This is a genomic window from Sphingomonas sp. M6A6_1c, assembly GCF_053345135.1.
Genome location: NZ_JBKEZO010000007.1, coordinates 1 through 57,671 on the forward strand (window position 1 = coordinate 1; position 57,671 = coordinate 57,671).

Annotated in this window: 43 protein-coding genes and 1 pseudogene; 24 read left to right on the top strand and 20 right to left on the bottom strand. The window is 61.8% G+C overall.

What is annotated here, in order from left to right; translation table 11 throughout:
* Positions 1–409: 409 nt before the first annotated feature.
* From ACLBWH_RS15425 to ACLBWH_RS15470, 10 genes are all read right to left on the bottom strand, one after another.
* Entirely contained in the window at positions 410–844 is a 435-nt protein-coding gene (locus ACLBWH_RS15425; RefSeq protein ID WP_447799748.1) for an aconitase X swivel domain-containing protein, read from the bottom strand.
* The gene (locus ACLBWH_RS15430; RefSeq protein ID WP_447799749.1) at positions 841–2,085 is read right to left on the bottom strand and encodes an aconitase X; all 1,245 of its coding nucleotides are present in this window, start codon (positions 2,083–2,085) and stop codon (positions 841–843) included. The genes ACLBWH_RS15425 and ACLBWH_RS15430 overlap by 4 nt, the downstream gene beginning before the upstream one ends.
* 202 nt (positions 2,086–2,287) lie before the next feature.
* Complete coding sequence (locus ACLBWH_RS15435) at positions 2,288–3,229, bottom strand: alpha/beta hydrolase (protein WP_447799750.1); 942 nt, start codon at positions 3,227–3,229, stop codon at positions 2,288–2,290.
* Complete coding sequence (locus ACLBWH_RS15440) at positions 3,226–4,143, bottom strand: sulfite exporter TauE/SafE family protein (RefSeq protein WP_447799751.1); 918 nt, start codon at positions 4,141–4,143, stop codon at positions 3,226–3,228. Before ACLBWH_RS15440 ends, ACLBWH_RS15435 begins: the two co-directional genes overlap by 4 nt.
* A gap of 69 nt (positions 4,144–4,212) precedes the next feature.
* Entirely contained in the window at positions 4,213–6,162 is a 1,950-nt protein-coding gene (locus ACLBWH_RS15445; RefSeq protein WP_447799752.1) for a M2 family metallopeptidase, read from the bottom strand.
* Complete coding sequence (locus ACLBWH_RS15450; RefSeq protein ID WP_447799753.1) at positions 6,159–7,166, bottom strand: hypothetical protein; 1,008 nt, start codon at positions 7,164–7,166, stop codon at positions 6,159–6,161. The genes ACLBWH_RS15445 and ACLBWH_RS15450 overlap by 4 nt, the downstream gene beginning before the upstream one ends.
* Positions 7,167–7,317: 151 nt before the next feature.
* Positions 7,318–9,606: a TonB-dependent receptor gene (locus ACLBWH_RS15455; protein ID WP_447799754.1), complete on the bottom strand. Its 2,289-nt coding sequence runs from the start codon at positions 9,604–9,606 to the stop codon at positions 7,318–7,320.
* Between the two features lie 306 nt (positions 9,607–9,912).
* Positions 9,913–10,599: a helix-turn-helix domain-containing protein gene (locus ACLBWH_RS15460; RefSeq protein WP_447799755.1), complete on the bottom strand. Its 687-nt coding sequence runs from the start codon at positions 10,597–10,599 to the stop codon at positions 9,913–9,915.
* Between the two features lie 73 nt (positions 10,600–10,672).
* The gene (locus tag ACLBWH_RS15465; protein ID WP_447799756.1) at positions 10,673–11,914 is read right to left on the bottom strand and encodes a M24 family metallopeptidase; all 1,242 of its coding nucleotides are present in this window, start codon (positions 11,912–11,914) and stop codon (positions 10,673–10,675) included.
* Between the two features lie 577 nt (positions 11,915–12,491).
* Complete coding sequence (locus ACLBWH_RS15470; RefSeq protein ID WP_447799757.1) at positions 12,492–13,109, bottom strand: TetR/AcrR family transcriptional regulator; 618 nt, start codon at positions 13,107–13,109, stop codon at positions 12,492–12,494.
* Positions 13,110–13,220: 111 nt separating this feature from the next.
* Here ACLBWH_RS15470 and ACLBWH_RS15475 point away from each other — a divergent pair, with 111 nt between their 5' ends.
* From ACLBWH_RS15475 to ACLBWH_RS15490, 4 genes are all read left to right on the top strand, one after another.
* Entirely contained in the window at positions 13,221–14,255 is a 1,035-nt protein-coding gene (locus ACLBWH_RS15475; RefSeq protein ID WP_447799758.1) for an aldo/keto reductase, read from the top strand.
* Between the two features lie 35 nt (positions 14,256–14,290).
* Positions 14,291–15,049 carry an SDR family NAD(P)-dependent oxidoreductase gene (locus ACLBWH_RS15480; protein ID WP_447799759.1) on the top strand — a complete coding sequence of 253 codons (759 nt, stop codon included), beginning with the start codon at positions 14,291–14,293 and terminating at the stop codon, positions 15,047–15,049.
* Positions 15,050–15,310: 261 nt separating this feature from the next.
* Positions 15,311–16,216 (top strand): tyrosine-type recombinase/integrase, encoded by a 906-nt coding sequence (locus ACLBWH_RS15485; protein WP_447799760.1) that lies wholly within the window; start codon positions 15,311–15,313, stop codon positions 16,214–16,216.
* Positions 16,217–16,223: 7 nt separating this feature from the next.
* Positions 16,224–17,417 carry an IS91 family transposase gene (locus ACLBWH_RS15490; protein WP_447799761.1) on the top strand — a complete coding sequence of 398 codons (1,194 nt, stop codon included), beginning with the start codon at positions 16,224–16,226 and terminating at the stop codon, positions 17,415–17,417.
* Positions 17,418–17,868: 451 nt separating this feature from the next.
* On the opposite strand, the gene ACLBWH_RS15495 is transcribed toward ACLBWH_RS15490, so the two are convergent.
* Positions 17,869–19,149: an MFS transporter gene (locus ACLBWH_RS15495; protein WP_447799762.1), complete on the bottom strand. Its 1,281-nt coding sequence runs from the start codon at positions 19,147–19,149 to the stop codon at positions 17,869–17,871.
* 115 nt (positions 19,150–19,264) lie between these two features.
* Between ACLBWH_RS15495 and ACLBWH_RS15500 the strand changes: the two genes are divergently transcribed.
* The gene (locus ACLBWH_RS15500) at positions 19,265–19,861 is read left to right on the top strand and encodes a TetR/AcrR family transcriptional regulator (RefSeq protein WP_447799763.1); all 597 of its coding nucleotides are present in this window, start codon (positions 19,265–19,267) and stop codon (positions 19,859–19,861) included.
* Positions 19,862–20,230: 369 nt separating this feature from the next.
* Here the strand turns inward: ACLBWH_RS15500 and ACLBWH_RS15505 are convergent.
* A pseudogene (locus ACLBWH_RS15505) lies at positions 20,231–20,571 on the bottom strand (transposase); the annotation flags it as partial.
* Between the two features lie 516 nt (positions 20,572–21,087).
* On the opposite strand from ACLBWH_RS15505, the gene ACLBWH_RS15510 reads away from it, so the two are divergent.
* The 3 genes from ACLBWH_RS15510 (at position 21,088) to ACLBWH_RS15520 (ending at position 25,146) form a co-directional block, all read left to right on the top strand.
* A complete protein-coding gene (locus tag ACLBWH_RS15510; protein ID WP_447799764.1) occupies positions 21,088–23,160 on the top strand; it encodes a beta-galactosidase in 2,073 nt (690 codons plus the stop codon).
* 75 nt (positions 23,161–23,235) lie between these two features.
* Positions 23,236–23,994: an IclR family transcriptional regulator gene (locus ACLBWH_RS15515; protein WP_447799765.1), complete on the top strand. Its 759-nt coding sequence runs from the start codon at positions 23,236–23,238 to the stop codon at positions 23,992–23,994.
* 111 nt (positions 23,995–24,105) lie between these two features.
* Positions 24,106–25,146 carry a zinc-binding alcohol dehydrogenase family protein gene (locus ACLBWH_RS15520; protein ID WP_447799766.1) on the top strand — a complete coding sequence of 347 codons (1,041 nt, stop codon included), beginning with the start codon at positions 24,106–24,108 and terminating at the stop codon, positions 25,144–25,146.
* A 12-nt stretch (positions 25,147–25,158) separates the two neighbouring features.
* On the opposite strand, the gene ACLBWH_RS15525 is transcribed toward ACLBWH_RS15520, so the two are convergent.
* Both ACLBWH_RS15525 and ACLBWH_RS15530 read right to left on the bottom strand, forming a co-directional pair.
* A complete protein-coding gene (locus ACLBWH_RS15525) occupies positions 25,159–26,649 on the bottom strand; it encodes a tryptophan halogenase family protein (protein WP_447799767.1) in 1,491 nt (496 codons plus the stop codon).
* A gap of 109 nt (positions 26,650–26,758) precedes the next feature.
* Complete coding sequence (locus ACLBWH_RS15530; protein ID WP_447799768.1) at positions 26,759–29,701, bottom strand: TonB-dependent receptor; 2,943 nt, start codon at positions 29,699–29,701, stop codon at positions 26,759–26,761.
* Between the two features lie 492 nt (positions 29,702–30,193).
* Here ACLBWH_RS15530 and ACLBWH_RS15535 point away from each other — a divergent pair, with 492 nt between their 5' ends.
* From ACLBWH_RS15535 to ACLBWH_RS15545, 3 genes are all read left to right on the top strand, one after another.
* Positions 30,194–31,723, top strand: a complete 1,530-nt coding sequence (locus ACLBWH_RS15535) for an alpha-L-fucosidase (protein ID WP_447799769.1) — start codon at positions 30,194–30,196, stop codon at positions 31,721–31,723.
* A gap of 64 nt (positions 31,724–31,787) precedes the next feature.
* Complete coding sequence (gene galA, locus ACLBWH_RS15540; RefSeq protein WP_447799770.1) at positions 31,788–34,265, top strand: beta-galactosidase GalA; 2,478 nt, start codon at positions 31,788–31,790, stop codon at positions 34,263–34,265.
* 58 nt (positions 34,266–34,323) lie between these two features.
* The gene (locus tag ACLBWH_RS15545; RefSeq protein WP_447799771.1) at positions 34,324–35,349 is read left to right on the top strand and encodes a nucleoside hydrolase; all 1,026 of its coding nucleotides are present in this window, start codon (positions 34,324–34,326) and stop codon (positions 35,347–35,349) included.
* A 484-nt stretch (positions 35,350–35,833) separates the two neighbouring features.
* On the opposite strand, the gene ACLBWH_RS15550 is transcribed toward ACLBWH_RS15545, so the two are convergent.
* Positions 35,834–36,433, bottom strand: a complete 600-nt coding sequence (locus ACLBWH_RS15550; protein WP_447799772.1) for a TetR/AcrR family transcriptional regulator — start codon at positions 36,431–36,433, stop codon at positions 35,834–35,836.
* Positions 36,434–36,468: 35 nt separating this feature from the next.
* Between ACLBWH_RS15550 and ACLBWH_RS15555 the strand changes: the two genes are divergently transcribed.
* Positions 36,469–37,461, top strand: a complete 993-nt coding sequence (locus tag ACLBWH_RS15555; RefSeq protein ID WP_447799773.1) for an alpha/beta fold hydrolase — start codon at positions 36,469–36,471, stop codon at positions 37,459–37,461.
* A gap of 499 nt (positions 37,462–37,960) precedes the next feature.
* On the opposite strand, the gene ACLBWH_RS15560 is transcribed toward ACLBWH_RS15555, so the two are convergent.
* Both ACLBWH_RS15560 and ACLBWH_RS15565 read right to left on the bottom strand, forming a co-directional pair.
* Positions 37,961–38,956 (bottom strand): alpha/beta fold hydrolase, encoded by a 996-nt coding sequence (locus ACLBWH_RS15560; RefSeq protein ID WP_447799774.1) that lies wholly within the window; start codon positions 38,954–38,956, stop codon positions 37,961–37,963.
* Between the two features lie 431 nt (positions 38,957–39,387).
* Entirely contained in the window at positions 39,388–40,116 is a 729-nt protein-coding gene (locus ACLBWH_RS15565; protein WP_447799775.1) for an SDR family oxidoreductase, read from the bottom strand.
* Between the two features lie 51 nt (positions 40,117–40,167).
* Here ACLBWH_RS15565 and ACLBWH_RS15570 point away from each other — a divergent pair, with 51 nt between their 5' ends.
* Positions 40,168–41,142: an AraC family transcriptional regulator N-terminal domain-containing protein gene (locus ACLBWH_RS15570; protein WP_447799776.1), complete on the top strand. Its 975-nt coding sequence runs from the start codon at positions 40,168–40,170 to the stop codon at positions 41,140–41,142.
* A 79-nt stretch (positions 41,143–41,221) separates the two neighbouring features.
* Here the strand turns inward: ACLBWH_RS15570 and ACLBWH_RS15575 are convergent, their stop codons facing one another.
* The gene (locus tag ACLBWH_RS15575) at positions 41,222–42,142 is read right to left on the bottom strand and encodes a VOC family protein (RefSeq protein ID WP_447799777.1); all 921 of its coding nucleotides are present in this window, start codon (positions 42,140–42,142) and stop codon (positions 41,222–41,224) included.
* A 419-nt stretch (positions 42,143–42,561) separates the two neighbouring features.
* On the opposite strand from ACLBWH_RS15575, the gene ACLBWH_RS15580 reads away from it, so the two are divergent.
* From ACLBWH_RS15580 to ACLBWH_RS15620, 9 genes are all read left to right on the top strand, one after another.
* Positions 42,562–44,250 (top strand): glycoside hydrolase family 9 protein, encoded by a 1,689-nt coding sequence (locus ACLBWH_RS15580; RefSeq protein ID WP_447799778.1) that lies wholly within the window; start codon positions 42,562–42,564, stop codon positions 44,248–44,250.
* A gap of 284 nt (positions 44,251–44,534) precedes the next feature.
* The gene (locus ACLBWH_RS15585) at positions 44,535–44,987 is read left to right on the top strand and encodes a GFA family protein (RefSeq protein WP_447800085.1); all 453 of its coding nucleotides are present in this window, start codon (positions 44,535–44,537) and stop codon (positions 44,985–44,987) included.
* Positions 44,988–45,628: 641 nt separating this feature from the next.
* Entirely contained in the window at positions 45,629–47,350 is a 1,722-nt protein-coding gene (locus ACLBWH_RS15590; RefSeq protein ID WP_447799779.1) for a flavin monoamine oxidase family protein, read from the top strand.
* Positions 47,347–47,895 carry a GNAT family N-acetyltransferase gene (locus tag ACLBWH_RS15595; RefSeq protein WP_447799780.1) on the top strand — a complete coding sequence of 183 codons (549 nt, stop codon included), beginning with the start codon at positions 47,347–47,349 and terminating at the stop codon, positions 47,893–47,895. Before ACLBWH_RS15590 ends, ACLBWH_RS15595 begins: the two co-directional genes overlap by 4 nt.
* Before the next feature lie 254 nt (positions 47,896–48,149).
* Positions 48,150–50,687, top strand: a complete 2,538-nt coding sequence (locus ACLBWH_RS15600; protein ID WP_447799781.1) for a TonB-dependent receptor plug domain-containing protein — start codon at positions 48,150–48,152, stop codon at positions 50,685–50,687.
* 18 nt (positions 50,688–50,705) lie between these two features.
* The gene (locus ACLBWH_RS15605) at positions 50,706–51,215 is read left to right on the top strand and encodes a RidA family protein (RefSeq protein WP_447799782.1); all 510 of its coding nucleotides are present in this window, start codon (positions 50,706–50,708) and stop codon (positions 51,213–51,215) included.
* 344 nt (positions 51,216–51,559) lie between these two features.
* A complete protein-coding gene (locus tag ACLBWH_RS15610; protein WP_447799783.1) occupies positions 51,560–52,528 on the top strand; it encodes a helix-turn-helix domain-containing protein in 969 nt (322 codons plus the stop codon).
* Between the two features lie 90 nt (positions 52,529–52,618).
* A complete protein-coding gene (locus tag ACLBWH_RS15615; protein WP_447799784.1) occupies positions 52,619–53,743 on the top strand; it encodes a catalase family protein in 1,125 nt (374 codons plus the stop codon).
* A gap of 156 nt (positions 53,744–53,899) precedes the next feature.
* Entirely contained in the window at positions 53,900–54,673 is a 774-nt protein-coding gene (locus ACLBWH_RS15620) for an alpha/beta fold hydrolase (protein WP_447799785.1), read from the top strand.
* Between the two features lie 206 nt (positions 54,674–54,879).
* Here the strand turns inward: ACLBWH_RS15620 and ACLBWH_RS15625 are convergent, their stop codons facing one another.
* Both ACLBWH_RS15625 and ACLBWH_RS15630 read right to left on the bottom strand, forming a co-directional pair.
* Entirely contained in the window at positions 54,880–55,386 is a 507-nt protein-coding gene (locus ACLBWH_RS15625) for a hypothetical protein (RefSeq protein ID WP_322850932.1), read from the bottom strand.
* Positions 55,383–55,748 (bottom strand): helix-turn-helix transcriptional regulator, encoded by a 366-nt coding sequence (locus ACLBWH_RS15630; protein WP_322850933.1) that lies wholly within the window; start codon positions 55,746–55,748, stop codon positions 55,383–55,385. Before ACLBWH_RS15630 ends, ACLBWH_RS15625 begins: the two co-directional genes overlap by 4 nt.
* 181 nt (positions 55,749–55,929) lie before the next feature.
* Between ACLBWH_RS15630 and ACLBWH_RS15635 the strand changes: the two genes are divergently transcribed.
* Positions 55,930–56,865 carry an arginase family protein gene (locus tag ACLBWH_RS15635; protein WP_447799786.1) on the top strand — a complete coding sequence of 312 codons (936 nt, stop codon included), beginning with the start codon at positions 55,930–55,932 and terminating at the stop codon, positions 56,863–56,865.
* 302 nt (positions 56,866–57,167) lie between these two features.
* Positions 57,168–57,515 (top strand): VOC family protein, encoded by a 348-nt coding sequence (locus ACLBWH_RS15640; RefSeq protein WP_447799787.1) that lies wholly within the window; start codon positions 57,168–57,170, stop codon positions 57,513–57,515.
* The last annotated feature ends 156 nt before the right edge of the window (positions 57,516–57,671 follow it).

A 57,671-nucleotide genomic window follows, 5' to 3' on the forward strand; every position in this document is an offset into this window, starting at 1 on the left:
CCGGAGCCGTCCATGACGGGTTGTTTCCTAGCCGTGGCACCAGGAACTGACCTCAGCGGTCGAGACGTTTGATCTCCTCAAGGCTACAGCGACCCAATCCCGGCCATTCACCCCCCTCATTTCGCTGCCCGATACCTGCCGCTCGTTCATGTGAGCGGACCGACCGCTTGAGCGGGTGCTGCCAGCACCTTGGAATGGCTGAGATTGGGGACTTTGCTGACAGGCAGCTTTGACGATCCAGATGATCGAAAGCGGTCACCGCCCCACGCTGTCACAGCCGTTCGGTACTGATTAGAAAGGCCTGACGCCTGCCCTGAGCATCTCGATTGGGATCATATTTCGGGACTGTTCATGCTGGGCGTTAGTGGAATTCCTACTTCAGCGCTGACGGGACTTACCGCGTTCAGAGCTATTCTGCGTCAGACGGGAAGCTTAGGCACCCTAGGTTGCCATCCGACTGCACGGTAACGATCCCTTTTGTCGGAATGTCGCCCCATTGGCTTTCTGGCACCAAAACGATGGGTATGTGAACGCCGTAAAGATCCGCCGCAACCAAGCTGCCAATAGTGAGGATGGGGTCAGCTCGTCCCAGTATGATCGCGACTGGCGCGACTTTGCGCCGGGCGGCTTCGGCCAGCGCACTAGACGATGAGGAGGAACCCCGCGCAGCCGGCATAGCCAGCACCCTGCCGGCAAGCGAGAGGCCATAATCAGAATGATTGACGTCGCAGATCGTGCCGTCCTTCAGATTAAGCCCACCCCATAGGCTTAGCGGAGCAGACAGAAGCGCGATCTGGCCGCTCGCTGCGCCCGAACAAAGGGCTTTCAGCGCTTCTATCTTCATAGGTCCACCACTCGGCCTGCCTCGGCTGATCGCACGCATTGCTCCAAGCTCATCAGCCCAACCCGCCGGCCGAGGTTACCTGGGCCGTAATGCGCCCATTTGCCCGAATTTGTAATGATCGCGCCTGTCGTTTCCCGGACCACAGGGGCCAGATAGGTGCAGGTGTCGACGACGAGGCGTACGCCGAAGGCACTGATCGCACTAAGCTCCGGGGTCTTCTCGACATGCCCGGCGATCTCGCGAGAGGTGGAGACATAGACCTCCACTCCACCCGCCGCACGACGGCCGTCAACGAGACGAGCAAGCCGCCCGAACTCAGCAAGAGAGAAGTGCGGGGTACCAAGGCAAACAGCTGCGATTTTCTCACCGGGCTTTACCGGGCACAGTACGTGTACAGCCTCGCGTAGATGCTTTCCGGTAAACCTGATTTCCGGCAGCTCGGGGGCACCACCCGTCGCCGCTGCCAGGCTCGACGCCTCGGGCGTAAGCCCGATGGCGTGGAACAGCGCGATAGCGCCCGCCGATGCGGCGCTGGCGCCCAGCGCCTTAAACTCATCCTCGTTAGTATCAGACGGCAGACCTATGATGGCCGGCACCCTGCCGGCCGAGGCTAGCCCCAGGACGTATCCGACTGCGGCAAAGTAGAGGTCGCGTGCGAGATCGCTTTCCCCAATCGAGGGTACCTCAACGATCAGCGTTGCTCGCCTGTTCTCGGTCAGGTGCAAGCCGGCTGCCGGAACGCGCCCGGTCAACGCGGCGCACAGGTCGGTGAAGTCGCCATAGCGGTCGGTCCGTGCGCCAAGAACTGAGTTAGCGAAGACGATCGCGTTGGATTCAGCCCAAGCGATATGTTCGCCGATGCCTGGCCGCAGCATTCGTTGATAAGGCGCACAGGTCAGTGTGGGGAGGCATCCCAGCGCCTCGTGCAACTCCGTCAGCTGCGTCTGCTCCGATATCAGGTCCGGGGGGCCTTGGTGCCATCCAGGATGAACGACGTCTACCGCCGCAACGTTGAGGGTCGTCGGCACACGCACCTGTCCGCCAAGGTCGACGAAACGGCGCGCGAAATCGATGCTGGATGGGCCATGATAGAGGCATCCGTCGATATGTGCAGACTGGATCGAGAGGAAGCGTTCGGCTGCGAACGCCTCGGCATATTGCATGAGCAGCCGCATGGCATGGGCCGCTGCGGCGCCATGCTCGCCTGCCAGCAGCGCGCGGTCGATGGGATCGAGCTGCATCACAGGCGGACGAACGCTAAAGGCGGCGGACAGGGCTTGTTGCTAAAACGAAGGCTGCATCTTGCTCCTGCGGCCGGCCTCTCGCGCGAACAGCGGCCCGCACCGTTGATCGACCGGCCAAGGCCAGGCTCCTGTGACCTGACCGACACGTTCGGTGATGCCGTGCCATCGCGGTTTGCAGTCCAGGGTGAGATGCCTCGCGTCATACGCGCGTAACCAAACCAGCCTGGGCGCTCGGCGGGTTTGGATCGAGCAACTTGCGTAGGCCAAAAGTCAGCCCTGGCCCGAGTATCGTGTGATGCGTAGTATCCTCCAGAACACCGGTGAAGATCCGGTCCGACTGTTTGGCCTCCGACACCGCCTCGCCCAAATATTGAACATTACGGGTCATGTGGAGCTCGCTCGGGCTGATTGTCTCTTCTCGATCACCCGCCAACGTCACCACGCGCGGAAAAGGCGAAGCGGCCTTCAGCGCCGCACGCCATTGCCGCAGCAACAGATGGTCATCGAACCACAGCGACGGGCTAAGCGCCAGCACGTTTGAAAATAGCGTCGGCTCCTTCAGTGCAGTTTCCAGCGCAAACAGGCCTCCGAGCGAGTGTCCAACAAGGGTGGACTGCGCGCTATCGACAGTGAACGCGCGCTCGATCATCGGCTTTACGACCGATCCGATGAAATGCCGAAATGGAACAGAGCCCCCGTAGCGAACGTCCTTGATGGGCCCATTGGCGTTTGGAGTGAGGTCATAGCGCCGGCGCGACGCCTTATCCGCTGCCGCCGGATCGGCGTAACCCAGCCCGATTACCAGGCAGGGTGGCACCGATCCGCCCCACTGCATTGTTCGCACCAGTCCTGCGACGACTGCAAAATTGTCCCATCCGTCCAGTACGTAGATCGGCACAGGTTTGCGGCCGCGGATCATCAGCGGCAGATCTTCCTCCACTGGATGGGGATGCGCGATCTGAATGGTGAGCGCCTGTCCGTCTGGCATGGTAAGCAGGCGCTGCTCGCTATCGTCGAGAACGGCAGGTGCCGGGGCGGGAGCAGCCATATGTGAACCGCGCCAAGCCGTTGCCTGCACGCCTGTGGACGCAAATGCAGCGGAGCTGCCAAGCAACACTCCGCGCCGTGAGAAGTTGGTCAATGCGGGTCTCCTGCGATGATATTTGTGTTTGTCGAAGGTGTCAGCGCCGTATGATCGCAGGACGCACGGGCGCGCGCGGCGGAACGCAGCATCAATACCGCCGCATAGGCGACGACGGCCACCACCCCCCAGCGCAGCGCATCAAGTGGCAGTGACTTAATGAGAAAGGCGGCCAGCAGCACCGCTGGCGCCCCACCGATCGCCATGCCCGTCACCAACCCCATATCGAGTGGTCGCGTGCGAACAATGGCTGTGCCGCTCGCGACGAAAATTAACGCGGCGGACCCCATCATAATCGGAAAAGCAGCGCGCGGATCCATGCCCAGCAGGCTGACCAGGATCAGCGTAGGCGCAAAGCTGCCAATGCCAAGGTTGGTAAGTATGCCAAGCATAAGAGACGCGGCGGCGAGGAGCAGGAAACCGCCTGGCGGTAGCGACGATGCGCTGCCGCCACCCGGCAGGACGCTTAGATTGGCAAGGCTGTAGAGCACGGCCGCAATCAGCAGACCTACACCAATGGTTGTTTGGATGGCGCGTATGGGCAGCCGCGGCGCTAGTGCGACGCCAAGCACCGCGCCAACACCAGATGCAGCGATGCAGCTGGCGAGCAGCATTGAATCAACTGCCACAGTAGTTATGTAGACGAAAGCCTCTGTGACAGTCGCAATCGTATAGCCGACGATCATGGTGGAGGGGATCAGTACATCGGGCGTCAGCCGACGTATCTTGAGATATGCGGTGGATGGTGCGAACGAGCCTATGCCTAGTGCATCAAAGAAATTCGCGACCGCGCTTAGCAGTACGCCCTCCAGCCGCGGGGAAACTGGATCCCGCCACCAGCGCAGCGCGAGCGCTACGACAAAGACGAGCGTGGCGAGTGCGAGAACAGTGAGCAGCACTGCTAGGTACGGCATGGCATCCCCCTCACAACGTTGGAAAGAGGTCGACTGCTGCTCGAGATCGCCGGCCCTGGGCGCCGACCGTTACCAACCACATTGCTCTCCAGCGTTCTGCCGATCCAGCCAACGCTGCAACGGCCGGTAATAGGCGATCATCGCGCGAGGATCGGCATCCGATTGCCCGGTAAATAGCTTCAGTGCTTCGGCATTGGATCGTGAAGCGCCGAGCGCCAGCATGGCCTTCAACCGCGTGCCCACTGCCTTGCTGCCGAAGATGGAACACCGGTGAAGCGGCCCCTCCCAGCGGGCGATGCGGCAAGCGGCTTCCTGAAATTGGTACTGGTAGAGGCGCGCCTTGAGGTAGCTTATGTAGGGGACATTCTCTGGCACGTGATATTTAGCGCCAGCATCAAAGCCGTTGTCGGGACGCGGAGTTGGGGGCGCGATACCTTGATATTGGGTCACCAGCTTCCACCAGCTACGGTTGTAGTCGTCAGGCTTGATCGTGCCGGCAAACACGCCCCAGCGCCACTTGTCGAGTGCGGTGGCAAAGGCGAGTAGCGGGACCTTGTCCAACGCACCTTGGAGAAGCTGATCGATATCATCGCCGTCCGATGCATCGGGGGGGAGCACGCCAATCTTGCGGTAATTCGTTGGTGTGGTCGCTGACAGAGCGATGAAATCGCCGATCCCCTCGTGAAAGCCTTCGTCAGCACCCCGGCGGAACAGGAATGGCTGGTCGGCGTAGCTTAGATAATAAAAGTCATGTCCGAGCTCGTGATAAACGATACGAAATTGAGAGCGAGCGACGCGCAGGCACATTTTCAGCCGAACGTCGCGGTTGGTGTTGATCGTCCAGGCCGATGGGTTGCAATCTACGGACCGATCGGCTGGCTTTACAAACTGCGATGTTGTCCAGAAGCTTTGCGGCAGTGGATCAAAACCAAGCGAGGTGTAAAATGCCTCTGCCGTACGAACCATGCGGAGGGAATCATAGCCGGCAGCCTGCAGATAGTGATCAATGTCTGGTCGCGCGGCGGCATCGGGCTGGAGCACATCGAGGATGTTGATCCAGCTTTGTCCCCACATATTGCCCAACAGGTCAGCACGAATGGGACCGGTGCGGGGCTGCACTGTAGTCCCGTAGCGTCGCGAAAGCCGCTTCCGCGTGAAGCAGTGCAGTGCCTGATAGAGCGGGCGCAGCGCTGCCCAGGCATGATCTACATCCTGTGCTGCCTGCGCAGGGGGGCGATCATATCCTGACCGCCATAGTTCCCCCATGTCCGCAAAGCCGAGGCTACGTGCTCCTTTTGCCGACAGGCGAACCATCTCGACATAGGCCGGCTTCATCCGCGTGGCCGTGCCACGCCACCCTTCCCACAACTTCCGAGCCTCGGCAGGGTCGCGGGTCTTCGCCAACAGCACTTCGGCCTCGGCTAGCGAAGTGGGCTTCCCATTGAAGGGGAAAGAACCGGTCGCGAATTGGCTGCTCAGTTGCGTCTGGGCGGCAGCGAGTTGCGCGGCTTCCTGAGGGTCGGCTGGCGGTGGAACGATGGTCGCGATCCGCAGCAGCGCAAGCTTGCGGCTCGAAACCGGATCGACGTGGGTGGGATCGTAGGCAGACGCCTGGCGGGCAAGATCAAGGCTGAGTGCACTCAGCCGCATCCGTGCGTCACTGCTTATCTTGTCGGTGTCGGGCGTGATGTAAGTGGTGTTTACCCAGTCAGCCCGATTGGCCTCGGCCGTCGCCGTTTCCAGCGCGGCTTCCGCCCTGGCTAGAAATGTGCCTACCGGTACCGGCGCCAGTGCTTTGGCCAGTGCCGGCGGTTTTCCACCTGCCATCTGAGATGCGGGCGCAGGCAAGCCATCTGAGCGTTCGCCCGCGGGTCGGGAGACCGTCTGCGCGGTCGCGATATCATATCCCGCACCGGTGAGGACTGAACCAAGGACCATCATCGGCGCGATGCCGAACGCGGAGCAAGGAAACCGCATCTTTCCGGTTGGATTGATGATTGTTTTTGAACCCCGGTTCATGTGCGCGCGCCAATCGCATTGTCACGCAAGCTAAAGACCTCTGCCCGTCGTCGCTGCCAGACGGTGATCGCAGTCGCCAAGTCAGCACGAGCGGTGCCAACCGATTTGAAGATCGTGATCTCACTTTTTGTGCATCTCCCTGTTGTGAGAGAGGCGAGGTTTGCCAAATCACCGCGGATCGACGCCAGCGTTATGGCTCCCGTCCGAAGCGGGTGGATCAGATCTCCAGCCTCGTGGAGAGCGGCCTGGTCGTCGTCGACGTATATAGGACCTGATGCAATGCCCTCATCGTCTAGCTCTCGCATGTCTGGGCGGTAGCCACCGATTAGATCTATATGCATCCCCGGTCGGAGCCACCGACCACGGATGAGCGGTTCGGTAGCCCTGGTCGCCGCCACAACGATGTCAGCGGCCTGCACTGCAAGCTGAAGGTCACAGCAGACATCGATGTCGATGTCGGCCAGACGATCGCGCAAGCGGCGCGCCGCCAGATGCGCCTTCGCGGCGTCTCTCGCCCACAGTGTAATGCGTTTTAGCTGGCGCGCTTCGGCGTGAGCCGCGGCAATGTATGTGCAAAGGTGCCCCGCGCCCAAGATCGCCAGGTGGGAGGCGTCTTGGCGGGCCAGCTTGGCCGCCGCCAGCGCCGAGACCGCAGCCGTTCGCCAACCCGTAAGCTCGCCAGCATCCATAGTGGCGAGCACTTCGCCCGTCCGAAAATCAGCGAGGGTAAACAATCCAGAGATAACTGGCCGCTCGGTACCCGCGTTCCCCGGATTAACCGTCAGCATTTTAATGCCGGCATAATCGTCAGATATCACCGGCATCACAAGGAGCTCGGCCCCGCCCGTCCAGTCAAGGCGCTGCCGCAGAGGTGCACGGCTTTGCGCAAGGAAGAAGTCTGACAACCTATCCAGGAGCTTTGCTCCAGTGAGAACGCGTGCGACGTCCGCCGCAGTCAGGTGTGAAATCCCGTGGTTTGTGGGCGCGTTCGCATGGAACGACATTCTGCTTCCTTCTTCCCAGGTCTCGATATCCCGGGATCAATCGGTTGGATTTGAGCTTGTCGCCTCATGAATCGTAGCCGATGTTTGTGTCAGAGTACCGGCATGATCGCTGGCTTGTTTCTGCGACATCTCGGATTGAGCCGTGGTATCGTCAAATCGACCAGTCAAAGGTCAATCGAATGGTCCTCGGCTTGATCGTTCCCAGCTGATCGTAATAGCTCCCGACACCAAGAAGCTCGCCAAAGTAGCGGGGGAATGTATAATCGTCTGTAACCCCACGCCTATCGAACAGATTGTCCGCTGCCAGCGTCAAGCGCCAAGATCCTGCGTCAACACCTGTGCGCAATCCAAAGGTCTCAAAGCCCGGAATGAGGACGTATGGTGTATTGACACTGAGACGGTAGCTGTTGGGCCGATTCGAACTGAAGGTGAACGTCCCGCCAGCGAATCCCTTGAGTTGATCGGAGATAGGGCGCTCATAATCTGCGGTCAACGAGCCCGACCACCGCGGCGCACCGGCCATCCGTTCGCCCGGCACGGCGCCGACACCTGTTCGTTCGTCAGACGTAATCCTGGAATCAGTATAGGACAACGTTCCAGCAAGGTTGAGCCCTCGTACCGGCAGCAGGGTGGCCGAAGCCTCAAAGCCCTTACTATCGGCCGTCCCGTTATTGCCGCGGAAGGTCAAGCGGTTGACGATAAGCGGCAGCTGTATGGATGACCAGTCAATGTAAAAGCCTGAGAGCGTGAAGGTCGCCTTCTTATCAGGCGTGCTCAGTTTCAGGCCTGCCTCATAGTTTGTCAGCTCCTCCGGTCCGAACGAAGGCGGGATCGCCTGCCCGATGGCGAAGAAGTTGGGTCCACCGGCGCGGTACCCAGTGGAAACATTAGCATAAAGGAGGATTTCCTTGGCCGGATGGAACCGGCCGGTCGCGCTCCACGTAACCTTGTTGTCGTCGGACGCACCACTTCGACCGTTGAACGCGCCGGAATTATTGGTTCCAAAACCGTTCTGACCATTGTGACTATATCGAACGCCGCCCGCAATGTCGAACATGCGGCTGAAGTAGTAGGTTGCGTTCGCGAACACAGCCTTCTCAGCATAGCTCGCAATTGTGCCGCTCGCGTCACTGTCCAGCGACTGCATTGACGGCAGATCGATCAGGTAATCAGTCGAGGTACGATTATAATGTTCGTTGGTGTAAAAACCGCCTAGCTGCCACTCAAGACCATGGCCCGAAGCGCTCGGTGATTGGAGTCTCACCTCCTGCACGAACTTATTATTCGTGCCCTGGAAAACAGTGCTATACTGGGATGTGGGGTCGATTGCTACTGAGGTACTGGCCCGGCTGAAGCGCTGCCGCGTCCAGGCGGTTGACGAGATCAGGCTGGCGAAGCCGAAGTCGTAGCTCACCACCGCATTGTACATGTTGAAGCGGTCAGATACGCCTTCGGGGATCGGGCGGGCTTGCGTCAGATCGCCAAACGCTGGCGTCTGAGTGGTGCGGAGCGCGTCGACCGAGGAATCGCCGCCCGTGGTTAGACGTTGAAGCAGCGCTGTCAGCTTGATGTTCAAACCATCGAGCGGGCGGAGTTCCAGAATAGCGCGAACGCCCCGGTTCTTGGCCCAGTTCACGTCTTTCTCGTTCAGAGAGACGTTGTCGATGTAGCCCGCATCCTTGCGATAGAAGCCTACCACTCGCAGCGCAGCCCAATCAGCCATGGGAACGTTGATCATGCCCTTTATGCCGAGGTCCGTACCGCCCTCGTGAACGGCCCCTATGTTGGCTGACCCGGCCGCAGCAACGCGATCAAATTTCGGTGATTGGGGCACGTACTTGATAACGCCGCCAAGGGCGTTGGCACCGTAAAGCGTGCCTTGCGGACCACGCAGGATTTCGACCCGCTGTAGATCGAAGGGATCTGGATCGATGTTCAGATCCCCTGACAGCGAAGACGTGGCGGAGGTGTTCAACGGCACCTCGTCGAAGTACGTGGCCACCGAGGTACTCGGCTGCGTTGTACCGACATTTACGCCGCGTATGCTGATCTGAGTCCGTCCTGGCGTGACGCTTTGGAACGAAACGCCAGGAGCGAGGCGGATGAAGTCCTGGAACGAGCTCAAGCCGAGCTCCTGGAGGCGATTGCCACTTAGCGCAGTAACGGAGCTCGCGACGTTCAGGAGGGTGTCGTCACGCTTGGCGGCGGTCACGACAATATCGCCATCGTTGGACGCGGTCACCGTGGGTGTAGCAGATTGATCGGCAGCGGGATCGCTATTGGTTGTGAGGGTAGCCCTACTGGTCTGAGCAGAGGCGCCCTGCGCGGCCAAAAGAGGAAGAGCCGCGACACTGGTCAATATGATCGCACGTGCGGCCCTGCGGATCGCGCTGATCGACGTCCCAGAAGCGCCTTCACCGTTGCCAAAAATCGCCGCCATATACCCACCCCTTCGCTGATTCGTCTATTCCGCAAGAAACTTGCCGAACAGTCATACTAACTTTCCGATCTGTCAATAGCGATGCGGCCAGCTGAAGCGTCTTGAGTTGCAATGGCAGCGGGCAGCCATGTGGCAGCAATGGAAGGGGGCGGACAAACAAACGAGATGCCGGGCGCTTGATGCTAGCGGCTCGGGACACCTCGCGGTGAGGTAATGTGCAATGCAGCCAGAACCATCGCCGGGGGACGAACCAGCATTTTTGCCATAGTAAGAGGATTTTCTTGCAAGGGAACGAAAAGCGCTTGCCTAAGCACCTAAAAGCTTCGCCTTTGCTTCTTGAGCCGTAGGCTGTTCCAACGGGTCATCGCCAGCCTGTTCGCTTGACGCAATGATGAGGATCCGGGCAGGTCCCGGCCCCGCGTTGAGGTACACATGTCCCACATGACTATCGAAGTAGGTCGACTCACCCACAGCTAGGCGAAGAGGTGCATAAAGGTCGGTACGAACCTCAACCGTCCCTTCAAGAACATAGGCAAATTCCTCTCCAGAGTGCCTCAGCAATCCCTTGAATTCGTTGAGCGATCGAGCATGTAACTCCATAATGATCGGAGAGAAGCGTTTGGCGACTAGATCCTCTGCAAGGTATCGGTAGCTGTAGACACCTGCCTCTATGATAAATCCGCTGTTACCGCGCTGGACGCTACGACGCCCCAATGGGGTTGGCATTTTGTCATAACCCGGTGTGCCGCTTTCTGTAAAAAGACGAGCAATGTCGACCTGGAGTGAAGATGCTAGCTGGATCAACTTGTCATAGGTTAACGACCGCTGCCCGTTTTCAATTTTCGACAGCGTTGACACAGCAAGGCCAGTTTCTTTCGAAGCCTGCGCAAGACTCCACCCACGCTCTTTGCGGATAGCTCGGAGCGCCGCCCCCAAAGTGGGTTTGTCAGATCCCGTCATTGCCTTAATGTCTTCCCGGGTTGGTCGCTTCACCGCACGAACCTAGCGGAGTCAGGCTATTTTGCCACATTTTTCCAACGTGGAAAGCTTAGTGCCCTCTTGTTCGCTAGACAGGTTGGTCAAGTGAGGTCGGTGGAGTTGAGAACCAACGCGGGCCGTCCTCCGTCATGTAGAAGCAATCTTCAATGCGGACGCCGAACAGGTCCGGAACATAAAGCCCTGGTTCGTTCGAGAAACACATGCCCGGTTGAAGCCGCCCCATTTCACCGCGTACTAGGTTGATTGGTTCATGGCCGTCGAGGCCTATGCCGTGGCCGGTTCGATGGGAAAGCCCTGGAAGCCGATATCCGGGTCCATAGCCGAGTCCTTCATAGTAGCTCCTTACAGCATCATCGATCGCTCCGGCCGGTTTCCCGACAACTGCGGCATGAAACGCCACCTGCTGACCTTGCTGCACCTGCGACCACAGCGTGCGCTGGCGATTGGTTGGCTTGCCGACGACGAAGGTACGTGAGACATCCGACTGGTAGCCATCGACGCTACAACCACAATCCATGAGCACCATATCCTGAGGCCGAACCACTTGTGGCTCGTTCGAACCGTGAGGCAGGGCACTCGCTTTCCCGACCAACACCTCCTCAAATTCAGATTTGCCACCCAGCCTTTCAGTCGCGCCTTTCATAATGGCCTGTACGTCTGCTGGTTTCATGCCAATTTGAACGCGTGGCACCGTGTACCGATAGGCGGCGATGGTTATGTCCGTTGCGTACTGCATCAGCGCGAGCTCAGCCGGCGATTTAATCAGACGGCACCTCCGGACGACGTCCGAGGCGCTGCGGAAGCTGACCTGGGGCCGGCTGCGCATCATGCCATCGACGATAAAGAAGCGGACGGTTTCCTCTACGCCGATCGCACCTGCGTCTGCCGGTATTGCCGATGCGATCAGCGCGATCGGATCCTCGTCCTCAAGCCATGTATGCACCCGTGCCTCTATGGCGAGCGACTCTCGTACCGAAGGTTCTTCGAATGACGGGGTGATAACACTGATTTCGCCAATCACCGGAATTAAAGCGCAGGTGATCCGCTCGCTGCGCCACCAGTCGATCCCGGTGTAGTATCGCATGCTGGCGCCAGGCTCGACCAGGATGGCGGCAAGACCCTGCTCGCGCATAAGTACCTGTGCACATGCAATTCGCGCGCGGATTTCAGTTGCCGTGATTGGCTTTGGTCGCGGTGTCAGCTTCGCCAATCCCGAGCCGCTCGGTGGTACGTTTCCCGCCGCACTTAAACCAAGGGTCGCTGTCACCCCTTTCAGCAGGTTACGGCGCCCCGTCTCAACATAAACCATGCAACAATCCCGACGCTTGCCACCCGTTTACCCCTTCTATCGACATCCTTTCCGATTTGGCAACGAAATCGACAATTAGTCCTCCTCCCGGCGTGCTGTAGGGCACACCGGCGGGATCATCCTTCTTGTTCCATTGTCGTACTACAGCTGTCGCTCAAGGGAAGGCAGCGGGACAGCTAAGGCAGGATCAGTCTCCGATGCGTCGGGGTTGAGCCGTTTTCCCGAAACCTGGTCCCGATTGCGTTTTCCCGAAAAGGTCCGTTGGAGACGGAGAAACGGGACTGCTGCGAGTTGGTGGAACGGCCGTTTTCAGGATTACCGGCCGATCTACCGAACGACCGGAAGTGAGTCGCAAGCTGACGGGCAGCACCGCGGCCACGCAGACCCACAAGTGGACATCCAGCCTTGCTGGATCGCACCCCGAAAGCGGTCGCTCGTTCAGTTTTGTATTTTCGCATGGACCAGCAAGGAGACCGGCGACTTCTCAGGGATCGGAATGGAGTGGCAGTCGCTCACGTAGCTCACTGCTTGAGATACAAAATCGCCAGGCCAGCCGCTAGAATGGCCGATGGCTACTTTAGACGTTACCGTCCTTCACCCTATAGCGGAGACCATTTACGAGTGTGGCGACCATACGCTGCGCGGCTTCGGTATGACCGTCCCGCGCGGCCATGCATAGGCTCGCCGCAGCGTTGAGGAATTCGTCGGGCCCGATTTCGCTTCCGATCGCCCTCGCCGCCGCCGCCGCCTCGAACAGCTTCCGGACAGCGGGTCGCAGACGTTGCTCGCGGCGCGCGGGGAGCGCGTCGAACGCGGGATCGCCGGAGTGCAGCGCCTGCGCAAGGCCGTGCTTAGTGGCCGCGAGATCGACGAAATGCCGCATCCACAGTGCGAGCGCCTCGAACGGAGGATGGGCCGCCGCCAAAGCATCCGCCGCATCGGCGCAGCTATCCAGCTCCTGAGCGAAAACGGCGGCGATGAGATCGGGGCGCCGCGGAAAATGCCGATACACAGTACCGACCCCGACGCCGGCTCTCTCTGCAATGTCCCGCACCGGCGCGTCGACGCCGGCCTCGGCAAAGACCTCCTTGGCGGCCTTCAACAGCGTGACCAGATTCCGTTGCGCGTCGGCGCGCACGCGGCGCCCTGCCGGCGGCGCACCCTCGGTATTTTGCTCGGCCGACCTGTCGTCCATCAGATTCCATTTGCTAAACGGAACATGTTCCGTATTAAGCGGATCGCGTTCCGTTTACTTGCTACCGCACTGGAACGACCGCGGCAAGGATCGCCCGCACAGGAGACAGCCATGCACTACCGCCCGCTCGGCCAGACCGGCATCAAGGTCAGCCCCTATTGTCTCGGCGCAATGATGTTCGGCGGGATCGGCAACCCCGATCACGACGAATGTATCGGCATCATCCACAAGGCGCTCGACGCCGGAATTAACTTCATCGACACCGCCGACCGCTACAGCGCGGGTGAGTCCGAGGAGATCGTCGGCAAGGCGCTGAAAGGACGGCGCGACCGGGTCGTACTCGCGACCAAGGTCCACGGCCCGATGGGCGAGGACCCGAACATGCAAGGCAATTCGCGGCGCTGGATCACGCGCGCGGTCGAGGATTCACTGCGGCGACTGCAGACCGACCATATCGACCTTTACCAAATCCATCGGCTCGCGCCCGATACCGACATCGAAGAGACGTTGTCCGTACTCACCGACCTGATGCGCGCCGGCAAGGTTCGCGCGATCGGCGCCTCGACCGTTCCGGCGTCCGACATCGTCGAAGCGCAATGGGTCGCCGAGCGCCGCGGCCTCGCGCGCTTCCGCACCGAGCAGCCGCCCTATTCGATCCTCAACCGCTCGATTGAGCGCGAGGTGCTGCCGACTTGCCAGCGCTATGGCATCGGCGTGATGGCGTGGAGCCCGCTCGCCAAGGGCATGCTCACCGGCCGGTATCGCAAGGGCCAGCAGACGCCCGAAACGCTCCGAGCGAGATTTTTTCCCAAGGCGATGTCAGACGGCGGGAGCCTCGACGCGGTCGAACAGCTCATCCCGCTGGCGGATAGCGCCGGCCTGTCGCTGATGCACATGGCGCTCGCCTTCGTGATCGCGCATCCCGCGCTCAGCGCGGCGATCATCGGCCCGCGGACCATGGCACAGCTCGACGGGCTGCTTGACGGTGCAGGCGTCAAGCTGAGCGACGATCTGCTCGACCGGATCGATGCGATCGTCCCGTCGGGCGTGGACGTCGCGCCGCTAGAAGCGGCGGCCTATTCGCCCCTGCCGATTGCGCAACCCTCCCTGCGCCGCCGTCCGCTTGCCGAGCGCAGCGCCGCCTGACCCCCACCTTATTCATTATGACAAGGACCTTCCTTATGACCGACACACGCATCGCTCTCGTCACCGGCGCCAATCAGGGAGTCGGGCTTCAGGTCGCGACCGAACTGGCGGCACACGGCGTTACCGTCTTCGTCGGGTCGCGCGATCTTGTCCGCGGCGAGAGTGCGGCGCGCGATATCGGGCCCGGCGCCACCGCGATCCAGCTCGACGTAACCGACCAGGCATCGATCGACGCCGCCGCAGCGCAAATTGGCGCCGCCCATGGCCGGCTCGACCTGTTGGTCAACAATGCCGCCATCTCGCATGCCGGGCGCGACCTGAGCGTGTCGATCGAGGAGCACGCCAGATCGACCAGGCCGAGCAATGTCTCGCTCGCCGAAGTCCGCGCGGTCTGGGAAACCAACGTGTTCGGCGTGCTCGCCGTCTATCAGGCGATGCTGCCGCTGCTGCGCGAATCGTCGGACGCGCGGATCGTCAACGTGTCGAGCGGCGTGGGCTCGCTGACCCGCAACGCCGACCCGGCCTATGCCTATCGTGCCATGTTCGGCCCCGTCTACCCCGCGTCCAAGACCGCGCTCAATGCGATCACGCTAGCAATGATGATCGAGCTCGAGCCGACCGACATCAAGGTCAATCTTGTATCGCCGGCCTTCACCAGCACCAACCTCAACAACTATGCCGGCACCGAAACGGTCGAGGATGGTTCCCGCGAAGTCGTGCGCGTCGCGCTGCTCGCCGCCGATGGTCCGACCGGAACCTTCACAGGTTGGGAGGCGACAACCATCCCGTGGTAAGGCATCGCGGGCTGCATTCGATCCGTTGCAGCCCGTAGCGGAAGGTCGCCCTATCCAGAAACCAGCTTTCGATCACCGGCAACTGATTTCGGACGCTCGACCGCAGCCCGACAGACCCGCGGGCACGCGGCCGACACGACCCACAGCACGAAGCCGCTGCGCGGCATTGGTGCGGGTGGTGAGGTAGCGCGCTTGCGCTGAGGTTTGGCCCTGCGGCAGCGGGGGCAGACGATGGGGTTCCTTCAACGAGAGGAACTCCCCATGGCTACCCTACCCATCGGATCGGCCGTCACCCCGCTGCGCCAGCGGATGCTCGACGACATGGCGATGCGCGCGATGCGGTCGCGGACCCAGCACGACTATGTCCGCCATGTTCGCGCCTTCGCGGCCTTTCTCAAGCGTTCGCCGGATACAGCGACCGCCGAGGACGTGCGGCGCTTTCAGTTGTACCAGCGCGAACACGGCGTCAGCGAGTCCACGATCAACGCGACAGTATCGGCGCTGCGCTTCCTGTTCGGGGTGACGCTCGACCGGCCCGACCTGTCGCGCAAGCTGGTGCTGGCCCCTCGTCCCCGGAAGCTGCCCGACGTGCTGAGTGTCGATGAGGTCGGACGGTTGCTCGAGGCGGCACCGGGCATCAAGTACCGGGCCGCGCTCGGCGTGGCATATGGTGTCGGCCTGCGCGTGTCCGAGGTCGCGCACCTCAAGGCCGACGACATCGACAGCAAGCGCATGCTCATCCGCATCGAGGAGGGCAAAGGACGCAAGGACCGCAACGCCATGCTGTCGCCGCAGCTGCTCGAGTTGCTCAGGCTGTGGTGGCGCGAGGGCAAGCGGCGCAGCGTCCTGCTGCCGCACGGCTGGCTGTTCCCCGGCCGCAGCTACACCGACCCGATCTCGACCAGGCAGTTGCACCGCGCCGTCTGCGAGGCGGCCGAGGCGGCAGGCATCCGCAAGCGCGTCAGTCCGCACACGCTGCGGCACAGTTTCGCTACCCACCTGCTCGAGCAGGATGTCGATATCCGCGTCATCCAGGTGCTGCTCGGGCATAGCAAGCTGGAGACCACCGCGCTGTACACCAAGGTCGCCACCCGGACGATCCGGGCGGTCACCGGCCCGCTCGACCGGTTGATGGCGCTGATGGAGGGCAGGACGCCGGCCGGGTGACGCCCAAGTGCGCGCCTCGCTCGAGGTCGCCGACATCTTCCGCACCGCCGGTCCTGCGTATCGGGCCGCCCGTGCCGGGCATCTGAGCCTCGACCAGCTCAAGGTCATGTCAGCGATAGAGACTTGCCGGACCGCCGTCATGGGTGGGCATGTCGAGGCCTGCACCGACTGCGGGCACTGGCGGGTCGCGTATAACTCCTGCCGCAACCGGCACTGCCCGCGGTGCCAGGGCGCGGCCGCGCGCACGTGGCTTGCCGAACGCGAGGCCGACCTACTGCCGGTCGGCTATTTTCACGTCGTCTTCACGCTCCCGGCCGAGGTCGCCGACATCGCGCTCCAGAACAAGGCGGCGGTGTATGGACTGCTGTTCCAGGCGGCGTCAGAAACGATGACGACCATCGCTGCGGACCCGAAGCACCTTGGCGCCCGTATCGGCATCACCGCGGTGCTTCATACATGGGGCTCGGCGATGACCCACCACCCGCACATCCACATGATTGTCCCGGGCGGCGGACTATCGCCGGACGGCAGCCGCTGGATCTTGTCACGCCCGGCGTTCCTGCTGCCGGTGCGCGTGCTGGGAAAGCTGTTCCGACGCCTGTTCCTCACTCGGCTGACTGCACTCCACGATATGGGACGGCTTGCGTTCTACGGCAGCCTCGCGCACCTTGCCGACCGGCGCGCGTTCCTGCGGCATCTGGCCCCGGTCCGGAAGAAGCGCTGGGTGGTCTATGCCAAACCGCCGTTCGCCGGACCGGAGACGGTGCTTGCCTATCTGTCGCGCTACACGCACCGCGTGGCCATCTCGAACAGCCGGCTCATCCGCTTCGACCAGACCGGCGTCACCTTCCGTTACAAGAACTACCGGGCTGACGGTGCCGACCGCCAGCAGGTCATGACCCTTGCCGCCGATGAGTTCATCCGCCGGTTCCTGCTCAACGTGCTGCCCAAGGGCTTCCACCGCATCCGCCACTACGGCCTGCTCGCCGGCGCCACCCGCAAGGCGCATCTCGAATGTGCCCGCGAACTGCTCGGCGTTGCGCCAGCCGCCGTCGAGGCACCGGCCGTGGAGCCGGAAGACACCCGTCCGCCATGCCCGTGCTGTGGCGGGCGCATGCTCGTCATCGAAACCTTCGAACGCTGGCGACAGCCACGCGCCCCACCGCCGGGTATCAACCCGACCGGGACCACCCCGCCATGACCCGGCATGGCCCGAATATATCCCGCCGCGCAGCACCTGCGCTTCCGGCAAGAATGCCGTTCGCGCCGACGGTGTCGCCAGTCGCACTGGCACTTGCCATGATCCGCAGTTCACGCCGACATCCATCTCTGACGCCGCGCTCGATTGCCCCCTTCCGGCACGTCGGAGCGCATCTCGCCACCCGCCGCGCCCGTCGGCCAACCACACGAAAACCGCTTTCCCCATAGACCACCGCCCGTAGCCCGCGGCTTCCTGCTTTGGAGGAAATCGTACACCTGCCGGTGCCCGATTTCCTTCACACAAGTGGACATTCAGCCTGCCCTTCCCGCTCCCCAACTTCGGACGCTCGTTCATCGTCGCGAACGACCAGCTTGCCACCCTGGACATCCACTAACGAACGTCGTGATCTGCTGGGAAGCGGCCGCTCCGCTTTTAGGAAAAGCAGATGGCGTTAGCGGACGTCGTCAGGCGCTGCGGCCTTTCTCAAAAAAGGATGGGATGTTGAGCTTATCGTCGGGTCTGTGGTCAACGGTGTTCGATGACCGGGTGGGAAGGCGAAGCGGCGTGCGGCCAGTGCGATGAGGAAGGCGGCCACGGCCAGCGCGGCGACAGCGGGCGGCAGCAGCGTGGTCCCTCCCGTCGTGAGGAGCACCCCGCCAAGCGACCCACCGGCCGCAATCGCCAGGTTCCAAGCCGTTGTCACCATCGCCTGCGCCAGATCAACGCCATCGCCGGCTGCGTCCGCCGACGCCGTCTGCATCATCGCCCCGGCACCACCGAAGCCAAGACCCCAGACAACGGCTGCTGCAAAGACGGCAAGGCCCTGCCCGCCGATGAGCGACAGGAAAACAGCGACGGCGGCAAACGATCCGATCGCGAGCAATACCAGCATGCGCAGCATCCGATCGACTAATCGCCCGACGATCCAGATGCCGACGAGCGAGCTGATGCCGAACGCTAGCAGGACGAGATCGACCCGCACGGAAGCAGCGGTCGCGAACGGCGCGATGTAGGTGTAGAGGATGTTGTGGCCCGTCATCCAGGCAAGGATGACGAGCAGGATCGGTATGATACCCGGTGTCGCGACGACGCGGCGCAGAGAAGGACGATTGTCACCCGTCCGCCCGGGGGCATCGGGCACCTTGAAGATAATCCAGCCGATCAGCACGACACTCAGTGCCGAGAGGATCAGGAACGATCCGCGCCACCCAACCAAACCGCCCAGGAAGGTGCCTATGGGAACACCCAGTGACAGCGCCAGCGGCACGCCGACCATGGCGAGGGCCATTGCCGGGCCGGTCTGATCGGCACGCACGATGCTGCGCGCGTAACCCGCAAGGATTCCCCAGGCGAGACCCGCCGCGCACCCGGCGACGAACCGCGCGACCAGCACGACCGTGATCGATCCGGCCCAAGCGGTCAGCGTGTTGCTGACAACGAAGCAGATGATGGTGGTAAGTAGTACCGGTCTTCTTCGAAGCCCCTGGGTCAGGCTCGTGAGCGGGATCGCTGCCAGCAAGGACCCCAGCGCATAGACGGCAACGAGTTGTCCCGCGATCGCCTCGGAGATCTGCAAGCCGGATGCGATCTGCGGGAGTAGGCCAGCAGGAAGTGTTTCGGTCACGATGCACAGAAAGCCACTGGCGGCGAGACCAGCAAGGGCCGCGGTCGGGAGTTTGGAGCGTGGAGCTACGCTCGCTTCAACGCGGCGTTTGTTGGAGGATGGAGGCATAACTGTCCTTGTGCATCGTTGATACCACCTCTGCGCCGTGACGAACCTGAGGCATGGGCATTTCTATGAATGGGCGCTATACAAATATGACTGACACAGGCAAGCGGGTTGTGTAATGACCATTAACGAAAATAAGCGGCCACGGGGGCGGCCCCGGGGATTCGCGCTTGAAGCTGCGGTCGAAGCCGGGCAGCACCTGTTTCACGAGCATGGCTATGAAAACGTCAGCGTGGCGGCGCTGACCGAGGCGATCGGGATTACTCCGCCGAGCTTCTATGCAGCGTTCGGCAGCAAGGCCGCATTCTTCAAAGAGAGCCTAAGGCTCTACTCGGCCACCGTGGTGCCGCTGGACCGCTTCCTGATGCCGGGTGCAGCGCCGATGGCGGCGCTTGGCGACATGCTGCGAGCTGCGGCGCACGCTTATACCACTAGTCCGCAGCGGCGTGGTTGCCTGATCCTTGAACACGCAAAAGCGGGCACAACGGATTGGGGCATCGCAGCCAAACAAATCGCGGGAGAAAACCGCAGCAGGGTGGCGGAATTTCTGGACGATGCGGGAATTAAAGCTCCCGGACGTGTCGCAGATTACGTTGCTACGACAATGCTCGGCCTATCGGCTGCAGCGCGAGAGGGATGGGACGAGCCAAGACTGCTTGCCGTCGCCAACACGGCAGCCGAGGCTCTACTTTGTCGCTCAGCCCTTGAGGAGTGAACAGGTTTCTGCTTGGGCCGGCTTTCCCGACTGGGGACCTGTTGACCTAGAAGGCGACATTCCGGGCGCCCTGCGCGCTTGCCAATACCTGCCGTTCGTTCACCTCCGTCGTCGGTCGTGCATCAGCACCAAGGACGTGGTCCTCGACGTTCCGCAAACGACAGCGGAAAGCGCCAATACATCAACACCACCCGCCGGATCACGTCAGGCGACGAGTTGAAGTAGCGAACGTGTTGTCTGGCTTCCGCGGGCGGGGCATCCTAGCGTCCTACCCTGCCGTGATTACCAGCAGGTGCATTCGATCTGACAGAGCCGGACGGGGGCGATGGCCAGTTTACGGCAGACCGGCTCTATGCCCAGAACCTCTCAATGGGCGTTGACGAACATCATCTTCCATGACGATCGTGCTGCGCCATCGCGACAGACGCGAATGCCTTGCGCAGAATTTCGTTGGCCCGCAGCAGCTCCTTCAACTCCTGCTCCAGCGACTTGGGGTGCTCCCGGTCATCGGCAACGTAGGCCGCGCGCCCCACTCGCCGGCTTGCCTTGTCCCGGCACCATCGGCGCAACGTCTCGGTCGTGCAGCCGACGCTTTCCGCAATGGAGGTCATCGCAACCCTTTGGGACGGATAGTCCCTCCGATGCTCGTCGACCAGCCGCACCGCACGGTCGCGACACTCAGGCGAGAACTTGTTCCACCTAGAACTCATCACCGATCCTTCTCACGCATACCCAATTCTCACTTATAGCATAGCGTTCGCACTAATGAAATATCTCGTAGGCTGGACGAACTGATCTGGCCGTTGCGATCCGTTTTTAGCTCCCTACGGAAATTGGTATGAGCAACCGATTCCTGGTCGACGCACGAACAGATGGAGCGTCTTCAGCCGTTTTCCGCAAAGACACGGCAAGACTCGGCTTGCTGATCGCCGGGTCCTCAGCTGCAACCTGTGCGTCGAGCGCAACGGACAGCGCTGGCGTGACGCGCCGGGTGCTTACGGTCTGCAAAAGGCTCAGGCAGTCGAATCACCTTTTGACTCGCAGGCTCGCATTCTCACGAAACTCCAACGCAGCGATGGTGAACGCCACATCCGCTTCGGTGACGATCGGCCAAATGATGCCCTTGCGCTGATGATAACATGTTTGCATAGGCGCACAGATTTTCGGACGCCCGATAACGCGTGCCGGGCATGCGTCCGGCAAGACGCCAACGAGGGGATTGCAAGATGTTGAAGGGTCGTAAGCTGACAAAGGCGGCGCTTTCGGTTGCGATATGCCTCGGGGCGGCGGGATCGATGGCGACATCGTCACGGGCGCAGAGTGCCCAGGGGCATCCGCAATGGCCTGGGAAGGGCGATCTGTTCCTCGGCACAAACTATCAGCCGGTCGATCGTTCGACGGCACAGATCCGACAAGACATCGCGGTGATGAAGCAGGCCGGCTTCAACGTGGTGCGAATGGGCGACCTGTCGTGGGACGCGTTCGAACCACAGGAAGGCCATTTCAGCTTCGAATGGTTCGACGCGATCCTCGACCAGATGCAGGCGGCGGGCATCCGCGTCGTGCTCGACATCCCCGGCGAACCTGCACCGACCTGGCTGCACAAACATTATCCCGGCGTGGATCTTGTCGATCAGAACGGCACCCGACTGAACGCCGCCACCCGGTACTGGGACAACATCAGTGATCCCGATTACCGGCGCCTGGCAAAACGTTTGGCTGACCGGATGCTGCAGCGCTACGCCAAGCATCCGGCAGTGATCGCAATCGGATACGACAATGAGATCGGTAACGGCCGCATGTCCTATTCCGCCGCTGATCGCGGTCGTTTCGTCGCCTGGCTGCAGCAGCGCTACGGCACGATCGAGGCGCTCAATAAGGCGTGGGCGACGCAACGCTGGTCACGGCACATCAACGACTGGTCCGAAGTCGATCTTCCCTATGAGCGGGGGCCGGGCCCCAACGAGCGCTATCTAGACCTGCGGCGCTATTGGTCGGACGATACGTTGGGCGCGCTCAAGGATCTGGAGGCCGTACGCAAGGAACGTGCCCCCAACCTGCCGGTCCTGTCCAACCTCTGGCCTTATGCGAGCCAGAAGGGATTCGACTACTTGCGGTCTTGGGACGAGATTTCGACCTACGGCGCGCTCGGCTTCTATCCCGGCAACCCCGCCGATGCGGCGGTCGACGTGATGTTCAACCGCGCCGGCCACACGACGCCGGTTTGGTTCAACGAGTTTACCGCCGGCGGTGGCGGCTACTACGGCACGCCAGGCCGCTCACGGATGTGGGCGTATTTCGGCCTGCTCTACTATTCCCAGGCATTCCTCGCCTGGACGTTCAATTCGCACCTCGGCGGCGAGGAGCAGGCACTGTTCGGGTTGGTCGATCATGATGATCGCCCGTCTTGGAAGGTGGGCGAGTTCGCGCGCATCGCCTCTGAGATGAAGAAGCTGAAGACGCTGGGTTTTCCGCGAACGGGCCAGCCGGACGTGGCGGTCGCCTATTCGTATCAGACCAACTGGCTGGTCAATCCGCCGCCCGGCCCCAACACTATGCAGGAGTACTACAAGGCCGATTATCGCAAGCAGGTCGGCAACGCCTATTTTCCGTTCTTCCGGGACAACATCGATGCAGCGACGATCGACGTCGCGCATGATCGTCTAGACGCGTACAAGCTGATCGTCATGCCGACCGCCTATCTGGTCGATCAGCCGACCTCAGATGCGATCCGTGCTTACATCAAGAACGGCGGCACAGTCGTTATGACCGGATACTCCGCAAAGGTCGATGTGACGGGCAAGTGGTTCGATACGCCCCTGCCTGGCGGACTGACCGATGTGTTCGGCCTGCGCACCAATGCATTCTATCGCGCCGACAAGCCGTTGACGGTCCAGTTCGGCACCCAGACGCTGACGGGCAGCGATCCTTATTACGAGGTGCTTGAACCCTCGACCGCGCAGGTGCTGGCCCGGTTCACCAACACAGGCGAACGGTCTCCTGCGATCACCGTCAATCGCTATGGCAAGGGACGCGCCATCTACCTTGCCACGGCAGCACAGCCGGAATTGATTCAGCCGTTGATTCGTTCACTCTACGCGTCGGTCGGGCTTACGCCCGGGCCGGTGACACCCGAGGGTGTATCGGCGCGAACCGTAGACGGACGGACGCTGTACGTGAACACCACTGCCAAAAGTGTGAAGGTCGCAATAAGCGGTAACCAGACTGACGCACTCACCGGGCGAACCGCAACCGGTGCCGTCGAACTGGAACCCTATGGAGTTGCTTTGATGCGATGACGATTGGCAGCAACGGGGTTTGACACTGCAAAAGGGGCGTCGCAATGCGCGCCTCGCGAAGCTTTGGGAGGGCGCATGCGCGACGGTTCAAAGGCGTCCTACGCCGCGCCTGCTGTTGAGAAGGCGTTTGAAGTTTTGGAGATGCTGCGCCGCCAACCGGGCGGTGCGCTGGTCACCGAAATGGCGGTGCTGCTTGACCGGTCGGTAGGCGAGCTGTTCCGTATCGTCGTGGTGCTGGAGAAGATGGGCTATCTCCAGAGATCTAGCGCCGACGATCGCTATTCCGTGTCCTTCAAGTTGCTGGACCTGGCCTTTCATGCCACGCCGGCACATGACGTCGTGGCGGCCGCCCGCCCGTTCATGAGGCAGTTGGCGGGCGAGGCCGGCCAGTCATGCCACCTGGTGGTGGTGAACGGCGAAAAAGGTCTCGTCATCCACCGCGAGCAGAACCCGGGCACGCGTGGCTTCTCACTGAGGCTTGGTGCAGAGGTCAATCTGACGACGAGTTGCTCCGGACAGGTGCTGCTCGCCTTCGCTTCAGACGACGAACGCTCACACCTGCTGCATTCGATCGGCCAATATGCGCCAAATGTGGTGCGCCTAGCAGCGGTGCGGAAGCGCGGATATGAACAGCGCAAGAGCGCGATCACGGGCGGCGTCACTGATATCAGCTTTCCGATATTCGGCCGCGACGGTTTCGTAGCAGCGGCGCTTACGATTCCGTTCCTCGGTCAAATCGGCGGATCGCAGACGATCGAGCTCGCTGCGACACGCGAGCTTCTCAAGGAGGCCGTCACGGCGATCTCCACGACGCTCGGCCACCGCTCCAACTAACCGCAGAGCACGCATAATCTTCAAAACTTCGTCACGCACCTACGCCACGCATAAAGCGAGCACTGCCGACATTCGCATATCTCTTGCATCCAAGAGAACATTCTTTCAGATGTGGAAAATGATCTGATCAAGGATGCTATGGTGCTGACTATTGTGTGTGACGAGCCGCACGCTCTTTCGTGCGTGGAGCGGGCGATGCCGACTCCCCGCGCGGGTGAGGCGCTTGTGCGCATACGGCGGGTCGGCCTGTGCGGCACCGACTATCACATATACGCTGGACGTCAGCCTTTCCTCAGCTACCCGCGCGTCATGGGGCATGAACTTGCCGGCGAGATTGCCCAGGTGCGGGAGGGATCCGGCTTCAGCCCCGGACAGATCGTAACAGTGAATCCCTATCTCGCCTGCGGCACCTGTATCGCATGCCGGCGCAGCAAGCCCAATTGCTGCGCCAACGTCGCCGTGCTTGGCGTCCATACCGATGGGGGCATGTCGGAATGGCTCGTCATTCCGGAAACAGCTCTGATCGACGCTTCGGGCCTTACCTTCGACGAGGCCGCAATGATCGAATTTCTCGCCGTCGGGGCGCATGCCGTCGCGCGCAGCGCATTGCGCCGAGGCGACCGTGTGCTGGTGCGCGGCGCCGGGCCGATCGGCATCGCGGTCTCGCTGTTTGCCCGGCTCGACGGCGCCGAGGTTGTGGTGGCGGACACCCGCCCTGCCCGTCTCCAATATGCGCGCACGGCCTTCGGCTTCGACCGGGTGGTCGTTGCAGACGAAGCCGCCGATGACCGATTGCGCGATCTGACCAGCGGCGACTTCTTCGACGCCGTATTTGATGCGACCGGCAACATCGAGGCCATGCGCGACGGCCTTGCCTATGTCGCGCATGGAGGCACTTACGTCCTGGTGAGCGTCGTCAAAGATGATCTGGTGTTTCCTGATCCTGAATTTCACAAGCGCGAGACGACACTGATCGCCAGCCGCAACGCCCTGACCATCGACTTCAAGCGCGTCATCGCCGCCATGCGTGCGGGCGATCTGCCGACCGACCGGTTGAAGACGCACGCGCTGTTTGCCGGCGAGGTTCCCGAACGGCTGCCGCAGCTGATCGCCGAGGCCGATGAAGTTCTCAAGGCGATCGTCACCTTCTGACGGCTTCCCCGCTCAGGCGGCACGTGCGCCTGACAGGAAGGCTGCGTGCGTCGGCATTGCTTGGACCCCCCGATGCATCAGGTCGCGCATGCGGCGCAGCGATGCCCGGACTTCCTCCGCCGGCAACAGGTCTGCCGCAGGATCGTATTGGCGTGGCTGCAGTCCTTGCCCCAGCATCACCGCCACCCAACTCGCTTCGCGAAACAGCTCCCCCGGTTCCAGTATTACGCGGCCGAGGTTCGCGAAGATTTCCATGCGCTGCGCGAGGCTGTCCGGCACGACCACGTCGCGCATCTCGCGCCAGAACGGCGTGTCGTCGCGCTGCGTCTGTTTGTAGTGGAGGATGACGAAGTCGCGCACCGCCTCCGTTTCCCGTCGCATCAGCTCGTTGTAGAGGTCGACTTCCGCAGGAACGAAGCCGTTGGCGGGAAACAGCGACATCAACGTGGCGATCCCGCGCTGGATCAGATGGATGCTGGTTGATTCCAGAGGTTCGATGAAGCCCGACGCAAGGCCGAGAGCCACGACGTTGCGATGCCAGCTTAGCCGCCGCCGGCCCGTCGTAAAGCGCAGTGGACGCGGGTCTCCCAAGGCGGGACTGTCGAGCCCCTCCAGCAGCGCCCGCGCTGCGGCATCGTCATCGACGAACGCGCTGCAGTAGACGTGGCCGTTGCCGACCCGGTGCTGAAGCGGAATGCGCCACCGCCATCCGCCTGCCCCTGCAGTCGACCGTGTGTACGGCACGGGTGGTGCGACCGCCTTCGACGGCACGGCCAGCGCGCGATCCATCGGCAGCCATGACGACCAGTCGTGATACCCGGTCGCGAGTGCCTCCTCGATCAAGAGACCTCGGAAACCGCTGCAATCGATGAATAGATCGCCCTCGATGATGCGAGCGTCGTCGAGGGCGAGATGCTCGACGAAGCCGTCCTCCGCGGCAAGTTGGACATCGACCACCCGCCCCTCGATGTTCTGGCAGCCTTGCGCCAAGGCGAGCGTGCGCAACAGGTCGGCGTAGAGCGCAGCGTCGAAGTGCAAGGCGTATGACATTTTCGAGAGCACGCTTCGCGGATCATCGCTGGGGCGGGCAAAGCGCCCTGCATAGGCCGCCTGGGTCGGCAGCGAATAGTCTGCCAGCGGCCCCTCGCGCAGGCGCAGCCAGTGCTGGTGAAACGGAACGCCTGCCAGATCGGCGCCGAAACTGCCGAAGGGGTGAAAATAGCGATCGCCAAGCTGGCCCCAATCGCGAAACTCGATGCCGAGCTTGTAGGTACCCTGTGTCGCGCGGATCAGTACGTCCTCGTCGAGGCCGAGTTGCGCGTTCATCTGGAGGATCGGCGGTATCGTCGCCTCGCCGACACCAACGGTGCCGATCTCCGACGATTGCACCACCGTGACGGCGAGGCGCTCGCGCGAGATGTTCCGGCTCAACACGGCAGCGGCCATCCACCCCGCGGTACCGCCCCCGACGATAACGACACGCCGCACAGTCTTGTGGTTCATCTAGCCTCCAAATTCGCTTTGCGGCGCAAATCTATAGCTGACGGGTCAAAAAAAGGGCGGCCTCGTGCGAAGCGCACGGGGCCGCCCAGAGGGGAAGCTTGTCGAGGGATCACCGCAGCAGAAAGCGCAATCGCAGCGAGATACGGCGGTCGTTGATCTGATAGTTCCGAAGATACTGGGATTGCCCCTGGTAGCTGTAATTGACCGAGTCCGTCAGGTTCTGACCATCCAGGGTGACCGAGATCGCCCTGTTCAGATCGTAGCTGATCGAGGCGTCGAGCGTCCCGTAGGATTTAAAATAGATCGGCAGCGTCTGAGCGCCCGTTTCGGATACCGAGTCGAGATACTTGCTGCGCCAGTTGTAGGCGAGCCGGGCATCGATGCCGTACTTTGAGTAGAGACCGATAAGGTTGTAGCTGTTACGTGAAAGGTTGATCAGCGGCACGCTCGTTTGCGTGGTCGATCCGATCGAGCCGACTGCGACCGTTCCCGCGTTGCTGTCCGCGAACGTATAGTTCGCCTGCACGCCGAGCCCGGACAATGGCCCCGGCAGGAAGTCGAAGAACTTCTGCCCGCCGACCTCGAAACCGCGCACTCGGCCGCGCGGGACGTTGGTGACGGCACCGACGTTGAACTGGACCACGCCGACGTTCGGGATCGTCTCCGTCCGCGCGAACGGGCGGACGTCGATCAGGTCGCGAAGATCTTTCTGGAAGCCGGTGAAAAACACATAGCCGGTTTCCGAGAAATACCATTCGAGCGCGCCATCGTAGGACGTCACCCGCTCCGGCTTCAGGTTCGGGTTGCCCGATACGCTGCCGTTACCGGCGTAGGGATTGGTGACGGCATCATAAGCTCCCCCGTTGACAGTCGTCGGGGTCGCCCCCGTCCCCGTATAATTTGGAGACAGACTGAAGCTGGGGTTCAACTGCGTGAAGGTGGGACGGAAGATGTTCTTGGAGAACGCAAAACGGGCCTGCAACGCCGGTGTCACCTTGAGCCGCAAGTTTACACTTGGCAACCAGGCATCATATTTGCGCGAACCGTCGAAGGGCTCGACGATCGAGGTCGACGTCGGCGTTGCGCCACCTGCGGTGCGATAGCTGAGCACCTGGAAGCCCTGGCCACTCTGGCTGGTGCGGACGTACCGCAGTCCGACATTGCCGTCGAAACCCATCGCGCCGATATCGGTCTTGAACGCAGCACGCATATAGCCCGAGTAATCATCCTCCGACACGCGGCTCGTCGTCGACTGCGCGGGATTATCAAGATCGCCGAAGGTGATCGTCTGCCCGCTGATCTGGTTGATATGTGCAAAGGCGCTGTCAGGATGGAGGGCGTCGTAAAGGTTCCACTGCAGGATCGGTCCAAACACGCTGTTTGCGCCGGCACCGCGCAGCAGCGTGGCCTGCCCGGGGTTGTTCTCTACGAATTCAGGATGCGCCGCTGCCGTGTAGCAATTCGCCGCTGTAGAATAATTGGCGCAGGTTCCGCCGATCGTGGTCCAGTTGTTGACGTTCGTATCGCGATTGACGGCGCGCTTGCCGCTGTACCGGACGCCAGCACTGATCGACTTGAGGAAGCTGCCGTCGTCGAAGTCCCACGTCAGATCAGCGCGCGGGCTGTTGCCGATCGCGGTGTTACGGACGCGATCAGGCTGAACCGCGGTGAACCCATAGTTGGCGGGGTTGGCGAAGAAGTCCGAACGCTGACCCGTAATCGGATCTGTGGCAAATTGGGTCGGAAATGATCCGCGGTTATCAAAGGTGTAATTGTAGTCGCCGGTGAATACCCCCGCCACACCGTTGTTGGCGGTATACGGCGTGAGGTAGAGGTTGAGCGAATCTTGATCCACCTTGGCGTCGATATGCTGGTAATCGAGGACCAGATGCAGGCGGTCGCTGACATCCCACTTGACCCCGGTGGTGAAATCCGTCGTCCGTGTCTTGCGATTGGAGCCATAGGTCACCGACAATCCGCCAGGACCGCGCAACGAGCCTGAGGTGGCGACACCGTTGTCGACGGTGAAGGATCCAGTCGGGACAGCATTTTCATCGGACGAGAAATACGCAACGCCGGTATCGCGGAATTTGTAGTTGGTATTCAGTACCTGCGCATAGGCCTCGATGTTGCTCGCCGGACGCCACTGTAGCACCACCGATTCGCTCGCGCGGCGACGATCACCCTGAGCGACGTTGAAGCCGCCGCCTTTCTGCACCTGGACATCCTGCGTTTCGAAGCCGGGCACGAGGCCGGGACGTGTGGACGATCCGTCCGGTGCAGTATTGTTGGGACCGTGCCAGTAATAAGGTTCGACCTGATCGAGATCCTGTCGAAAGTAGGAGCGCTGTGCAGACGCATTGACCAGAAGACCGACCTCACCAATTCCCGTCTCCCAGCGATTGCTGTACAGGCCGGACACGCCCCAGCCATTTTTCTTTGCAAGATCGTACCGTGTCCCCGACACGGTCGCCGAGAGGACCTGTCCGGCCGAATCGAACGGCTTGCGTGTGCGCAGGTCGATCGTGCCGCCAAGCGACCCTTCGATCATCTCCGCCGAGGGGTTTTTGTAGACATCCAGGCGAGAAAGAAGGTCAGGCCCGATCTCATCGAACGCCAAGCCCACGCCGCCATTGGCGGTGAAGATGTCGTGTCCGTTCAGTTCGGTGCGGACATCGCTAAGTCCCCGGATCGCAACCACACTGCCTTCACCAAGGTTGCGCTGGATCTGGATACCCGAAATGCGCTGCAGCGATTCGGCGACGTTCGCATCCGGGAAACGGCCGATGTCCTGGGCCGTGATGGAGTCAACGATCTGTTCTGCGTTGCGCTTCACCGCTTGAGCGCTCGCAAGGCTCTGCCGCAAGCCCGTGACGACAATGTCTCCGCCTCCTCCGGCCGCGTCTTCCTGCGGGACGGCAGCATCCGCCGGCTGCGTCGGCCCGGCCTGCGCCGCATCGTGCGTCGCCTGGGCCGCGACGGACGTCGCAGCCAGCGCGGCCGCGATCGCGATCGCCGAACTGACCATCAAGATGCGCTTGTTACCCCTCATCGCCCTCTCCTTTATGCCCGCAAGACACGGATCGTTACAAAGGGGCGTATCACGAATCTTCACATGTGAAAACGCATATTCGTATATAATGTCAGACGAATGCCGCGAGGTTGATGCGCAGCCTCTTGGCAGGCAGACCTTGCGGGCGCGGAAAAAGGCAAATATGAAAACAAGCTCTCGCATAAAAACATGAACGGGAGGACTGCGTTGATGATGAGGGCAATCCGTACCGCGAGTTGAACCGGGTGATCGGACTGCCCGCACGTCGGCTGGCTCGGCCATCACGCTGTCAGACGCAGCTCGAACGATTGCCGATCTGCCTGTGGTTCCGAAGGCAAAACGAGACTTTGGCTTGATGCAGCAAACGATGCCGCCGGCATGTCGCATGCATCAGTCCGTCGCCGCTGGTCGGTAGAACTTCGACTGTGCGAGCAAGGCATTCGCACGAAGCCGGACCATATGATTTCGAAGAGGCAAGGTAGTATGACGAGGATGAAGATCAGCAAGCGCGAGTTGCTCGGGGGCGCGATAAGCGCGACGGTGGCGACGGCGGGGCCCGTCCGCGCGGCCGGGCAGATCATGCCGCAGATCGCACCGGGTCCCTATGACGCCACGACCACGTCGTTAAGTGCCTACGAGACCCCGGCATGGTTCCGCGATGCGAAGTTCGGCGTCTGGGTCCATTGGGGCCCGCAGGCCGTGCCCGGCCAGGGCGACTGGTATGCACGCTTCATGTACACGCCCGGTCACCCGCATTACGATCATCACGTCAAGACTTACGGCCACCCCTCAGAAAAGGGCTACAAGGACATCATCCCCTTGTGGAAAGCGGAAAACTTCGATCCGGAGGCGCTGGTGGAGCGCTATCGTGCCGCCGGAGCGCGCTACATCGTGTCGATGGGCGTGCACCATGACAACTTCGACCTGTGGCGATCGCGTCATCACCGTTGGAACTCAACGCTGATGGGGCCGAAGCGCGACATCGTCGGCGAATTGCAGGCGGCGGCAAAACGAAGAGGCTTGCGCTTCGGCGTATCGGAGCATCTTGGGGCAAGCTATACTTGGTGGTATCCTAACCACCTATACGACCAGTTCTGGCCTAAGCTGGGGGTCAGCTACGACGGTGCCGATCCGCGCTACGCCGATCTCTATCACGACAATCGCGACGAACCGTTCGTCAACACCCCGGCTTCATGGTACACCACGAACAAGGCCTATCAGGCGGAATGGCTCAAGCGCATCCGCGATCTGATCGACAGCTATAAGCCCGACCTCATCTATTCCGATGGCGGACTGCCTTTCGGCGACACCGGCCGGCAAATGCTGGCGCACTTCTACAACACCGGGACGAAGCGCGGCACGGTCGATGTGGTCTACACCTGCAAGAACCTAGGCTCGGGCGAATTCAGCGACGCCTGGTCGACGCAGGATGTCGAGCGCGGGGCGCTGACCGGCATCAATCCCAAGCCATGGCAGACCGACACTTCGAACGGCGACTGGTTCTACAAGCAGGACGACACCTACAAATCGGCGGCGCAGGTCATTTCGACGCTTGCAGATGTGGTCAGCAAGAATGGCAATCTGCTGCTCAACGTCGTTCTGCTCGGCGACGGCAGCCTGCCCCCGCAGTCGGAACAGTTGCTCGACGACCTTGCCGCTTGGATGAAGGTGAATGGCGAGGCAATTCATGGGACGCGTCCGTGGACGCGGTTCGGCGAAGGGCCGACGCAGGGAAGCGATGGCGCCTTCTCCGAAAAGGCGGATTACGTCGACGGCGACATCCGTTTCACCACACGCGGCAAGACGCTCTATGCCATCACATTGACCGAGCCGAAGGGGCGTATCGTCGTCGCGTCGCTGGGCATTGGATCTGGTGAGAAGGCGCCGCGCATCCGCAAGGTTCGCCTGCTGGGTCACCAGGGGGCGGTTCGCCATAGCCAGACCGCGCTGGGACTGGAGATCGACCTTCCCGCCGTGCTGCCGTCGCGCCATGCGAGCGTTGTGGCGATCACCCTTGCCTGATCGCGCGCCCGATCCGCTCCACGCCGCGATCCCGCACGCACAAGATCTGTCGCGACGACGCGTCATGACGATCTGCGCGCTCGCCGCCGGGGCCACGGTTGTCCCAAGTGCGCATGCGTCCACCGCCGCGGTTCCCCATACCGCCGCCCCGATGGTTCCGTTGCCGACGAAGAGAGAGCAACTGCTCTTCGATAACGGCTGGCGCTTCGCGCTAGGTCACGGCTCCGATCCTGCCCGCGACTTCGGTTTCGGGTTTGGGCAGGCCAGCTTCTCAAAGACCGGCGACTTCGACTTCGCTCAGGTCGGCTATGACGTGAAGGGCTGGCGGTCGCTCGATCTGCCGCATGACTGGGCGGTCGAATTGCCCTTCGTCCGCGACGAGCAGGGCAGCGGTGACAATCATCTACGCTCGCACGGCTTCAAGCCGCTCGGACGGCGGTATCCCGAGACTAGCGTCGGATGGTATCGACGCGAATTTGAAATACCGGAGCAGGACCGTGGTCGGCGAATCTGGGTCGAGTTCGACGGTGCGTTCCGGGACGCGACCGTGTTCGTCAACGGTTGCTTCATTGGTCGTCACGGGGACGGTTACACGTCGTTCCGCTTCGACCTGACCGACTTTCTCCGATACGGGGCGACCAATGCGATCGCGGTGCGGGTTGATGCCAGTTACGGCGACGGCTGGTTCTACGAGGGTGCCGGCATCTACCGCCACGTCTGGTTGCTAAAGACTAACGCGGTTCACCTGACCCGCTGGGACAGTGTCGTCCGCGCGACGCTTGCCGGGAACACGGCCGAGGTGGCGCTGTCGGCAGCCGTCGCAAATGATGGCCGGGAGTCGGTGGCGGTGCGGCTGCGGTGGATCATCCGCGACGGATCGGGCTCGACCGTGACGACGGTCTCAACTCCGGTTCGAAACGTCGAGCCGGGTCAAAAACGGCTTTTCGGGGCAAGCGCCATGATCGGCGACCCGGCCCTGTGGGCGCCCGGGCAACCATCCCTCTATACCGCGACAGTAAGGGTGGAGGACGAGGCAGCAATCCTCGACGACGAAGTCGTGACGTTCGGCGTTCGCAAGACGCTCTTCACGGCCGACAAGGGGTTCTTCCTCAACGATCGCCCGCTCAAGATCCAGGGGATGTGCAACCATCAGGACCATGCCGGGGTCGGCGTCGCCTTGCCCGACCGATTGCAGGCCTTCCGGCTCGAGGTCATGCAGCGGATGGGGTGCAATGCGATCAGGTCAACGCATAACATGCCGACTCCCGAACTGGTCGAAGCCTGCGATCACATGGGGCTGATGCTCGTGCCCGAAGCCCGGTGGATGAGCTCGTCGCAGGAGGGGCTCGCGCAACTCGAAACCATGGTGCGCCGCTACCGCAATTCGCCGTCCGTGATCCTGTGGTCGATCGGCAACGAGGAGAACACGCTGCAGGGCAAATCAGCGGCGATCGGCGCGCAGCTTGCACAAACGATGGTGACCAGGTGTCACGAGCTCGATCCAACCCGCATGGTGACCGCAGCGGTCAACGCGGACAATGAAACCGGCCCCTCCCATGCGGTCGATGTCGTCGGGTTCAACTATCATCGTGAATTTCCGGACGTCTTTCACATCCGGCATCCCGACAGGCCGGTGATCGCCACCGAGGATGCGAGCGACGTCGCAACCCGTGGCGCCTATGCCTTCGACAAGGATCGGAACCTCGTCAGCAATTTTGACGGCAAAGAGCCCTGGGACAAGTCGCCGGAACATTGGTGGGGATTCTACGCGACGCGGGATTGGGCAGCGGGCGGCTTCGCCTGGACCGGGTTCGATTATCGCGGTGAGCCCTCGCCCTTCGGCTGGCCGTCGGTCAGCTCGAACTTCGGCGTGGTCGATCTGTGCGGCTTTCCCAAGGACTATTTCCACTATTACAAGGCATGGTGGTGTGCGACCCCGGCGCTGCACCTGTTCCCGCACTGGACTTGGCCGGACAAGGAGGGGGAGCAGATACCGGTCTGGGTGTATTCGAACCTCGATGAGGTCGAATTGTATTTGAATGGCAAGAGCATGGGCATGAAAAGGGTGCCGCATCTCGGTCACGTCGCCTGGAGCGTACGTTACGAACCCGGTATGATCGAGGCACGTGGGCGTCGAAACGGCAAAACCATCCTGGTCGAGCGGCGCGTCACGACCGGACCCGCGCGATCCCTCCGATTGACCTGCGACCGCGGCAGCATCAGCGCCGATGGCGAGGACATCAGCGTCATCACCGCCGAATGCCTGGACGATCGCGGCCGGCATATCGACGTGGCACAGAACAGGATCACCTTTCAGGTGAGCGGCGCGGGCAGATTGCTCGGGACCGGAAATGGCGACCCGAACTCGCACAATACCGGCAAGCTGGCTGACCAGGCGCTGTTCAATGGCCTCGCTCAGGCTATCGTGCAATCCAATGGCACGCGCGGCACCATCGTCGTCGAGGCGTCGACGGATGGCCAAATCCGGCCCGCGCGACTCGACGTCCGGACTGTACCGGCCAAGATGCGCCCCTATACGTGACCGCGATCACGAGCAGCGGAAGCCAAGTCGACGTCTCTTGGACTCCGGGAGATAGTTGATGACGTTTGTGGAGCCGGATCGACGGCATGTGCTGACCGGGATCGGTACGCTCTTGCTGACGGCGGTGACCGCGCCGGAGCGCCGCTCGGCCGCTGCCTCGGCATCTACGGTGCCGCGAGCGCGCGTCATCATCGACAACGACTTTTCCGGAGACCCGGACGGGCTCTTTCAGCTCGCGCATCACCTCTTGTCGCCATCCATCATGATTCCGTTCGTGATCGGCTCGCACATCCATGTCGGCGACTTCCTCGATGGCTCCGCGACGCAAGCCGACAATGCCGCGGCGCGCGCACGCGCCCTGGTCGCGACGATCGGAGCCGGACATCATCCACCGGTGTTCGCAGGACGCAACGCCGCTTCTCCGCGGGGCGCAACACCCATGGCCACCGCGATCACCGACCGGATCCTCGCCGAGGCACGGCGAACCGATACCAAGGTACCTCTGGTCTATGCGGCCGGCGCGGGCCTGACCGAATTGGCCGCGGCGGTGCGGGCCGACCCGGCGATCGGCCCCCGCATCCGCCTCGTGTGGATCGGCGGGCGCGAGTGGCCCGATCTCGTCACGGGCGTGCCATCGCGTCTCGACGCCGAGTATAACATAACGATCGACGTTGCCGCCGCACGTACGCTGTTCAACGAGAGCGCGGTCGAGATCTGGCAGGTGCCGCGCAACGTCTATCGCCAGATGCTCGTGTCGATGGCGGAACTGCGCGCGGCGCTGCGGCCAGCGGGGGCGACAGGGGCGTTCCTGCTCGACGCGCTCGACCGCGTCCGCCTGAGCCAAGACGACCGGTTGGGCGAGACCTATATCCTGGGGGACAGTCCGCTCGTCACGCTGACCGCTTTGCTCTCGTCGTTCGAGCCCGACGCCTCCTCGAGCGACTATGTCATCCGCCCCACGCCTGTGCTGAACGAGGATGGTAGCTACACGCCGCGACTTGGAACCCGCCCCATGCGCGTATACCGCAGCATCGACACACGCCTTACGTTTGCGGACTTGTTCGCCAAGCTCGCGACCATCTGATAGATAGCATTAGCTGCTTCTCGTCATCGGTGCTGCAGCTGGACTATAAATCTTCTGACGCGAAAGCCGCCCACTGCTCTATCGCGAGCACGACAGTCATCGTCTTCGGCCCGATGTAGCACTTTGTTCGGCACGTTCTTCCCGGCAGCATCGAGCGTGATCGTCCTAAGGCGAAGTGGCAACAGGCGCGCGGTTCTGCAGCTGTCGGCGAAGCAGCAAGGACCCAAAGCCGGTCGATCACGCGCGCTCTCCCGCTGCCCGATACCTGCCACTCGTTCATGTGAGAGGACGGACCGCTTTGACGAGCCCTGACGGACGCCGCCAATGGCTGGGACTGGGGACTTTCCTGCCAGTCAGCTTTCAGGATTGAACGGTCGAAAGCCGCCGATACGGGGTGTCATAACCGTTCGGGGCTGTTGAAAAACGCCTGACGCCTGCCCTGATCGTTCCGAATGGGATGAGTTTTGGGAACCTGCCTCCGTACTCAGGCCGGTGCCCGTGCCTGCATAGCCTTAACGCCGACCATCACTTCGTCCCTGATGTCCAGCAGTTCGTCCTCGCCCGCGCCGTCGCGCGCTTGAACGGCGATGCCTTGTTGGACCGCCAATAGGTAGGCAGCTAGCCGGCCGGCTTCTTCATGATCCACCCAGCGACTAAGATGGTCCGCGATACGACTGCGAAGCTTGGAGCGGCGCTCGCGTAACTCGCGAGCAAGTTCCTGCTGCGCGGGCGCTCCTTCGACCAAGCCGGTCGATATCATGCAACCGCGTTCGTCCGCGACCACCGCCTTGATCGCCGCGTCCAGCAAGCCTGATACCGCCTGTTCCAGCGTCTCCGTGCCCGCCATGCCATTCAGAGCCCCGGGAAGCGCCGTGTAGCGATCAAGTGCCTCCCGGTAGAGGCCCGCCTTGCTGCCGAACGCCGCGTACAGGCTGGGAGGGGCTATGCCGATGGCACTGGTCAGATCTGCGATCGAGACGCCCTCATAGCCGTGGCGGCGGAAGAGACGCATCGCCGTATCGACAGCTTGATCGCGATCGAACGTGCGTGGGCCGGATGAACGGCGCTGCCGAGGCTTATCCATAGCGATCACTAAACACGACTTGACGGGAGATCGCAATGGCATATGCTTTAGTGATCGCTAAAGACAAGGACCGCTTTCGCATGTCAGTACTGCCCTTCCCGACCACCGACGATTTCGGCTCCGTTCATGGTGTACCGGTGCTGCCGGATGGGTTTACCGAGGTTTTCGAAAGCTATCGGATACCCACCGGCGAGATCGACCTACATACCGTTGTTGGGGGGAAGGGGCCTCCGCTGCTGCTGCTCGGAGGTTGGCCACAGAACTGGTACATCTGGCGTGACGTGATGCTCCCGCTGGCCCAATACTTCACGCTGGTAGTGCCCGATCCGCGCGGCCTCGGCATTTCGGACAAACCCACCGGTGGCTACGACAAAGGCACGATCGGTCGCGATCTGTTCGGGCTGATGACGGCGCTTGGCCACGAACGGTTCGCAATGGTAGGTCACGACTGCGGCATGTGGATCGGTTATGCGATGGCGGCAGACCAGCCGGAGCGGATCGAGCGGATTGCGCTGGGCGAAGCCATTATCCCGGGCGTCGCCGTATCCCCCCCGCTGATCCCTGACGAGCGTCCGCTCAACGACTTTCTATGGCACAATAACTTCTGTCGTGTGCGGAGCGTTACCGAGGAACTGGTCGTCGGCCGCGAAGAAATCTTCTTCGACTACCAGTTCACCAAAATTACCGTGCCCAACCCGATCCCGGCCGACGTGCGGGCGTTCTACATCGATCTCATCAGGCGGGACCGCCGCACCCTCACCGCCAGTTTTGATTATTACCGGGCAATCGACGCCGACATTCCAGCGAACCGAGCCCGCATGAAACAGCGATTGACGATGCCCGTTCTCGGCTTTGCGGGGGAATTGGCGTGTGCAGGCGCCGTCGAAGACCAACTGCGCAGCGTTGCCGACGATGTGCGGTGCACGGTTATCGAAGCCTGCGGACATTTCGTGCCCGAAGAAGCACCGAGCAAGCTGATTGCGCTACTGACCGCCTTCCTTGAACCCTACCGGAACGCTGCGACCTGATTGGACGGCGGCCCTGCCTTCAACAATATGGAGGCGCCCACCTGCAGTATGTCAGGTGGGCGTTCCCAATAACGATCGAGAATTGGGAACGCTCATGGCTTTCCAGAACTCAAGCCACCCGAGAATTGAGAATGCGGGACCGGACTATTCTGGCTCTGGCTCACCAGTTTTTTTGCCGGGACCAAACTCCGCCTTCACGCCGAAGCCACCTCCCCGTTGAAATCCGACAGACACGCCGGGAGCAATCTGGATGCGCAAAGGGCGAGATAGAAGCCCAGCTGAGGGGGGCAGTGGAGGCAGGGGCCGCAATCGAAACTCTTCTGAGTCTCGGTGTCCACAAACGACAATTTCGCCGTCTGAGTTTGGCGCGCAATGCCCGCGTGGCGATGCGAGGATGTTCAGCGGGTGTGTTGATGGCTCGGCAGTCTGGACATACGATGCAGGTTTCGGCGGGGGAGGCGCGTCCGCTTGTTGCATGACAATTACTACGCCTCCTCTCTCATCGATTGGTCTGTTTGCGTGCTTGGGCGACAACTTCCATCACAGCAGCGGTTACAATGTCAGGATGCTCTAATTGGAGGTAATGACCTGCGTCGCCTACCAAGCGGCGTTCTCCTCGACGGGATAGGGCAGCAAGTTCAAAATGTCCCTTGGCCAATTCATGCTGCTCCCGACTGACTTCCATGCGCGTCGCGGCAGACGCGCCTTCTGGCGCAACGAAGCTGTTGCTGGCGCTCAAGATAATTAGGGGCGTGGAGCCGTATTGTCTCCCTTGGTTGACGACGAGTCTGGTGTCATTCGTAATATTGTCGAGCAGCGATGCCGTCGTTCGCATTCGGGCGGCGCTACGATCCAGCCGAGCAAGTGCGCTCGAAACCGAAGACGGCATTTCTCCACCGTATTGCGTGCAAGCTGGCGCATCAGTCGGGCGGCGATCGAGCATGTCAGCGCACGCACGGCGCTGCGAGATAAACGATGCCAATGAGCTATCGTTCGTTCGCGTGGTTTCTGGTGCGACGCGAGCAAGGCGTGCTGATTGGTCGGGTATGCTCGGATCGACGAGCACAATGCCCGCGACAGCTGATTCGTTTCGATCAGCAAAAATCAGTGCCTCATACGCTCCTATCGAATGACCTACGAGCACGAACGGACCCTGCATCTTGTTCGCTCGCAACGACCTTTCCAAGTCGTGGGTAGTTTCATCTACCGACTGCGGTGCCGAACTTGCAGTGCTGAAACCGAATCCCGCCCGGTCCCAAGTGCATACTTGCGTTTGCTGAGCGATCTTACCTTGAATCCTTCCCCAGACCACACCCCAGTCAGCGGCACCTGCATTCAGAATCACTGTTGGCTTGCCTCGCCCCATGCAGACCATGTTGATGCGGCGACCATCTGAAAGCCTGGCAGCGCGGCTCGTGTCTGCATACTTTGCTATCAAAGGATCAGGCTTGCGCTGCGCACTTCCCGGCGAGATCCCTGCGATCAGCAGCGGCATAAGCGCGAGAATGAGGCAGCGGTGCATGGCTTAATACTAGCGACCAATACGCTCCCGGCAATCGATACCGAAGGCTGGGAGCCACGCTCGCACCCAACCCGGCTTTTCCCGAATTGAAAGGCCCAGCGGGACAGTACGGCAGGATTGGTCTTCCGCTGCCTCCGGGTTGGGCCGTTTTCCCAAAACCTGTTCCCGGTTACATTTTTCCGAAATGGCCCATCGGACATGGAGAAAAGGGACTGCTGCGAGTTGCCGGAACGGCCGGTCTCGGGATGCCACGCCGATGTAGCGAACGGCCGGGGATGGGTCGCAAGCTGACGGGCAGCTCCGCGGCCACGCAGACCCAGAAACCGTCATTTGAGCGGTGCCGAGCGTCAACCAAAAGCGGACGCTTGTTCATTCGCACGAACAAGCGCCCGCGTGGGCGGTGGCTACCAGGCGACCACGCCTGCATCATCGTAGAACCCGCCGGTCGGGCCGTCGTCGGCCAGCGAGGCAAGGCGGACAGCGATGGCGGCACCCTGCTCCGCGGTGCGAGGGCCGGTGTGTTGATTAAGATCGGTTGCCGTGTAGCCGGGACAGGCGGCATTAACTTTGAAGCCGAGCGGCGCCAGTTCCTTGGCGAACGCCACCGTCACGGCGTTCAGAGCGGATTTCGAGCTGTTATAGCCGAGCAGGTTCGCCTCGTGCGCCATCGGCGCGTCGAAGGCCGACGCCCACGCCAGTGAGCCCAGGCTGCTGGACATCATGACAATCCGCGGGGCGGCAGAGACTTTCAGCAGAGGCAAAAAGGCCTGTGTCGCCCGGATCGCGCCAAACACGTTCACATCGTAGATCGCCCGCACATCCGAGATCCGGTCGTCGCTCGGCGCAACCCAGCCCGTCGATATGCCGGAATTGTTGACGAGCACGTCGAGCTTCTCCGTCGCGCCCGCCAGCGCTTCGGCAGCCGCTCCGACGCTGACGTCGTCGGCGACATCGATCGTCAGCAAGCGGATGTCGAGACCTTCGTCACGCAGCATGTCTGCCGCCGCTTCGCCACGCCGTTGGTCGCGGCTGCCCAGCCAGACGGTGTAGTCGAGCCTGCCGAGCCCTCGCGCGATTTCCAGTCCAATACCCTTGTTCGCTCCCGTCACCAGGGCCGTTCGCTTGTTCGTCATAGTCATTCCTCCAGAAGGTGACCTTGAGATGGGATGCCGCTGGCGTGCGGCATGCGCGATCCGCGCGAGAGCTTGCCTGATCCGATCAGTCACCTTGTCTTGAGCGACGGACCGACACACGTTGTCTGCATGGACGAAATGTTGGACAGGCTGTGCACCATCGTCGATCGGCATGCCGCCGGTCGCTACCAGCCCAGTGCACTGCCACGCGTGGCGCTCTACAAGGACGGCGCCGCGCCGCAGCCAGTCGCAGGCGTCTACCAGCCGATGACGGCGCTGATCGTCAGCGGCGCCAAGGAGATTGCGATCGGCGACCGCCGCCTCCGCTATGACCCAGCCAGCTACTTCATCGCCACGGTCGAACTGCCAGCCTCGGGCTGCGTCAAGCTGGATCTGCCGGATCAACGCTATCTGGCGGTCAGCCTCGACCTCGACAGCGAGCGACTGGCGTCGGTGCTGACGGACGTCGAAACGGAGCTTCCCTCAGCCGAGCCAGCCTTCGCCGTCAATCCGGTCACAGCCGATCTGCTCGACGCGTGGCTACGGCTCCTTCGCCTATTGGACACGCCGCAAGATATCGCCGCGCTGGCGCCGCTTTACGAACGCGAGATCCTCTACCGACTGGTGCAAGGCCCCCAGGGATCCATCGTCCGCCAGATCGCACGGGCGGACAGCCGCCTCTCGCAGGTGCGCCGCGCGATCGCGATGATCCGCGATCGGTTCAATCAGCCGATCCGCAGCGAAGCCTTGGCGGAGGCGGCAGGCATGAGCCCTGCCTCGTTCCATCGCCACTTTCGTACCGCCACTGCGATGAGCCCGTTGCAATACCAGAAAAGCCTGCGACTTCAGGAAGCCCGCCGGCTGATCGTCGCAGGGCGGGACGTCGCCGCTGCAGGCTATGCCGTCGGCTACGAGAGCGCATCGCAATTCAGCCGTGAGTACGCCCGGCTGTTTGGCTTGGCGCCCTCGCGTGACATTAAGGCCCAGAAGCCGCATCTCTCTAGCGACGGCGTACGAGCGGCCTAGGATATTGGAACCCAAAGCGGTTACTCGAACCTCGTTTCCTCGCTCCGTCTTTCTGCCGTTCGTTTAACGTCGCCAGCACCTATCCGGTCGGGCTCTCGGCATTGAAGGATGAGCAGCACGGTTTGGTCACAGGCTGGAACTCCATCAGCTCGATCCGCGTACCGTCGGGGTCGTAGAGGTTGGCCTGCCACTTGCCGTCCAGGCCCATTTGTGGACCGTCGTGACGCGGGCTCAGGCGATCTTCCCCGTGCAGCGTCGTGACGGCGGCCTGCATGTTGGGAACACCCAAGGATAGGTGGTTAAGTACGCCCAACTGGCGGGCGTCGACCTTGGTCAGCGGCACGTCCGATCCCGGACCGATCATCATGTATTCCAGCCAGTCCCGACCGTCGGGCGTCTGCTGCGATACCCAATCGACCTTGTCGGGCTCGAAAGCGCCATACCAGTACGGCCGGAAGCCGAGCAGGCGGCGGTACATCCCGTCCTGCTTGGCCCGGTCATGGACGGCGTAGCCGACGTGGATGATGCGCCCGCTAATCGCGCCGGGAACGGCGTTGGCGTCAGCGCTCGCGGATTGCACGAACTGGATCCCGTTGCCTTCTGGATCGCGCAGGGCGAACCAACGATCCCCTTCGGTGGAGCGCTGCATCGCGCCGAGGCCAGAGACGCCTGACGCGGCCAGCCACGCCCGCAGCGACGCCGCGTCCGTTGTCGCGTAGGCGACGTGCGCCAGCATGCTGAGCCCCTGTCCGGCGGGTGCGGGTAGCACCTCCACGAACTGGCGCGAGCTCAGATAGTAGCGGACGCCGGCCGGGTTCTCGGGGTCCGCGCCCTTCCGGGCGCCCAGCACATGCGTGTAGAAGTGCTCGGACTTTGCCATGTCCCGAGCATAAACAGCCAGGTGCGAGATGCCGGTGATGCCTGGACGCGGACCCAGCGGCGCCTTGGCCCCGAGCAGAGCGGCAGCTGCACAGGCAAGAACTGCGATACGACGGGCCATGGCAGCCTCTCCTCACCCGGCCGCGTTTCGGGCCGTGGCTAGCAGCCTAGGCAGCGATGTCGGCACTGTCACGTGCTCACGTGTTGGTTCTCGCCGTTACCGTTGCCGAGGAGTGTGATGCCGCTATCTGCTACGGCGCCGCGCAGGAACAAGAAGCGGTCTCGGTGCCGAACACTGACCCGCACCGCCGCTCTGACCCAATAATGGTCGTTCAGCGCATTCGTCGGCATCGAACAACCTGCCGCTTGTTCATCGCTGCAAGCGATGGACCTCATCAGCAATGGGCGCCACCACCGCGTCGCCGACTACTGGCGTCGGCCGATCGATCGTGTCAGACTTCGTTTTGGATTGGAGGAGCGGCAGATGTGACTGCAGTGCGGAGCAGCGCGCACGCCGCCGCTCGGAAAAGGAAGGACGTGTTGACCGCGACCCTCAACCGCAGAACGACGATGAAGGCTGCCGCGGGCCTGCTGACCAGCACCTTCCTGCCGACCGGATGCGTCGCAGGAAAGCAGGACGTCCTCTCCCCCCGCCTCAATCAAGTTGGCTTCCGGCCCGACGCAGCCAAAAGGTTCGTGCTTGGCGGCAGCGCAGAGCGAGCACAGCCGCTAACCTTCTCGATCGAAACGCTCGACGGGACGAGGGTTTTCGAAGGCCGGGTGGATACCACGGTTCATGACCTGACGCGCACGACGGGCGAACACGTCCAAGTCGGTGATTTCACCGCCTTCAGGGCGCCGGGGCGCTATCGGGTCCGTGCCGGTTCAACCGTATCGCACCCGTTCGAGATCAGCGATGCGGTCTACGCGCCGGTTGTTCGTGATGCGGCGCGCGCCTTTTATCTGATCCGCGCCAACGTCGGGCACGATGATCCCGTAACCGGCATCCGCCACGCCGCGGGGCATCTAACTGAGGCAAGGATGCAGGTCGACGGCACCCAGCGGGATCTGACCGGTGGCTGGTACAATGCCGGCGACTACGGAAAATGGTCTCACATGGCGGCGATGAGCGCTAGCTGTATGATGTGGCTCCACGAGCTAAGGCCCCATGCCGCACGCAACCTCGTGCTCGCGGTGCCACAGACCTATCGCGGCATGCCCGATCTCTTGCAGCAAGCGCGATGGGGCCTTGAATGGCTGCTGAAGATGCAGAATTCGGACGGGTCTGTGCTGCACAAGATCGACGCCAACGATCACTTTGCTTCGGGGTCCCCGGAGCAGGACACCTTCCCGCGCTTCGTCTATGGAGCAACGAGCCTAGACGCGGGCAATTTCACCGGCGTGATGCTGCAGGCCGCCCGCGTTTTCTCGAGTTTTGATCGTGGCTTTTCCGGACGCTGTCGTCTTGCTGCGCAGCGTGCGTGGCAGTGGCTTCAAACCCATCCAGCGATGTTGGGAAAGGACGTCAACTACCTCGATCCCGATCCGCGGCAGGAGATCGCCTGGGGCGCCTTCGCTATGGCGGCGGCGACCAACGATGCGCAACTAGCGCAGCAGGCGACCGCGCGGCTAGGGGCCGTCGGCATCTTTCCGGTGTCGTGGCAGGCGCCGCAGCTGCTCGGTGCGATGAGCCTTGCGCGCAGCATTAGCCCGGCCCGTGACGCGGCCGGGGAAGTGATCGCCACCGCCGCCGAGCTGATCGTTGATCGGGTCGCGGCCGATCCGTACGGCTTCTCTGCCAACCCCGACGATTACTTTTGGGGCTCCAACGAGGCAGCCCTGTACGCCGCCGTGCTGTGCCTGTTCGCCGCCGAACTGACGCTCCAGCAGCGGTTCCGCACAACCGCGCAGCGGCTGATCGACTATGTGTTAGGATGCAACTCGCTCGATCTCAGCTTCGTCACCGGTCAGGGCCAGCACAGCGTCAGCCGGCCCTATCATTGGACGTTCCGCGTCTGGGGCATCGTGATGCCGGGATGGGCCAGCGGCGGTGCAAACCATCTGCCGGACAGCGTCGATCCATTGCTCAAGGCCCTGATCTCCCGCGGCACTCCGCCGGCCCGTTGCTTCGTCGATGCTTGCGGCCCGGATGGCTCCTGGGGTTCGAACGAAGGGCAGACAAGCGAAAACGCCGCCCTGATCCTCGCGACCGGCCTGATTGGCCTCTAGCACTAACTGACTTCCCGCTAGTGGGAGCGATAGACGTATCCTATTCGACCCAATCTCAGTCATTCACAGGGTCCTACCCGCCTCCCGACTTCAGACATTCATTCATGTCCCGAGGCGAAGGTGATGCACAAGCCGTTGCCCCCGCCCGACGGCACGCCGGCCGTTCCAAAAAGTCTCAAGAAACGACCATCGGTTCGCCGACAAGGAATGGCAGTGAATAGGTGGATTGCCGTCGGGTCGGATTGGGCACAGAACCGTGGCACACGGACATTGCGAGCATGATGATGACAGATACGGTGACGGGTGGCTGCCAATGCGGTCGGGTCCGATATGCTGTCGTGATCGACAGCGACGAAGCCTACCTATGCCATTGTCGGATGTGCCAGCGCGCGACGGGCGGCGTGTCGATCGCACTCAAAGGTGTTCGCCGCACTGACCTGACGTGGACGACACGTGAGCCCGATCGCTATGCATCCTCGCCTATTGCCAATCGAGGGTTCTGCTCGGCCTGTGGAACACCACTGACCTTCGAGTTCGCCGACAGCGAGGCACCCGGGCTGGACCTGACTGTAGGCAGCTTCGACAATCCTTATCGGTTTCATCCCGCCAGCCATTTTGCCATCGAAAGCTGGCAGAGCGACTGGCTCGACACACGCGATTTACCGGGCAAGCGAAGCGAAGACAATCCGAGCACGCGGAGTCGGTGGATGAAAGTGGTTGGCAAACTGCCCGACTAAACTGGCTTGCAACCGATGGTAAAACGGGAATTTCGGATCGTGGCCGGAAGCAGACAGTCAAAACGTTGGCAGCTGGGCCCCAGTATAAATCATTGAGCAGGCCTACCCGCGACCAACCTTCAGCCATTTGTTCACGCTGATGTACGACGGTGAGCCGCAGGCTGCGAGGCTCTCCGAACGAGCGGGCACAGTGACAAACGGTTGGGCGAGATTAGCGATGTGAGCAGTCGGATTCCTTTCGCCGTTAATGCGGCAACGCAATTATTTTTGTTGGTTGATGACGGCGTAACACTGCCCTGCTCGTGAATGTCGACGTCATCCGCGCCACTATAATCGTGATGCGTTCGGCGATGCAGCGACTGAGTGCCCGTAGGCCTTTGACGCCGCCCGCGATCCAATCGATCCCATCACCAGCCCTGATGCTGTCGCTGCCATATCGGCATCCTATCCCGAAACATAAGTCGACGGATCTAGAGCCGGTCTGCTCGCTTTGAGAGCCGCGACCCGCTCATGGCTGTGCCCATGCACCACGAAGCCCGACAGAGCCAGCTTCCTGACCTCAAGATGACAAACTTGTTGCAGCGCAAGAAAATCTTTGGTTTAATCAGAATCGTACACAGCACGTACCATTATTTATCTAATTGTTTCGCGTATCGCCGTGGGCGCGCATAAGCGTTGCGGGTATCGGAGCGGGATGTCCGGGGTGTCTGCCGCCGACGGGGCGGGGTTCGCAGTGTGCTGCGACCAGGGGGACGCTCTTCATGGTGACACGCAGAATGGTTCTGACCCGGCTAGGTATGGCTGGAGGATTGGGCGCGACGTTCGGCGCAATACAGGCACTTGGGCTCGCCGGCACCGCACAGGCGCAGGACATGAGCGGCCTCGTGCCTACGCTGGGCCGCGGGCGGCACGTCGTGGTACTGGGCGCCGGTATCGCCGGCCTGACCTCCGCCTATGAGCTGGAACAGGCCGGCTTCCTCGTCACTTTGCTCGAAGCACGCAAACGGGTCGGCGGGAGGGCCTGGACAGTCCGCGACGGCGACACGATCGAGATGAACGGCGAAGATACGCAAACCGCCAAATTTTCGGACGGCGTCTATTTCAACGCTGGGCCGGCGCGCATACCCAGCTTTCACCAAGGGCTGCTCGGTTATGCCAAGAAATTCGGTGTGCCGATCGAAGTAGAGGTTAATTCCAGTCGTTCCGCTTATGTCATGGCGGACGATGGCTCCAAGATTCGCATGCGGACCGCGATTAACGATATGCGCGGACGGATTGCCGAACTGCTTGCCAAAGCGATCCGCAAGGGGTCGCTCGATGCCGAACTGACCGCGGTCGACCGCGAGAAGCTGCTGCCGTTCATCAAAGCCTATGGCGACCTCGGCGAGGATGGATCGTTCGCGGGGACCGAACGCTCCGGCTTCGGCTCGGCGCCGGGCGCGGGCGTTGCCTTCGCCTCGCCGTCGACGGCAATGCCGCTCGACCAGTTGCTTGCCAATCAGCGGCTGCCGATGACCCTGTTCGAAGACAATCTCTACATGCAGGCGACGATGTTCGAACCGGTTGGCGGCATGGACCGAATTCACGCGGCGATGGACGATGCGCTGCGTCGTCCGGCACTGCGCGGCGCCGAGGTCACGCGCATCCGTCAGCGCAGCAGCGACGTCGAAGTGATCTATCGAGACACTGCGAGCGGCGCGGTCGAGACGGTCGTGGCCGATTATCTGATCTGCACCATCCCCTTCCCGGTGCTCGCCAAGATCGACACCAACCTGTCGGCCAAGCTAAAGACGACGATCGCCAACGTTCAATACGATTATTCGAACAAGGTCGCCTTCGAAAGCCCGCGCTTCTGGGAGCGCGAACAGATCTACGGCGGCATCTCGTTCGTCGGCGGGCCGACGACGCTGATCTGGTACCCGTCCGCGGGGTTGCACAGTGAGCGCGGCATGCTGCTCGGCTGCTATTCCTCCGGGCCAACCGCGGCGGAATTCCAGAAGCGACCGATCGCGGAGCAGATCGCGTTCTCGCGCGGCGTCGTCGACAAGCTCCATCCCGGCCACGGCGCCGATCTGGTCAACGGCCTCGCGGTCAACTGGCACAAGATCCCCTACAGTCTGGGGCCATGGCCCGACTGGAACGCGGGCAGCGCCAATGGCCGTCAGGAAGGCCATATCGATACTGCCGCCTTTCGCCTGCTGCAGGCGCCGGAAGGTCGCATTTATTTCGCCAGCGCGGCACTCAGTCAGACACCCGGCTGGCAGGAGGGCGGCATTCAATCGGCGCGGGCGCAGGTGCTTGCCCTCGCCCGCCGCGTCTCGGCAGAGGCGCTCGTCGGCCCGGTCCGTCGCAGGGCCGCATGACGCTGGTCGCCCAGGCGCTGAGCCTGCGCGCGGCGACGCCGCCCGATATTCCCGCATTGGAGGCCCTGATCGCTCGATCGGCTCGCGCGCTCAGTCGGGCTTATTATGATGCCGACCAGATCGAGGCGGCGATCGAGCATGTATTCGGCGTCGACAGCGAACTGGTCGACGACGGCAGCTATTTCATGGCGGAATGGCACGGCGCGCTCGCCGGCTGCGGCGGCTGGAGCCGGCGAGCGACCCTGTTCGGCGGCGATCGCTTCGCACGGCGATCCAGCGCGCTGCTCGATCCGGCGACGGACGCCGCCCGGATCCGCGCCTTTTTCGTCGCAGAGCACCAGGCGCGACGCGGCGTCGGGCGGGCGCTGCTTTCTGCCTGCGAATCCGCGGCGGCGGCCGCAGGCTTCGGCCGCGCGACGTTGATGGCGACCCTGCCCGGCGAACCCTTTTATGCCGCTCACGGCTATGGCGCGACAATAAGACAGACGCAGATCTGTGGTGGGATCGCGGTGCCGTTCGTCACGATGAACAAGTCCTTGTCGTGACGATGCACCACATTTCCCAGAGAAAAGCTCTTCAACCGGAGCATCAGTCAAACAACAAATTGCAATTGGGGTATGCAGGTAAATAATCAAGGGACTAGACCACTGAGATAGATAACTCGGAGCGACAGCTTAGAGAATGAAGAACTGTGTAAAATAAAAGCAGTCTGAGGAGGGGATGGCGAGGCCAACCTGACAACATCTGGGGGCTGACCATGAGTTTCTATATCGGAACGTCACGTGCCGCGATCGCGGCCATGCTCTTCATCGCTCTTACGACGGCGGCGAACGGTCAAACGCTGACCCCGATCGCGACGCCGGTCGAACCGACGCCGTCACCGCTCGTGGCTGGCGAACCGCAGCAGGACGACAGCGACATCATCGTCACCGGCACTCGCGCCGGCGGCATCACTGCCGCGGAGAGCGCCGCACCGATCAAGGTGCTCGACGCCGATGCGCTGAGCCACGTCGGCCAGCCCAATCTCAACCAGGTGCTCACCCAGTTGGTGCCGTCGTTCACCGCGCAGGCGTTCGGCGGCGACACCGCCAATCTCACCCTATCGGCGCGACTGCGCGGGCTCAGCCCCAACCACACTTTAGTGCTGGTCAACGGCAAGCGCCGGCATGGCACGTCAAACCTCGCCGTGCTCGGCGGCCCTTACCAGGGTGCCGCGACGGCCGACCTCGACCTGATCAGCCCGTCGTCGATCAAGCGGATCGAAGTGCTGGAGGACGGTGCCGCGGCGCAATATGGCTCGGACGCGATCGCCGGCGTGATCAACATCATTCTCAAGGACGACAAGGAGGGGGGTGACGGCTATGTCACCGCCGGCAAGAACTACGATGTCGGCGGTGACACCTATGCCGGCACATTGCACGTCGCCACCAAGATCGGCGACTCCGGCTACCTCAACATCACCGCCTTCCATCGCTTCCACGACTTCACCCAGATCGGGGGTCTCGATCGTCGCGTCACCGACAGCAACGGCAATCTGCTCACCGGCACGTCCAACCCGTCGCTGAGCGCGATCCAGCAGCAGCTCTACCCAGGAATGGACCGCTTCCCCTATGTCAACCGCATCAACGGCGACGCCCAATCGCGGCTGACCAACCTGCAATACAACACCGCCTATGATTTCGGCGGCGGCGAGATTTACAGCTTCGGCACCTATTCGAAGCGGATCGCCAGCGCCTATGAGAACGTGCGCGTGCCGACGCGCGTGTCGCGCACCGTCGCCGGGGTGACGACCTATTTCGACCCCGAGGGCGACACGCCGGTCAACGGCTTCAGCCCGCGCGAGAAGATCCGCGAGGACGATATGGCGTTCACCGGCGGCATCCGCGGCATTCTGGACACCTTCCATTATGATCTGTCGACGACCTTCGGCCAGGACAAAAACGCGATCTACACCGTCGATTCCGCCAACGCCTCGCTTTACGCCGACACCGGCTTCACGCCCACCAGCTTCTACGACGGCTTCTTCAAATCGACCGAATTTACCGTCAACGCGGACGTCACGCACGAGATCGACGCGGGGCTCGCCACTCCGATCAACCTCGCCTTCGGGGGCGAATATCGTAAAAACGTTTACCAGATCGGCTCAGGCGATCCGGCCTCGATCTACAAGGAGGGCGGCCAATCCTATCCGGGCTTCCGCCCGTCGGACGCTGGTATCAACGGCCGCGAATCCGCGGCGGGTTATGTGGATATCGCTGCTAATCCGGTCGACGGCCTCAAGGTCGACGTTGCCGGCCGCTACGAACATTATTCCGACTTCGGCAGCAAGTTCATCTACAAGGGCACCGGCCGATACGACTTTTCGCCGCAGTTCGCGCTACGCGGCACCTTCTCGACCGGTTTCCGCGCGCCCACGCTCGCCGAATCCTATTATTCCGCGACCAACGTTTCGCCGACCGCCGCCTTCGTGCAATTGCCCGCCAATTCGGCGGCGGCCAAGCTGATCGGCTTCCAGAACCTCAAGCCAGAAAAGTCGACCAATTATTCGCTCGGCACGGTCATTCGTCCGGTCGATCGACTGACGATTACGCTCGACGCTTATCAGGTGAAGATCCGCGATCGCATCCTGGGCACCGGCTCGATCTACGGCAGCGGCGGTGCGGTCAACTTCCCGATCGTGACACAGGCGATCATCGCCAATGGCAACGTGCTCGATCCCACCGTCAGCCAAACCGGCATCAATATCTTCACCAATGGCGCCAACACCCGCACGCGCGGCGTCGATCTGGTTGTCAGCTACGTCACCGACTTCGATGATTACGGCAAGGCGAACTGGACGATCTCGGGCAATTACAACGAGACCAAGCTCACCCGGCTGATCGCCGCGCCCGCCGCGCTGACCAATCCCGTTACCGGCATTGCCATTCCGCTGTTCGATGCCGGCGCCCAGAGCAATATTGAAAACGCCTCGCCCAAGGTGAAGGTGATCACCTCGCTCCTGTACACGATCGACAAAGTCTCGGCGACGCTGCGCGGCACGGTCTATGGCAAGAGTTCAGCCAAGCTGACACCCGATGGCGGCACCTATTATAAACAGACGATCGGCACCGCGTTCATCGGCGACATCGAGCTGACCTACGACATCACGCCCGATCTCGGCGTTTCGCTGGGGGCCAACAACGTCTTCAACAAGCGCCCGCCGATTGTGCCACTCGTTCCCGGCACCACCAATGCGACGCTGGTGAACGGCGGCAACGTGCTCGACGCGCCGCTGACCTTCAGCCCCTACGGCATCAATGGCGGCTATTATTACGCTCGCCTCAACGTATCGTTCTGACACGAGGATCATGGGAGAATGGCTTTGAAGACGCGCATAATGGGAGCCGCGCTCGCCGCGGTCGCCCTCCTGACCAACCCGGCGGCGGCCCAGACCGTCGTCAAACATGCCAGCGCCCCGGCAGGCCTGATCCTGCAATCGGTGACGGTAAAGCCCGGCGCGACCACCCTTTATCTCAGCGGCCAGTTGGCCGCACCGCTCGACCCGACGAAGAAGTTGCCGCCAGCCCAACTCACCATCGCCGATTTCGGCGACACCAAGACGCAGACGCTCAGCGTACTTGCCAAGATCAAGGCAATTCTGGCCGAACATGATTTCGCGATGCGTGACATCATCAAACTCACCGTCTTCGTCGCTGGCGATCCAAAAATGGGCGGCAAGATGGATTTCGCCGGCATGAACGATGGCTTCAAGCAGTTTTTTAACACTGCAGAGAACCCGACGACGGTCGCGCGCTCGACGGTGCAGGTCGCAGCCTTGGCAGGACCGGCATTCCTCGTCGAAATAGAAGCAACGGCAGCAAAATGAACATTGGTCTACATGCCCGTAATGCCATCTTCGGGCTGATGGGACAGGCAATCGACAGGGCCTGAGTGTCCATAAAAGCATCACCTGTGGCAAGAAGATGCGTGCGACAGGTGATGCACGCCAACGGCCACATGTTTTTGGTTCCAATCTAAGGCAGCCGGCTTCCTACCCCCGTAGGCTTTTGACCCATAGCCGGACGTTCAAGCGTGCTCGCCCTCTTCCCGGAAGCGGTCGCCCGTTCGGCCAGTAATTGCACACCGGCGACATTTTCACGGTCTCCCGAGCGAGGCTGCATCAGGATGCAAACAGTGTCCGCGGAGGTGCGTATGCGGTAGGGCTACTTCGTGAAACGTTCGCTCGACCAGCTCCTGACCACCATCGACGTCGACCCGCACGCGTTCTCGGTATGTCGGATCCAGACAGGATGGCGGATGACCTTTCCCGCGTTCGATGCGGTGACCGTCCACTTCGTGCTTCGTGGGTCCGGTCATCTGCAGGTCGGCGCGTCACCACCGATCCCGTTCTCGCAATCAAGCGTTCTGATCGTCCCTACCTCGGAGCAGCATTGGGTGGGCGAGGTCAGCGATCTCGCCGAGGTCCGCGAAGCCGCTGATCGTTGTGCGGTGCTCGGAGACGGCCTGGTCGAGTTCACCGCTGGAAGCGGCGCCGACGATACACTGATGCTGTGCGGAGCCTTGTCGGCACCCTACCAAGGCGGCCTGGGCTTCTTCGACCTGCTCCGAGCACCGATTGCGGGTGACATCGTCACGGGCGTCATCCCTGCGAGCGTGTTCGATGCAATGGCGAACGAGATCACCCACGCTGGGTTCGGCACTCAGGCGATGTGCCAAGCCTTGATGAAGCAAGGGCTCATTGCACTACTGCGCGATCGTTGGGAACGGCAGACGGAACTCTCCGGAGGAGCAACGTTCCACCTTCGCCTCTCCAAAGCGCTCGCCGCCATCATCGGCAACCCCGCGGCTCCTCATACGGTCGACAGCCTGGCCTCGCTCTCCGGCATGAGCCGTGCCTCGTTCTCGGATCACTTCTCCAAGACTTTCGGGCAGGGTCCGATCGACTTCGTGCAGAAGACTAGGCTCCGCATTGGGGCACGGCTGCTACGAACGACCGACCTGCCGATCAAGGTGATCGCGCAGACCGCAGGATATGCCGGCCCGAGGCCGTTCTCGCGAGCCTTCCGCGCTGCGTATGACTGCGGACCTGCAGACTACCGGGCATGTCCAGACGGCGAAAACATCAGGGCCTCATCCCAGTACGTGTCTCGGCAGGTCTCCGATCGTCCAGATCAATGACACTGATCGTCTAGATCAGCTACTTGCGTGAGCCCGATCCGGCCGGGGCACGGTTTTCATCGAAACTCACGCTCGCAGAAGGTCCAGCCCATGTCCAATGATCTCCACCGCTCGCCCGTTGCCTTCACGCCGAACGTCGAGGTGCGGGCCGACGACGAAGCGGAGACCATCAAGGGCTTGAACGAGCAGTTGCGGCTGATTCAGGAGAAGACGGCGAAGGACTACGGCACTGCGGTGCGCGGCGTGCACGCCAAGGGTCACGCGATCGTCAAGGGCAAGCTGGAGGTGCTGTCCGGCATCGCGCCGGCTCTCGCTCAGGGTCTGTTCTCGACGCCCGGCAGCTACGACGCGCTGTTGCGCTTCTCGACGCTGCCCGGCGATATCCTCGACGACAGCATCAGCGTGCCCCGCGGGCTCGCCGTCAAGCTGTTCGGCGTTTCGGGCGACCGCCTGCCGGGTTCGGAGGCCGACACCACGCAGGACTTCATCTTGGTCAACGGTCCGGCGTTCGCGGCCCCTACGCCCAAGGCGTTCCTCGCCAACCTCAAGATGCTCGCCAAAACGACGGACTCCGGCGAGGGGCTTAAGAAGGGCCTGTCCGCAGTCCTACAGACCGTCGACGCAGCGCTTGAGACGGTCGGCATCCAGACCCCGACGATCCAGACGCTGGGCGGCGCGCCCAACACTCACCCCCTTGGCGAGACATACTACACCCAGGTGCCGTTGCGGCATGGCGGCTACATCGCCAAGATCTCGGTCGCGCCGGTGTCGCCCAATCTCACCGAGCTCGCCGGCAGCAAGGTCGACGCGTCCGGCCGCCCCAACGCGCTTCGCGAGGACATGGGGCAGGTGCTGATCGAGCAGGACAGCATCTGGGAATTACGCGTGCAGCTCTGCACCGATCTCGAGAAGATGCCGGTCGAGGACTCCTCGGTGGTCTGGGATGAGAAGGAGAGCCCGTACGTAGCGGTCGCCCGGCTCACCGTGCGCGCGCAGCTCGGCTGGGAACGCGGGCTCAGCGAGCACCAGGAACAGGCGGTATCATTCAGCCCGTGGCACGGGCTCGTTGCCCATCAACCGATTGGCGGCGTCAACCGTGCCCGCAAGCCGACCTACGAGATGTCGACGCAGTTTCGCGGTCAGCACAATGGCTGTCCCGTTCATGAGCTTCGCTCTCTTGCCGAACTTCCGACGCAGGGCATGACGATCGAATAGGTCTGGCGATCGTTGATCAGACCGCGCGCTAATGAAAATATCTCCTTCGATGCCGCTTCGTCAGGAAAGTCGGTCTCCAACGCCCATTGGAGGACGGCCAAGCCTGCGAAGTGGCCGTGCTCGTTTCACTTCTCACAGCCACAATACGGAGACGGCATGAACAAAATCGAGCGCGGTACCGGACGCACGCTGCTCATGATTCATGGTCTTGGCGGCAGTTGGCGATCGTGGAGCACGGTCCTGGAGCCACTCAGCGCAACGCGAAAGGTGATCGCGATCGATCTCCCGGGTCACGGCACCACTCCCGCGGAGTCCGACAGCGGGACATTCGACGGTTTGGTCGGCAGCGTCGAGCGATACATCGAGAGCGCCGGCTTGTCTGGCGTCGATGTCGTCGGCAGTTCAATGGGCGCGCGGATCGTGCTCGAGCTCGCGCGGCGCGGACTTGTCGGCAACGTGGTCGCGCTTGATCCTGGCGGCTTCTGGCGAGGCTGGGAGCGGACCTTCTTCAAGACCACCATCGGCGCTTCCAGTCGCTTGCTGCGAGCCATCCGGCCAACGTTGCCGGCGTTGAGCCGGAACGCTGCGTCGCGCACGGCGCTGCTCGCTCAGCTCTCCGCGCGGCCTTGGGCACTTGACGGCGAGATCGTCGCAACGGAACTGGACGGTCTGAGCATAACGCCAACGTTCGACGCACTGGTCGACAACTTAGCGACGGGGCCTGAGCAGACCGGCCCCGCCGCACCCGGCACCGGCCGCGTTGTCATCGGGTGGGGCAGGCACGACCGGCTTTGCCTGCCTAGGCAGGCGGCGCGAGCAAAGGCAGCCTTTCCCGGGGCAGAACTCCACTGGTTCAAGCGCAGCGGTCACTTTCCAATGTGGGACATGCCGGAGGAGACAGTCGCCGTGATCCTCAATGCGACCGGGTGAGACTCAGATTGTCATCCGGCACGAGTTGCGCGCCGGCAGCAGCTCCGACTCATATCCGGTCATTCAAGGCTGCCTCTTCCCTTCCCAACTTCCGTCAGTCGTTCATCACGGAAGCGGAAGGCCTGCAGCTGCCGTCCTAAGTGAACGCAGCGCATTAATGGGGAAAGCGACTGGTCTGTATCGTTCGTCAGCCGTCGTAAGCAGCGCTATTCCTCGTCGTTGAACGGGCGCGTGCGCCAACTAGCGTGAAGCGTCGGCACTGCACTGAACAACGCCATCATGTAAAAAGCGAGCGCGGTAAGTTCCTGTTGAGCAACAAGGGTCGACCACACCTGCATCGCGAGGAGGCCAACCGTGAGCCATATTCCTGCGAACGCAGCCACTGCCACTGTTGCAAATCCAACGAGAAAAGAGTCGCGCCGCTGCTGGCGCTCGAATTCGTCCGCACGCTCGCTGAAGCGACGCAGTGGCCCCCAGTTTGGCATGAGAATGGCGACGAAAAAGCCCACCATGATCAGTGAATAGCCAATCCAGTAGCTGCGGCCCGGGTGAAAAACGCACCAGAGTAACCCAGCACTGGCAACCAACAAGGCCAGCAGCGGGGGCCAACGCAGGTGGCGCTTGCGCTGTGTTCCCGCTGCCATGGCGGGCACACCCGTCCACATCACCGAGCGATCTAGCCATGTGAGAAAACGATGCTGCCGGTTGCTCATTGCTCCACTCCTATCCGCCGCAGGCTACTTGCGATCGCTTCGAACGGGGTGAGCGAGAAGATCATCTCGACAGGCACGTTGAACACCCCTGCGACCTTGAGGGCAAGCTCAAGGCTAGGCTTGTAATCGCCACGCTCAAGATACCCGATCGTCTGCGGATTGACGTCCACAGCCTCCGCGAGCTGCCGACGCGACAACCCATGCTCGGCGCGGAAGACCGCAATCCTGTTATGCATAGCTTCAAATACCCGATTCGCTACGATACGTTGTGTATGCACAACATTTCGACGACAAAGCAATTGGCTATTGTCGTTTGCGCCGGAAAGTTTTGAGCACGAGCCAACGTCCTCGATCAGGGCCACGAGTAACGACATGAAGATAGCTGTCTCGGGGTGATAGGACCATCAGCGGCCGCTCCGCGTCGTTAAACGCATTCCTGGGTCGGCGGATCATTCATCTGAGCTCTGGTGTCGGTAGCGGCTCATTGCTGACGAGGCGTGGCTCATGTGCGCAACAAGATTCGCGCGAGATCATTAGTTGCTGATGAGCAAAGCTGTTGATTTCGAATATCCGACCTTCGCTGGCCTTCCTGTTGGACGGCTCGACGATCTGGCACCGGGGCAGGTTGCGGTTTTCGGCGCGAGTGAGGCCACACCCTATGACGCTGCTGTCGCCAGCCATTCGGCACAAGCACCGGGCGCGATCCGAGCCGCGTCGAAGGCCTTGGCTGGTCAACTCAAGCAGCACGACTTCGATACAGGACGAACCTTGCTATCCGAAGAGCGCCCCATCAAATGGGTCGGCAGAGATCTGGGCGATGTCAAAACGCGTGTCCGCGATGCCGTCGGCAACCGCAGCAGGATCACGGCAGCGACAGCCGGCATCCTCGCGGCGGGCGCGTTCCCCCTTGTCTTGGGTGGAGACGATTCCGTGCCCATTCCCGTCCTCGCCGGGTTTGATGGACATGGTCCGGTCACGATCGTGCAGGTCGATGCCCACGTCGACTGGGCCGACGAAATCCGCGGGGAGAATATGGGATATGGCTCGCCGATGCGTCGGGCCGCTGAGTTGCCGTGGGTCGAAGGTATGCTGCAAATCGGTATTCGGGGCCTTGGCAGCGGCGAAGTGTGGCAGCATGACGATGCTCGCGCCTGGGGCAGCAAGCTGATCACCAGTCGGCAGTGGCTTCGGGATGGAGTCAATGCCGCTCTGGATCGTCTTCCCCCTGGCGGTCGCTTCGTCCTCTCGATCGATTGCGACGGTCTAGACCCGGCCGTATTCCCTGCCGTAGCGATGCCGACGCCGGGAGGCCTCGACTATGAGGATATGGTTGCTCTGTTCGACGGTCTCATGGCGCGGGGCACGATAGTCGGAGCAGTTATCGCGGAATATGTTCCCGACCGAGATGATGCTGCACGTTCGTCCGCCCTGCTCGCTGCCCGGTTGGGACTTACACTCATGGCGGTGATGCGCCGCTAACGCGGGCGGCGTCGACGATCAGATCGGAGGCCAGAGCCTGCAACCCGCTTGGCGTCCAAAAGTAGTAATGACCCAGTTTTGGACGTTCAGGTGAAAGATTCCGCGCCCCAACATCGGACCTTCGTTCATGTCGAGGCGGGCTCATGCCTCACGCATTTCCCACCGCCCGACGGCACGCCAAATTTCTCGAAAGGATCGAGTTTTGCCAATGCCGTCTCGCCTGTATGACTCGATGGGGGAATCGACAAAGCCAGGCTATGGTCATTAAACCCGACACGGGTTTGAGAGCTTAGAGGATAAGTATGCTACGCCCATTTATCCCTGCGCACGATCATGGCCGATCTCGATCGTTCTACGAAGCCTTGGGCTTTTTGGTCGAATATGCTGACGACAGCATCGCCGTCATGTCGAACGGCGACGCGAGCTTCCTCCTTCAGAACTTTTATGTAAAGGAGCTGGCTGAGAATTTCATGGTGCAGCTGGTGGTTTCAGACTGCCGGGAATGGTGGCATCGCCATAATCCCGCAGCTGTTGCAGAACGGTTTGGCGCGCCAGCCCCAACAGCTCCTGCGGTTCAGCCTTGGGGTTTGACGGTCGGCTTCGTCCACGATCCTTCCGGAGTGCTGTGGCATATAACCGAAAGATCGTAATGACCTGTCCGCAGCACCACGGATACACTTTCCGACTTTGCCAAAAGGGAACGTGACATGGGAAAGAGGCTGCGCCGATCGTACCCACAGGCGTCCGGGGCACCCGCTTTTCCAAATCTGTTCCCGAATACGCTTTCAAAAACGGCTAGGTGGAGA

Excerpts from the sequence above, each read along its gene's own strand:
- ACLBWH_RS15425 (WP_447799748.1), bottom strand. The coding sequence starts at position 844 with ATGAAGATAGAAGCGCTGAAAGCCCTTTGTTCGGGCGCAGCGAGCGGC.
- ACLBWH_RS15430 (WP_447799749.1), bottom strand. The coding sequence starts at position 2,085 with ATGCAGCTCGATCCCATCGACCGCGCGCTGCTGGCAGGCGAGCATGGC.
- ACLBWH_RS15440 (WP_447799751.1), bottom strand. The coding sequence starts at position 4,143 with ATGCCGTACCTAGCAGTGCTGCTCACTGTTCTCGCACTCGCCACGCTC.
- ACLBWH_RS15445 (WP_447799752.1), bottom strand. The coding sequence starts at position 6,162 with ATGAACCGGGGTTCAAAAACAATCATCAATCCAACCGGAAAGATGCGG.
- ACLBWH_RS15450 (WP_447799753.1), bottom strand. The coding sequence starts at position 7,166 with ATGTCGTTCCATGCGAACGCGCCCACAAACCACGGGATTTCACACCTG.
- ACLBWH_RS15455 (WP_447799754.1), bottom strand. The coding sequence starts at position 9,606 with ATGGCGGCGATTTTTGGCAACGGTGAAGGCGCTTCTGGGACGTCGATC.
- ACLBWH_RS15465 (WP_447799756.1), bottom strand. The coding sequence starts at position 11,914 with ATGGTTTATGTTGAGACGGGGCGCCGTAACCTGCTGAAAGGGGTGACA.
- ACLBWH_RS15470 (WP_447799757.1), bottom strand. The coding sequence starts at position 13,109 with ATGGACGACAGGTCGGCCGAGCAAAATACCGAGGGTGCGCCGCCGGCA.
- ACLBWH_RS15475 (WP_447799758.1), top strand. The coding sequence starts at position 13,221 with ATGCACTACCGCCCGCTCGGCCAGACCGGCATCAAGGTCAGCCCCTAT.
- ACLBWH_RS15480 (WP_447799759.1), top strand. The coding sequence starts at position 14,291 with ATGACCGACACACGCATCGCTCTCGTCACCGGCGCCAATCAGGGAGTC.
- ACLBWH_RS15485 (WP_447799760.1), top strand. The coding sequence starts at position 15,311 with ATGGCTACCCTACCCATCGGATCGGCCGTCACCCCGCTGCGCCAGCGG.
- ACLBWH_RS15495 (WP_447799762.1), bottom strand. The coding sequence starts at position 19,149 with ATGCCTCCATCCTCCAACAAACGCCGCGTTGAAGCGAGCGTAGCTCCA.
- ACLBWH_RS15500 (WP_447799763.1), top strand. The coding sequence starts at position 19,265 with ATGACCATTAACGAAAATAAGCGGCCACGGGGGCGGCCCCGGGGATTC.
- ACLBWH_RS15510 (WP_447799764.1), top strand. The coding sequence starts at position 21,088 with ATGTTGAAGGGTCGTAAGCTGACAAAGGCGGCGCTTTCGGTTGCGATA.
- ACLBWH_RS15515 (WP_447799765.1), top strand. The coding sequence starts at position 23,236 with ATGCGCGACGGTTCAAAGGCGTCCTACGCCGCGCCTGCTGTTGAGAAG.
- ACLBWH_RS15525 (WP_447799767.1), bottom strand. The coding sequence starts at position 26,649 with ATGAACCACAAGACTGTGCGGCGTGTCGTTATCGTCGGGGGCGGTACC.
- ACLBWH_RS15530 (WP_447799768.1), bottom strand. The coding sequence starts at position 29,701 with ATGAGGGGTAACAAGCGCATCTTGATGGTCAGTTCGGCGATCGCGATC.
- ACLBWH_RS15535 (WP_447799769.1), top strand. The coding sequence starts at position 30,194 with ATGAAGATCAGCAAGCGCGAGTTGCTCGGGGGCGCGATAAGCGCGACG.
- galA (WP_447799770.1), top strand. The coding sequence starts at position 31,788 with ATGACGATCTGCGCGCTCGCCGCCGGGGCCACGGTTGTCCCAAGTGCG.
- ACLBWH_RS15545 (WP_447799771.1), top strand. The coding sequence starts at position 34,324 with ATGACGTTTGTGGAGCCGGATCGACGGCATGTGCTGACCGGGATCGGT.
- ACLBWH_RS15550 (WP_447799772.1), bottom strand. The coding sequence starts at position 36,433 with ATGGATAAGCCTCGGCAGCGCCGTTCATCCGGCCCACGCACGTTCGAT.
- ACLBWH_RS15555 (WP_447799773.1), top strand. The coding sequence starts at position 36,469 with ATGGCATATGCTTTAGTGATCGCTAAAGACAAGGACCGCTTTCGCATG.
- ACLBWH_RS15560 (WP_447799774.1), bottom strand. The coding sequence starts at position 38,956 with ATGCCGCTGCTGATCGCAGGGATCTCGCCGGGAAGTGCGCAGCGCAAG.
- ACLBWH_RS15565 (WP_447799775.1), bottom strand. The coding sequence starts at position 40,116 with ATGACGAACAAGCGAACGGCCCTGGTGACGGGAGCGAACAAGGGTATT.
- ACLBWH_RS15570 (WP_447799776.1), top strand. The coding sequence starts at position 40,168 with ATGCGCGATCCGCGCGAGAGCTTGCCTGATCCGATCAGTCACCTTGTC.
- ACLBWH_RS15575 (WP_447799777.1), bottom strand. The coding sequence starts at position 42,142 with ATGGCCCGTCGTATCGCAGTTCTTGCCTGTGCAGCTGCCGCTCTGCTC.
- ACLBWH_RS15585 (WP_447800085.1), top strand. The coding sequence starts at position 44,535 with ATGACAGATACGGTGACGGGTGGCTGCCAATGCGGTCGGGTCCGATAT.
- ACLBWH_RS15595 (WP_447799780.1), top strand. The coding sequence starts at position 47,347 with ATGACGCTGGTCGCCCAGGCGCTGAGCCTGCGCGCGGCGACGCCGCCC.
- ACLBWH_RS15600 (WP_447799781.1), top strand. The coding sequence starts at position 48,150 with ATGCTCTTCATCGCTCTTACGACGGCGGCGAACGGTCAAACGCTGACC.
- ACLBWH_RS15605 (WP_447799782.1), top strand. The coding sequence starts at position 50,706 with ATGGCTTTGAAGACGCGCATAATGGGAGCCGCGCTCGCCGCGGTCGCC.
- ACLBWH_RS15615 (WP_447799784.1), top strand. The coding sequence starts at position 52,619 with ATGTCCAATGATCTCCACCGCTCGCCCGTTGCCTTCACGCCGAACGTC.
- ACLBWH_RS15620 (WP_447799785.1), top strand. The coding sequence starts at position 53,900 with ATGAACAAAATCGAGCGCGGTACCGGACGCACGCTGCTCATGATTCAT.
- ACLBWH_RS15625 (WP_322850932.1), bottom strand. The coding sequence starts at position 55,386 with ATGAGCAACCGGCAGCATCGTTTTCTCACATGGCTAGATCGCTCGGTG.
- ACLBWH_RS15635 (WP_447799786.1), top strand. The coding sequence starts at position 55,930 with ATGAGCAAAGCTGTTGATTTCGAATATCCGACCTTCGCTGGCCTTCCT.
- ACLBWH_RS15640 (WP_447799787.1), top strand. The coding sequence starts at position 57,168 with ATGCTACGCCCATTTATCCCTGCGCACGATCATGGCCGATCTCGATCG.